The organism is Saccharopolyspora taberi (assembly GCF_039534165.1).
In the GTDB taxonomy this organism is placed as follows: domain Bacteria; phylum Actinomycetota; class Actinomycetes; order Mycobacteriales; family Pseudonocardiaceae; genus Saccharopolyspora_D; species Saccharopolyspora_D taberi.
Genome location: NZ_BAAAUX010000019.1, coordinates 111,506 through 168,301, shown reverse-complemented (window position 1 = coordinate 168,301; position 56,796 = coordinate 111,506). Strand labels below are relative to the sequence as shown.

Sequence of the window (56,796 nt, the reverse complement as noted above, 5' to 3'; positions counted from 1 at the left end):
CGGCACGCGCAGATCCTGGCTCTGCTCGCCGACGCGGGACGCGACGGGCGCACCGCTGCTCAGATCAGCAGCGCGATCTTCGGCGACGCAGAGCACGTGGTCACGGTCCGCGCCGAGCTGTCCCGGCTGCGCCGGGTCGTGGGCGCTCTGGTCACGTCCAATCCTTACCGAATCGCCGACGGGGCCACGCTGTCCGTGCTGCGGTAGCGGTCAGTCGTTGCCGTTCGTCTTCGGTGAGCAGCCGGGAGCGGATCAGGAAGCGGACCCCGTCGGGCGCCTCCAGGGAGAACCCGCTGCCCCGGCCGGGCACCAGGTCGATGGTGAGGTGGGTGTGCTCCCAGTACTCGAACTGCGCTTTCGACATCCACACCGGCACCGGTTCGCCGTCGACCGGCAGGTCGCCGAGGTGCACGTCGGACTCGCCGGTCGCGAACTCCCCGGCGGGAAAGCACATCGGCGCGCTGCCGTCGCAGCATCCGCCGGACTGGTGGAACATCACCGGCCCGTGCCGCGCCCGGAGGCGGCGGATCTGCGCCGCCGCCTCCGGGGTCACCGCGACTCTGGTGACCGCCATCAGAAGAACCCGAGTGCGTTGTCGGAGTAGGACACCAGCAGGTTCTTGGTCTGCTGGTAGTGGTCGAGCATCATCCGGTGGTTCTCCCGGCCGATGCCCGACTGCTTGTAGCCGCCGAAGGCCGCGTGCGCCGGGTAGGCGTGGTAGTTGTTCACCCAGACCCGGCCGGCCTGGATGTCGCGCCCGGCGCGGTAGGCGGTGGTCCCGCTGCGGGACCAGACCCCGGCGCCGAGGCCGTAGAGGCTGTCGTTGGCGATCTTCATCGCGTCGTCGTAGTCGTCGAAGCCGGTGACCGCCACGACCGGGCCGAAGATCTCCTCCTGGAAGATCCGCTGCTTGTTGTGCCCCTCGAAGATCGTCGGCGTCACGTAGTAGCCGCCGGACAGCTCGCCGCCCAGCTCGGCGCGGTGCCCGCCGGTGCGGACCTTCGCACCCTCCTGGACGCCGATGTCGATGTAGGACAGGATCTTCTCCAGCTGGTCGTTGCTGGCCTGCGCGCCGATCTGGGTGTCGGTGTCCAGCGGGTTGCCCTGCTTGATCTTCTCGGTTCGAGCGACGGCGTCGGACAGGAAGTCGTCGTAGATGCTGTTGTGGATCAGCGCCCGCGACGGGCAGGTGCACACCTCGCCCTGGTTGAGGGCGAACATCGCGAACCCCTCCAGCGCCTTGTCGTAGTAGGCGTCGTTCTCGGCGGCGACGTCCGGGAAGAAGATGTTCGGGCTCTTGCCGCCGAGTTCGAGGGTGACCGGGATGATGTTCGCGCTCGCGTACTGCAGGATCAGCCGTCCCGTGGTGGTTTCCCCGGTGAAGGCGACCTTGCGCACCCGCGCGCTCGACGCCAGCGGCTTTCCGGCTTCCGCGCCGAATCCGTTGACGACGTTGAGAACCCCGGGCGGCAGCAGGTCGGCGACCAGGTCGAGGAAGACGTGGATGGAGGCCGGGGTCTGCTCCGCGGGCTTGAGCACCACCGCGTTGCCCGCCGCCAGCGCCGGGGCCAGCTTCCAGGTCGCCATCAGCAGCGGGAAGTTCCACGGGATGATCTGGGCGACCACGCCCAGCGGTTCGTGGAAGTGGTAGGCGACGGTGTCCTCGTCGAGCTGGGAGATCCCGCCCTCCTGGGCCCGCAGCGCCCCGGCGAAGTAGCGGAAGTGGTCGATGGCCAGCGGGACGTCGGCGGCCAGCGTCTCCCGGACCGGCTTGCCGTTGTCCCAGCTCTCGGCCACGGCCAGCCGTTCGAGGTTGGCCTCCATCCGGTCGGCGATCTTCAGCAGGATCCCGGACCGCTCGGCCACCGAGGTCCGGCCCCACGCGGGTGCCGCACCCTCGGCCGCGTCCAGCGCGCGCTCGACATCGGCCTCGGTGCCCCGGGCGATCTCGGTGAACGCCCGGCCGGTGACCGGTGTGGGGTTCTCGAAGTACTCGCCGTTCACGGGAGCCGCGTACTCGCCACCGATGAAGTGGTCGTACCGGGAGCGGAACTCCACCGCCGAACCCGCCGTTCCCGGCGCCGCGTGCAGAACCATCGCGTCCTCCTCGCTGGTGCGGCTCCACGAGCCGTCGTGAGCTTCTGGGTGGTCGAGAAGCTAGGAGCCGGGACGTTGCAGCGGCGTTGCAACGCGACGGGTACTTGCCTGTAACCCGCATCACCCAGCACGATGAACAACCCAGTGAGCCGGATCCGGTCTCGACATCTCTGCGCGGGCGAATGGACACGAGCTACGACACCCCGGTCGATCCGCTTGAGCACGCTCGGCTGCTCAAGCGGGTGCACGCTGCCGTCCTCGCCGGTGACCGCACCCGGCAGAAGCCGAGGTCGGTGATCTTCGAGTCCTGGCGGCGGTCGCTGGACGCCGGCGTCGCCCCCGACCTCGGCCCGCCCCCGGTGGCCTTCGACGACAGCAGGCTCGACGACATCCGCAGGCAGCACCCGCTGGCGAGGTGGGTGCCGATGCTGCGCCAGACGTTGCTCGACGGGACCGGCGGCACCGACCAGGTCATGATCATCACCGATGTCGACGGCACCATCCTGTGGCGCGAAGGCCATCCGCGGACCTGCCGCGACGCGGACCGCGTGCACCTCGCCGAGGGCACCGGCTGGGCCGAGACCGCCATCGGCACCAACGCCATGGGCACCACCCTGGTCACCGGCACACCGGTGCAGATCCACTCCGCCGAGCACCTCGTCCGCACCTACCACTCCTGGACCTGCGCGGCCTGCCCGGTCCGCGACCCCGACACGGGCGCGCTGCTCGGTGCGATCGACCTCAGCGGGCCGCTGCGCAGCATGCATCCCGCGTTGCTGGCGCTCGTGGTGGCCGCGGGGCGGATGGTGGAGAACGAGCTGCGCTGGCGGCAGCTCGCCTCGGACGAGGTGTTCCGGCAGCGCAACGAGCACCGCCTGGCCCAGGGCGCGGCGCTGCTGAGCCCCGGCGGGCGGGTCATCGCCAGCGCTCCGGAGGCGGGAGTCGTGCCTGGGCAGAGGATCGGCATCGACGGCGCGTTCCGGCTGGACGACGGCGAGCCCGCCGAGCTCGAACCGCTTGACGGCGGCTACCTGCTGCGCGCGGGGCGGCGGCGGGTCCGGCAACGGCCGCGGTTGTCCCTGGAACTGCTCGGCGAAGGCGTTCCAGCGGCCACAGTGGACGGTGTGCGGCACGAGCTGAGCCTGCGGCACGCGGAGATCCTCGCGCTGCTGTCGCTGCACCCGGGCGGGCTCTCGGCGGAACGGCTCGCGTTGCTGCTGCACGGCGAGCGTGGAAACCCGACCACGGTCCGGGTGGAGATCCACCGCATCCGCAACGCGCTCGGCAGGCACGTGGTCGAGACCAGGCCGTACCGGATCGCGGCCAATGTGGACAGCGATCTGCTCGCGCTGCGCGAGGCGCTGGACAGCGGTGATGACGAAGCCGTGATCGACCGCGCAGGACTGCTCCTGCCGGACTCGGAATCCGCCGCGATCCGCGCCGAACGAGACGAGCTACTGGCGTCGCTGCGGGACCGGGTGCTCGGTGCCGGGAATCCGGAACTCCTCTGGCGTTTCGCCAACACCGGTGCGGGACGGGACGATCTGGAGGTGCTGGAACGGGCGAGGGATTCGATGGCCGCGGACGCTCCTTACCGCAATGCGCTCGAAACCCGGCTCCGGTGGCTGCTGGAAGAAGACGACTAGCGCAACTGTCCGAACGGACGGGTGAGGGGTGCTCGTTCGTTCCAGGTCGGCCATTCGGTCGGGACGCAATCGGCTGAACGGTCAAAATCCCCCTACCAAAGGAGATCAGCAGGCGGGCCTTCCGGCTGATGCCCGGCAACGCGCTGGGTGAATAAGGTCGACTTCGCGAACGCAGTCGATCTACGAGGGGGCGCGAATGCCTGGTGCACGACGAACGCTGTCCATGGTCGGTGGGCTCCTTGCCGGAGCAGCCCTGGCCTTACCCGGTTCGGTGGCTTCCGCGGACACCGAGCCGTTCATCATCGGTGGCCACGACGCCACCGAGAACTACTCGTTCATGGTGTCGCTCCAGCAGGGCGGGCAGCACCACTGCGGTGGCAGCCTGATCCGGCCGGACTGGGTGGTCACGGCCGCGCACTGCGTTGGTGCGCCGGACGGGCTCACGGCGCGGATCGGCAGCACCGACCGCACCACCGGCGGCTCCGAGGCCAAGGTCGTCGAGAGCATCGTCCACCCGGACTACCAGAACGGTGCGGATCCCGGCGGGGACATCGCGCTGCTCAAGCTGGACCACGCCGTCGAGCAGAAGCCGATCGCGATCGCACCGGGCTCCGGTGAGGCGGGCACCGCCAGTCGCATCCTCGGTTGGGGCATGACCTGCGACGACCAGCAGCAGTGCCCGGAGGCGCCGGTCACGCTCCAGGAGCTGGACACCAAGCTGGTGGACGACGCCCAGTGCACGGACTTCGACGGCAACACGGAGCTGTGCACCGACAGCGACACGCCCGACGCGATGGGCTGCTTCGGCGACTCCGGCGGGCCCCAGGTGGTGGGCCGCCCCGGTGAGTGGCAACTCATCGGAGCCACCAGCCGGGACGGCGACGGGAACCCGAAGTGCTCGTCCGGCACCGGGATCTGGACCGACGTGACCGCCTACGCGGACTGGATCAACCAGCAGATCGGCGGCTGACCCGGTCGCGTGGCAACGACCCGGCGGAGCTGCGCGTCTGCACAAGCGGGAACTCGGTTCCCGGTTGCAGAAGAACAGATCCGGACGGGAAGGCAGAAATGCTGAGCATTGGGACGAAATCGACCGTGACCGCCGCGCTGGTCATGGGTTCGCTGCTGGGGTCGGGTACGGCCGCGCTGGCCGAGTCGACCCCTGACGCCCCGCCGCTCGTGCCGGGAACGCCGTGCACGGTGACCGCCAAGGCGTGCGTCAGCCTGTCGGCGCAGCGCGCCTGGTTGGTGCGGGACGGGCAGGTGTACTACGGGGAGGCGTCCGCGCTCGGGGGACGTCCCGAAACTCCCACTCCGACCGGAACTTTCCGCGTGGAGTGGAAGGACAAGGACCACGTCAGCGGGGAGTTCAACGCCCCGATGCCGAACTCGGTGTTCTTCGCGCCCGGCGGTATCGCCTTCCACCAGGGCAGCCTCACCGAGATGTCCGCGGGATGCGTCCACCTGTCGAAGAAGTCGTCCCAGGTCTTCTTCGACCGCCTCAACCCGGGCGATGAGGTTCAGGTCGTGGCCTGAAGCCCGGCGGGGAACGGGAGTCCGCTCGCGGCTCCCGTTGCCCGCCGATCTCAGCCCCAGGTGAGGAACCGGTAGTGCAGCCCGGTCGACGACTCCTGCCAGGGCCCGACGGAGTCCGGCTCGCGTCCCACCTCGGGCGCGTAGGTGTCCCCTTCGAAAGACTCCTGGATCTCGGTGACCACGATCCGGTCCGCGAGCGGCAGCGCGGCCCGGTACACCGCCGCACCGCCGATCACCCACACGTCCCCGGACACCGCGCCGAGCGCCTGCGGCAGGTCGGCGAAGGTCTCGGCGCCCTCCTGCGGCGTGCGCGAGAGCACGAGGTTGCGACGGCCCGGCAGCGGCCGGAACCGCGGCGGCAGCGACTCCCACGTGCGGCGGCCCATGAGCACGGTCGCGCCCGCGGTCACGGAGCGGAAATGCTTCAGGTCCTCGGGCAGGTGCCAGGGCATCGTGCCGTCGCGGCCGATGACGCCGTTCGTCGCCTGCGCCCAGATGAGCCCGATCACACCGCCACCGGCGCCTTGATGCCGGGGTGCGGGTCGTAGCCGTCGAGCTCGAAGTGCTCGTAGGTGTAGTCGAACAGGCTGTCCGCCGCCTTGAGGCTCAGCGCGGGGAACGGCCGCGCCTGGCGCGCGAGCTGCGTGCGGACCTGCTCCTCGTGGTTGTCGTAGATGTGGCAGTCGCCTCCGGTCCAGACGAAGTCACCGACGCGCAGGCCCACCTGCTCGGCGATCATGTGGGTCAGCAGCGCGTAGCTGGCGATGTTGAACGGCACGCCGAGGAACAGGTCCGCGCTGCGCTGGTACAGCTGGCAGGACAGCTCGCCGTCGGCGACGTAGAACTGGAAGAGCGCGTGGCACGGCGGCAGCGCCATCCGCGGGATGTCGGCGACGTTCCAGGCGGAGACGATGATCCGCCGGGAGTCCGGGTTCTCGCGCAGCGTGCGCAGCACCTCGCTGATCTGGTCGATGTGCCCGCCGTCCGGGGTCGGCCACGACCGCCACTGCACGCCGTAGATCGGACCGAGGTCACCGTCCGGCGCCGCCCACTCGTCCCAGATCGTGACGCCGTGCTCCCGCAGCCAGCTGACGTTGGCGTCGCCGCGCAGGAACCAGAGCAGCTCGTAGGCGATCGAGCGGAAGTGGACCTTCTTCGTCGTGATCAGCGGGAATCCGTCGGCCAGCCGGTAGCGCAGCTGATGCCCGAAGATCGACCGCGTACCCGTGCCGGTTCGGTCCTGCTTGCGGGCTCCCGTGTCGAGCACGTGGCGGAGCAGGTCTTCGTACTGCGTGTCCGGCATGCCCGAGAGCCTAACCAGTTGGCCGACGCCCGGTCAGCCGGAGGTCGAGTCGCGCCAGAACAGCTCGGTCAGCTGGTCAGCGGTCCGCTGCATCTGCTGCAGGGCTTCGGGGATCTGCGCCCGGCCGAACCGGCTGCGCGGGCCGTTGAGGGTCAGGATCGCCACGAGGGTTCCGGCGCTGTCCCGGATCGGGCGCGACAGCGAGAGGAGCTCGTGCTCGAGCTCGTTGTCGATGATCGCGAAGCCCTGCTCCCGGACCTGCTCGAGTTCCTTGAGCAGCGCCGTCCGGTCGGTGATGGTGTACGGGGTGAACGCTTCGAGCTCGTCGGGAAGCATCGTGCGCAGCCGTTCGGGGGACTGCTCGGCGAGCAGCACCTTGCCGGTGGAGCTCGCGTGCATGGGGTAGCGCTGGCCGACCATGTTGCGGGACACGATGCCGACCACGTGGGATCCCGCGGCCTCGGCGACCAGGTCGAGCCCGTCCTGGGCGTTCGGCACGGAGAGCGTGACCGACTCGTTGAACTTGTCCGCCAGTTCCTGCAGCACCGGCTGCGCGTGGGCCACCAGGCCCGCGTACGGGTCGGCGCGGCGGCCGAGCCGGGCGAGTTCCCAGCCGAGGACGTAGTTGGTGTCGATGCGGTCGACCAGGCCGCTCTGCTCAAGGCTGTAGAGCAGCCGGAAGGCGGTGGGCCTGCTCAGGCCCGCGGCCTTGGCGAGGGTGGTGGCGGTGGCGCCGGTGCGCGGCTGGGCGGCCAGCTCGCGCAGCAGGCGGACGGCCTTGGTCACCGACTTGTTGGCCATCTCCGTGCGCTCGGGCGCGTCGCCCATTCTGCTTCCGCCTCCTGCTGCCTCGGAACGCTCGCGGGCACGCGGAGCCGTGCCCTACGTCCAGGCTAACAGTCGCGTTCACTTAGTGGACGCAACGGGCGGATAGCAGGTCCAGCCGTATCCAGTTCATGGCGTTTGGGGTTCGCTGCTGTCGCGCGGCTGGCGCTGGGGGCCTTGAAGTCCCTCCTGTGTCATGAGGTGTTTGCATAATGAACGATCTGTTCGTTATGAACAAGTGTGAGTCGGGTGGCTCAGGCTGTCAATGTCCGCTGGTCCGCCCGAAGCCTTGACGCACTACATGGCCTCTGCCACAGTTACTGGTCACTGCGTTCACATGATGAACGCATAGATCAGGTTTGGGTACCCGATACGGATCTGGTCGTCGCCGTGTTGCAGCACGTCCCCACAACCTCGCCCGCAGGTCGGGACGGGGGCGCCGTCAGCGTGCGCACCCGTACCGCGGGCGCTTCGCCAGGGAGGAACAAGCTGGTGACCAACACCGCAGTCGAGAGCCCCGCGCCAAGGCTGGTCGACCGGAAACGATTCCTGATCAGGCTGACCGTCGTCGCCTCCGGTGGCATGTTCATCGACGGCTACGTGCTCGGCATCGTCGGTCCGGTGATCGCCGCGATCACCACCGACCTGAACATGTCGGTCTACGGGGAGGGGCTGATCGGCGCCGCCGCGCTGATCGGCATCTTCGCCGGTGGCCCGCTCGGCGGCTGGCTCGCGGACCGGCTCGGCCGCAAGCCGATGTTCACCGCCGACCTCGCCGTCTTCGTGGCCGGGTCGGTGCTGCAGTTCTTCGTCGACTCGAGCTGGCAGCTGTTCCTCGTGCGGCTGCTGATGGGCGTCGCGATCGGTGCCGAGTACTCCATCGGCTGGCCGCTCATGGCCGAGTTCGCGCCCGCCCGCCTCCGCGGCAGGTGCATGTCCTTCGCCGAAGTGGCCTGGTACATCGGATTCGTGGCGGCCTTCGTCGTCGGTTACGTGCTGATGGCGGTCGACGCGGACTGGCGGGTCGTCCTCGGCACCAGCACCCTGCCCGCCGTGCTCCTGTTCCTCGGCAGGCTGGGCGTTCCGGAGTCACCGCGCTGGCTGATGAACAAGGGCCGCGTGCGGGAGGCCGAGCGGATCGCGAACACCTACATCGAGGACGCCGCCGACCGCGCCGACATCACCGGTGAGCAGCAGCGCCGGGGCACGTTCGGCATGCTCTTCTCGCCGCAGCACTGGCGGGCCACCACGTTCATCTCGGTGTTCTGGTTCTGCACCGTGACGCCCTACTTCGCCATCGCGACCTTCTCCGCGAGCGTGCTGTCGCAGTACGGCCTCGGGGAGGACGGTCTGGTCGGTGCGATCGGGGTCAACGGGGTGGCACTCGCGGGCGTCATCGTGTCGTGCCTGCTAATCGACCGCATCGGGCGCCGCAAGCTCACCATTCCCCAGCAGTGGGTCTGCGCCGTGGTGCTGGCGGTCATCGGGCTTTGGGCATCGGCGCCGCCGCTGGTGATCCTGGCCTGCTTCCTGGTCTTCGCCTTCGCCAACGCGATGTGCACCGCGCTTACGGGCGTGTACCCGGGCGAGGTGCTGCCGACGGAGATCCGGGGAGTCGGAACCGGGTTCGCGACAGCGGTCAGCCGCGTCGGCGCCGGCCTGGGCACGTTCCTGCTGCCGTGGTCCATGCAGGCGCTCGGCGCGGGGACCACGATGCTCATCGCCGCCGGGGTCTGCGTCGTCGGCGGCGCCGTCTCCCAGGTCCTGGCCCCGGAAACGGTCGGCCGCAACCTGAACGAGATCAGCTCAGCAGGCGATCGGTAGGGGGTTCTTTCGGACAGCCCACCGATCTCGCCGTGTACCTGGCGAGCGACAGGCCCCCGGGGCAGGATCCCCGCCCCGGGGGCCGAACATCTCGAAACGAGCCGGTTACCAGCGAGCCGAGGTGCCCGCCTCGCCCAGGGTTCTGGGCAGATCCAGCGGGTTCGACTCGCGCAGTGCGGGCGGCAGGGCGAAGTCCGGTGCGTTCTGGTAGGTCACCGGGCGCAGGAAGCGGTCGATCGCCGCGGTGCCCACGGACGTGTGCGCGACGGCAGTGGTGGCCGGGTACGGGCCGCTGTGGTGCTGCGCGGCAGTCACCGCGACTCCGGTGGGCCACTGGTTGAACACGATCCGGCCCGCTCGCTCCGTTGCCAGCGCTACCAGGCGGGTCACCTGGTGTCGCTCGGCGTCGTCGGGTTCGTCGGCGGTCTGGACGGTGACCGTCAGGCTTCCCGGCACGGCGGTCAGGACGGCGTGCAGTTCCTCGTCGGAGCCGTATTCGGCGATCACGGCGGAGGGGCCGAAGTTCTCTTCGAGGAGGACAGGGTGTTCGCACAGGTTCTCCGCCGCTCCCGAGTGGAACAGGGTCGGCGTGTACGCGGGAACGCCCGACCCTGCCGCCTGCTCGCGTCCCTTGACCAGCACCTTGACCCCCGGAACGCCGGTGATCTCGTTGACGCGCCGCTGGTACGCCTGCACGATCCTGGCGTTGAGCATCCTCGTCGGCTCCACCTGCTCGGCCACTTCTGCGATGCGCGCCGCGAGGATCGTGCCCTCGGGAAGCAGGAGGATTCCCGGCTTGGTGCACAGCTGTCCGGCGCTGAGGGTGAACGAGCCGACGAAGCCCTGGGCGATCTGGTCATCGCGCTCGTGCGCGGCCCCGGTGGTGACGACCACGGGGTTGATGCTGCCGAGCTCGCCGTAGAAGGGGATCGGGGTCGCACGGGCCGCGGCGATGTCGAACAACGCCCGCCCGCCGGACACCGACCCGGTGAAGGCCCCGGCTGCCACCCGGGGGTCCTGCAACGCCCGCACTCCGGCCTGCCTGCCGGTGATCATCGCGAACGTCCCCTCCGGAGCACCGCTCGCGGCGAGAGCCATCCGCACGACATCGGCCGTCTTCTGCGAAGTGCGCGGATGGCCGGGATGTGCCTTGAGCAGCACCGGGCACCCGGCGGCGAGGGCGGAGGCGGTGTCGCCGCCTGCGACCGAGAACGCGAACGGGAAGTTGCTCGCCGCGAACACGAGCACCGGGCCGATCGGCATCAGCCCGCGGCGGAGGTCGGGCCGGGGCCCGAGGACGAAATCGGGGTCGGCGCGGTCGAGGACGACCCGGAGGTACGAGCCGTCGCGGAGCACGTCGGCGAACATGCGCAGCTGCACCGTCGTGCGCTTCAGCTCACCGGTCAGCCGGGCTTCGGACAGGCCCGTCTCGGCCGCGGCCGTTTCGACGAGCGCGGAGGTCTCGGCGTCGAGTGCGTCGGCGACCGCGGTGAGCACGTCCGCGCGCCGGCCCGGGGTCTGGTGTCCCCAGGCCGAGGCCGCCGCGGCTGCCGCGGTCAGGCACCGCTCGAGCTCCTCGTTCGTTTCTTCGGGCTCGGCCTGCTCGAACGTGTTGGTCATGTGCTGGGTGCCCTCATTCGTCGTGCTTGCGGGTGGTCAGAGCTGGAGATCGCGATACCCGCCGAGGCGGCCGCGGTGGAAGATCAGGGGATCGCCGGTGCCGGCTTGCAGCCGCTGCACTTCGGCGATGACGATGACGTGGTCGCCGCCTTCGAGTTCCTGCGCGGTCCGGCAGTCGATCCAGGCGTGTGCGCCGGTGATCTGCGGGCAGCTGTGGGTGGATTCGTGCCAGTCCAGCGCGGCGAACTTGTTGTCGTGCTTGCCGGCCAGGGTGCGGCAGACGTCGTGCTGCCCGGCGGCCAGGACGCTGGCGCTGAAGTGGCCGGTGGGGCGGATTCTGGGCCAGCTGCTGGAGGTGTTGGCGACGCTGAAGGTGACCAGCGGCGGGTCCAGCGACAGTGACTGGAAGGTCCCGACGACGAGCCCGGCCGGTCGTCCGGTGCCTGCCTCCCGGCCGGCCACGACGACGACGCTGGTGGGCAGGTGTCCCATCACGTCCCGGAAGTGACGGGGCTCGATCGTTGCGGATGGCGTGGTCATGATCGGGTTCCCTCCCAGTCGGGGTGCCGGTGATCGGTGGGTTCAGGTGGTCAGGCCGGTGGTGATGTCGCGGGCGGCGCGGTGTCCGCTTTCGATGGCGCCGTCGATGAAGCCCGCCCACAGGTTGGCGGTGTCGCTGCTGGCGAAGTGCAGGACGCCCTCGGGTTGTTGCTGGGCTTCGAGGTAGCGGGTGAGCTGGTGCGGCCGTTGCATCAGCCAGGTTTCCCGGGAGTGCGGGTCGGCCATCCAGTCGTGGCCGGTGACTTCCAGGACCTCCAGGTCGTCGCGCCAGACCCGCAGTGCCTCGCTCACGGCGTTGAGGTCGTGAGGTGAGATGCGGCGTGAGTCGGCGCCGAAGGAGACCAGCACGGCGTCGTCTGTGCCGAGGAACTCGGTGCGCACCACCGACAACGGATGAGCGGCCGAGGAATACGCGAAGAACGGTGTGATCGGGCCCCGCACGCGGATCCAGACCTTCACACCCCGCGAGGCGGTCTTCTCCTCGCTCGCCGCACGCTTCTCCGGACACAGGGAGGGGCTGATGTCCAGGTCGCCGAGGAGGTTCTGCGGCAACGTCAACACCACCCGCTGCGCGGTGATCCGGGAACCCGCCACAGTGGTCACCACCGCACCATCCGGATCGTGCTCGATGCGGCGGACTTCGGTTCCGGTGCGGATGTCGGCGTGGGTGTCGGCGACGATCGCCTCGACCAGCGACCGGGTCCCCGCAGCCAGCCGGAACACTGCTGAGGCTTCGTGCATGAGGTGCCACGAGCCGGCGGTGGCCGCGGTCCAGCGCAGCGCGCTGGCGAACGCCCCGTCCTGTAGTGGCGCGTTGAAGTGCCCCACCCACGCGGCCTCGTTCGCCCGGTACTCCTCCACCGGCAAATCCAGCGCGTCAAGCCGGTCCTGAACGGTGAAACCGTCCACAGAGGCCAGACCGGGTTCCGACAGCGGCCGGTCCGGGCGGGGAATCCACCGCATCGTCTCGGCCAGGAGCCGCCGCATGCCCGGATCGATCAGTTCCATGAACTCGTCGAGCGTGCCCCTGCGGACCTCGTCCCCGGCCAGCCAGTACGCCTCCTCGGGCCGAGGGCCGCGGGTGACCTCCAGGCCGTAGCGGGTGACCTCGGCCCAGGCGTGCGGCTGCACCCAGTGCAACCACGTCCCACCGATCTCCAGATCACGACCCAGCCGGTGATCAGTCCACACCCGCCCGCCCAGCCGATCCCTGGCCTCCAGCACCAGGACGCGCAAACCCTTCCGGCCCAGCTCCCGAGCCGCGATCAGTCCGGCGACCCCACCACCGACCACAACGACATCAACTTCCTCGGACACCCTGGCAGCACTCCTTCGCCGTCCGCTTCCCGCTACGATCATGAACGCTTCGTTCAATATACGAACACAAGTAGCGATATTGTGACCCTGCTCGCCCGAGCGCGTCAAGCGTCGTTTCCGGTGGTTTTCCGATGGAGAAGCAGGTGATTTGGTTGACGGGAGGGTGTTGCGATGTCATCTTATGCGAACAGAGCGTTCGGATTATGAACATAAGTTGGCAGGAGAAGATCGATGCCCTCGTCGAGCATTGCCGAAGCCGTCGCCGCGCTCGCGGCTGGTGGGAAGGTCCTCGTCGTCGATGACGAGGACCGGGAGAACGAAGGCGACCTGATCATGGCCGCCGAGCATGCGACCACCGACGACGTCGCGTTCTTCCTCGAACACACCTCGGGCTTCCTGTGCGTCTCGATCGACGAGCAGCGGGCGGACGAGCTCGGGCTGGACCTGATGGTCTCGGCCAACACCGAAAGCCAGGGCACCGCCTTCCTCGTCAGCGTCGACTACCGGCACGGGACGACCACGGGGATCAGCGCCGGGGACCGCGCGAAGACCATCCGCGCGCTCGCGGATCCGCGGCTCGAGCCCGCCGACCTGGCCCGGCCCGGCCACGTCCTGCCGTTGCGCGCCAAGCCCGGAGGGGTCCTGCGCCGCGCCGGGCACACCGAGGCCGGAGTGGACCTGTGCCGCATGGCCGGGCTGAGCGGAGCCGCGCTGCTGTGCGAGGTCGTGACCCCCGACCGCCGCCACATGATGCGCCGTCCCGAGCTGGACGGTTTCGCCGCGCGGCACGACATCCCGATGATCTCCATCGCCGCGCTCGTCGAGTGGATGCGGGAGCGCGGGGACGTCCGGCCGACCGGCCAGGCCACGATCCCGACCGATCTCGGGGCGTTCCGGGCGATCACCTACCGGTCCGGGTCCGACGGCGTCGAGCACCTCGCGCTGGCGATGGGCGATGTCGCGGGTGCCGAGGACGTTCTCGTCCGGCTGCACAGCGAGTGCCTCACCGGCGATCTCCTCGGCTCGCTGCGCTGCGACTGCGGAGCCCAGCTGCGCATGGCCATGGAGCACATCGCCGCCGCAGGCCGGGGAGTCGTCGTGTACATGCGCGGCCACGAAGGGCGGGGGATCGGACTCGGGCACAAGCTTCGCGCCTACGAGCTCCAGCAGCACCAGGGCATGGACACCATCGAGGCGAACCGGGCGCTCGGGCTGCCGGTCGACAGCCGCGACTACATCCCCGCGGCCCGCATCCTCTCCGGACTCGGCATCGCCTCGGCGCGGCTCATGACCAACAACCTCGACAAGTACCGCGCGCTCGCGGAGTGCGGGATCACCGTCAGCGAACGCCTTCCGCTCGAAGCGGAGCCGAACGAGCACAACATCAGCTACCTGGCCGCGAAGCGCGACCGCATGGGACATCTGCTCCAGCAGCTCGCTTGATCCTCCGCGTCCGGGCCGGGCGTAAGGACTTGGTCCCGCTGGTCTTTTCTCACACCTGGGTGTGATCCGTTCACTTAATGTTGAGAGTGTTCACATACTGCGTATCGCGAACCCGTGTGCCAACACTCGGATCGAAGCCTGGGCCGACCGGGGCGATCCGGGAGAGATCGCGCTCTATAGCCCGCATTTGACGGCGCAAAGCACCCTTGACGGGCCTGTGCGACCCAGGGCACAATGCGCAAACGCGTTCAATAAATGAACGTACAGTTCACTTCTGTTGGACCTGGCGGCTCTGCGAGCCAGGTCACCGCCGAGGGAGGCGTGATGGGCGACCGTCCGTTCAAGCTGTTTGCTTTCGATGTTCAGGCGCCGGCGCATCTGACCGCCGGTTCGTGGCGCAACGCCGACGACGAGGGGCACCGCTACACGGATCTGAGCTACTGGACCGAGACGGCGAAGCTGCTTGAACAGGCGCGCTTCGACGGGATCTTCCTCGCCGACACCGTGGGCTACCACGACGTGTATGCGGGGTCGCCGGACGCGGCGATGCGGGATGCCGCGCAGTTCCCGATCAACGATCCGACGTTGCTGGTGTCGGGGATGGCCGCGGTGACCGAGCACCTCGGGTTCGGGGTGACGAGTTCGCTGACGTATGAGCAGCCGTATTCGCTGGCGCGGAAGTTCAGCACCCTGGATCACCTGACGGGTGGTCGGGTCGGGTGGAACATCGTGACGTCCTACTCCGAGTCCGCGGCCCGCAACCTCGGCCTGGGCAAGCAGATTCCGCACGACGAGCGCTACGACCGCGCTGAGGAGTACATGCGGGTCTGTTACAAGCTCTGGGAGTACTCCTGGCAGGACGACGCGGTCGTCCGCGACCGGGAGTCGGCGACCTACGTCGAACCGAGCCGGGTCCGGGAGATCCAGCACAGCGGGCAGTACTTCCAGGTGCCGGGCTTCCACCTCTGCGAGCCTTCGCCCCAGCGGACCCCGGTGCTGTTCCAGGCGGGGGCCTCGTCCAAGGGGGTCGCCTTCGCCGGATCGCACGCCGAAGCGGTGTTCATCAACACCATGACGCCCGAGCTGACCCGGCGCAGCGTGGACAAGGTGCGCCAGGCGGCCGCGGATGCGGGCCGTGATCCCCGCAGCGTTCAGATCACCGCGTTGATCACCGTCGTCGTGGCTCCGACCGATGAGCAGGCGCAGGAGAAGTACGAGTCCTACCTGCGGTCGGTGAGCTACGAGGGCTCCTTGGCGCGGTTCGCCGGATGGACCGGCATCGACCTGTCCGGATACGACCCCGAGATGCCGTTGCGCTACGTCGAAACCGACGCCTCGCGGTCTCTCGTCGAGATGTTCTCCAAGGCCGATCCGAGCCGCACGTGGACTCCGCGCCAGATCGCCGAATTCCTCGGCATCGGCGGCACCGGCGCCGTCATCGTCGGATCGCCCCGGACCGTGGCCGCCGAGCTGCGCCGCTGGCGGGACGTGGCCGACATCGACGGCTTCAACCTCAGCTACACCAGCAAGCCGGCGAGCTGGCGGGAGTTCATCGACCTCGCGCTGCCCGAACTCCGCCGCCAGGAGCTGGTCAAGGAGGACTACGAGCGCGGCACCCTGCGGGAAAAGCTCTACGGAGCAGGCCGCAACCTGACGCTGCCCGACCACCCCGCCACCGCGGTGCGCGGCCTGCCCGCCGGCGCCGCTCAGCCCGCGGAGGGCGCGCTCGTCTGATCAACCCGCGCCGGGAGACCGAAAGGCTTCCCCGCCGGACACGCCCACCAAGCCGAACAACGATGGGAGATCCATGTCCACCATCTCGTTCTCCGGGGTCTTCGCGGCCGTTCCCACGCCGCTGGGCCCCGACGGATCCAACGTCGACCAGCCCGGCATCGACCGGGTGACCCGGCACATCGTCGACGGCGGGGCCGGCGGCCTGGTCGTGGGCGGGAGCACGGGCGAGTTCACGGCGCTGAGCCTCGACGAGCGCAAGCTCTCCATCGAGGCGTTCGTCGCGGCCGCGGGCGGTCGCGTCCCGGTGATCGCGGGAACGGGCGCCCTGACGACGGCGGAGACGATCGAGCTCAGCACGCACGCCGCCAAGGCTGGTGCCACCGGGGTGATGGTCGCTCCGCCCTACTACGAGCGGCCGTCCTCCGACGAACTGATCGCGCACCTGCGGGCGGTCGTCGAGGCCGTCGACGTACCGGTGATGTACTACCACATGCCCGGCCTGACCGGTGTCGAGCTGACCGCCGACCAGCTCGTGGACCTCGTCCGCCGCACCGGGATCACCTCGGTCAAGGACTCCGGTGGCGACTTCACCGCGTTCACCCACCTGCACCAGCATCCCGAGGTGCCCGCGGTCCTCAACGGCTGGGACAGCCTGACCATGTCGGCGTTCGCCGCGGGCTCGCCCGCCTCGGTCTGGGGTTTGGCCAGCGTCCTGCCCCGCCAGTGCGCCGACCTGCACGCCGCCGTCGTGGTCCGGGGCGACCTCGCACGCGGACGCGCGATCTGGGACGGCCTGTTCCCGATCTGCGAGTTCCTGGACACCGTCAACTACGTGGCGGCGGTCAAGGCCGGGCTGGAGCTCGTCGGGGTCGACGCCGGGCCGCCCCGCCGCCCGGTGCAGCCGCTGGACCCGGCGAACCGGGCCCGCCTCGCCGAGCTGCTGAGCGCCGTCACGTCGGTAGCTGCCCCGAGCACCTCGGCTCCCGGGCAGGGCGTTCGCCGTGGCGGGCGGTCGCTGCTCGAACCGCGGCTGCTGCCCGCCCACGGGCACTTCATCGACGGCCGGTCCAGCGCCGGCACCTCGGGCCGCACGATCGACGTCGTCAACCCGTGCGACGAGACCGCGTTCAGCTCGGTGGTCGAGGGGTCCGCCGAGGACGTCGACCGCGCCGTCACCGCCGCGCTGCGCGCGCAGGGGGAGTGGGCGGCCAAGGTGCCGAAGGAGCGGTCGGAGATCCTGCACCGCGTCGCGGACCGGATCGAGGAGCACGGCGAGGACCTCGCGGTCCTGGAATCGGTCAACACCGGCAAACCGCTGATGGTCTCCCGCGACGACATCGCCGGAACCGTCGACACCTTCCGGTTCATGGCCGGTGCGCTGCGCGGGTTCACCGCTCAGGGCGCCGGGAACTACGTCGAGGACCACCTCTCGGTCATCGTCCGCGAGCCCCTCGGCGTGGTCGGGGTGGTCACGCCGTGGAACTACCCGCTGATGATGGCCGCCTGGAAGATCGCGCCGATCCTGGCGGCGGGCAACAGCCTCGTGCTCAAGCCGTCGGAGCAGACCCCGCTGACGACCCTGCGGTTCGCCGAGCTCACCGCGGACCTGCTGCCGGCCGGGGTGGTCAACGTGGTGACCGGATACGGCCCGGAGGTGGGCGGCAGGCTGGCCGACCACCCGGACATCGCGATGATCGCGCTCACCGGATCCGTCAACAGTGGACGCGCCGTCGCCCGCGGAGCGGCGGAGTCCCTCAAGCGGGTGCACCTCGAACTCGGGGGCAAGGCGCCGGTCGTCCTGTTCGAGGACGCGGACCTGTCCGCCGCGGCGGAATCACTGCGCGCCGCCGGGTACTGGAACTCCGGCCAGGAGTGCGGGGCCGGCTGTCGTGTGCTGGTCCACGAATCGGTGGCAGACGCGTTCGTCGAGCACCTGGTGCGCGAGGTCGGCTCCCTCGTCGTCGGCGAGCCCGGGACGGGCGAGGACGTCGAGATCGGACCGCTGGTATCCGAAGCGCATTACGACCGGGTCACCGGCTACCTGGAGCGCGCGAAGCAGCAGGGGATCCGCGCCGCGATCGGCGGGGCGCCGTCGGCGGGTGCTGGCTATTTCGTGCCGCCGACCGTGCTCGTGGACGTTCCGGAGGGCGCCGAGGTCGCCCGCGAGGAGATCTTCGGCCCGGTCGCGACTGTCGAGACGTTCCGGGACGAGGAGGAGGCCGTGCGGCGGGCCAACAGCACGCGGTACGGCCTGGCCGCCTCGGTGTGGACCGAGAACGCCCGGCGCAGCCACGCGGTGGCGAGCAGACTCGACTTCGGCACCGTCTGGGTCAACTCGCACCTCGTGCTGTCCAACGAGGTGCCGTGGGGCGGCTTCAAGGGCTCGGGGTACGGCCGCGACCTGTCGATCTACGCGCTCGACGACTACTCACGGACCAAGCACGTGATGCACAACCACGGTCGCTGATTTCGCCGTCAGCGGTGGAGTCGCTTGCGTCCGGTGACCTTGTTGTAGATCACCAGGACGATGACGGCGCCGATGACCGAGCCGATCCAGCCCGCCGGCTGGAAGCCCCGGAAACCGACCGTGAGCAGGCCGAACAGGAAACCGCCGACGACCGAGCCGACGACGCCGATCAGGATCGTCATCGGCAGTCCGATGTCGTCCTTGCCCGGCACGACGGCGCGGGCGATGAAGCCCGCGATCAGCCCGAACACCAGCCAGCCGATGATCGTCCACAGCATGGGTACCACCTCTGTTGTCCGACAGATGATCCACACCGAGGTTACGTGACTCGCGATCATCGGCGGCGGGTGCTCGATCCACGGGCACGGGTGCCGCGGCAGCGGGCGCGTAGTTCGGTTCGCGGAAGCTGCCCGAACTGGCCAGGGGAACGGGACAGGCGTTGCGGATCTTCCGCGCGGAGATGCGCGATGATTCCTCCGCGAGCGGCGCGGGTGACAAGGACCACCCGAGATCGCGTTGATGCTGTGACCGCGGCGGTCGTGACACGGTCATGCGGTTCCTGAGGGGCGGTGTCCTGCGGTGAGCGGGGCACTGGCTAGCGTGGTCCGTCGTGGCGAAGCTGTATTTCCGGTACGGGGCGATGAATTCCGGTAAGTCGACGGCCCTGATCCAGGTGGCTCACAATTACAAGGAGCGCGGACAGCGCGTTCTCGTGGTGAAGCCGGCCATCGACACCAAAAGCCCCGAAGTCGTGTCGCGGATCATGGTGACCCGGGAAGTCGACCTCGTGCTGGACGAACAGGCCGCCCTGCGGGATGCCGTGCTGGCCGCGGGTGCGCCGGACTGCGTGCTCGTCGACGAGGCGCAGTTCCTCACCGGGATCCAGGTCGAGGATCTGTTCCGGCTCGCGGTGCTGGACGGGATCCCGGTGATCGCCTACGGGCTGCGCAGCGATTTCCGCACCCGCGGTTTCCCGGGAAGCCTGCGGCTGATGGAACTCGCGCATTCCATCGAGGAGCTGAAGACGATCTGCCGCTGCGGTCGCAAGGCGACGCTCAACGCGCGCACGGTCGACGGTGCCTTCACCCGGGCAGGCAGCCAGGTCGCCATCGACGGCGAGGTCGGCTACGAGTCCATGTGCGGAACCTGCTACCTGCAGAAGGTCGGCACGCTCGGGTAGGGAAGCCGCGCTGTTTGACTACGATGCGGTGCCACCGCCTCGATGATCCCAGGTCGTCCTGTCCGGCGAAGGGGTAGTAGCAGGCCCGGGGTCCGGCCGCAGGCGCCGTCGGTACGTCGACGGCGGGAACGGCCGCCCCCAGCGCGGTCACGCGGTCGGCGTCACCGCCTCTTCGGTCACGGACCGGTGAACCGGGAGCGGGAGCCGCCTGGCCTCTTTTTGATTACCCCTTCCGGGGAATGCGTCCCGAGATCTCAACAGGAAGCGATCACCGCTCGAAGCCTGAGGATTTCTGTCCCACTCTCGGGTTGGTCACAAACGCCCAGTCTCCATCACTGAGTGTATCGCCCTCGTTGTTGGCATTGGAGCGGGTGAATCATCACTTCCGGGGGCGGATCCTTGGCCCCCGGCTCCTCGGCTCCAGATACTTGGCACGCCACTTCTTGGCGCTTCTCAACCATTGAAAGGACGTGTTGATCATGGACCTCATGGACCAGTTCGAGGAGATCACGAAGAAGGACACGGAGGCTGCTCCGATCAGCAGCTCCTCCAGCTTCGCCGTCGATGAAGAGGCCGCCACCGACGAGGAATGAGTGCGTGTCGACTGCGGCCCGCAGGACGAGGTTCACGCCTCGGCCTGCGGGCCTCCGACTGGACGGAACCGGATGAGGTGGAGAACTGACGATGTCGCATTCGCCGATGGTCCCGCGTGCCGATGTGCGTTTTCGCCGACACGGGCGCTATTTGTACGTGTGCAGCAGCAGCGGGGCGCTCCGCGTTCCGTTCTCCGGCTCGGAACCGGAGCGGGACGGCGAAACGGCGGATGTGGCGTGGTGGCAGCTCCCCGACAACACCCTCGCCGGACTTGCCGAGCGCGGGCTGATGGTCCCCGCTGATCAACCGCTGCGCCGCCATCTCTCCTACGAACCCACGGTCGCGCAAGCCGGTCCGGTGCGCGTGCTGGGCGATGACCCGCTCAGCACCTCGATCACGTCCTGCCTGCGCAGTGCCGGGGTCGACGCCGTGCAGGCAGGCGAAGCGGCGCAGGCATGGGTGGTCTCGCTCGCGGCTCCCGCGCAGGATCTCCGGACTGCCACCGAAGCAGCACTCTCCGATCGAAGCCCGGTCATCGTTTTCGCCTGCACTCCCGCAAAAATCCACGTCGGTGTGCTCCGCCCGCCCGAGACCGCCTGCCCGCTGTGCCTGGAACGCCGGATACGCGCGAACTGGCCCGGGCAGGACATCGCCGACGCACCACTGGAAATCCTGCTGGGGACGTGCTCGGAGCCCGACTGGCCCAGCAACAACGCCATGACCGGGCTGATAGCGCACGCCGTCCTGCGCGCGGTCGGTACCCGTGACCACGACCCCGGCGTGGCGGAACTCGTCGAGCTGGACCTGGATTCCTGGGCCAGCACCCGCCATCCGGTGCTGCACCTGCCCTCGTGCCCCGGATGCGCCCAACAGGTGCGCACCTCGGCACCGCCCCTCGCCTGGCGTGACAACACCACTCCCGCGCTGGCTGACAGCTGGCAGCGGATGCAGAAGGCGCTCGACCCGCTGACCGGGATCTTCACCGCGGTGCGGACGCGACGCCCGGACGACTCGGAAGCGACGCTCGCGCTCACGGCCGGGGGGATCGACACCAGGTGGTTCTCCTCGGTGTCGGCGTACACGGTGAGCGGGTCGGCCAAACACGATCCGCTGGAAGCGTCCGTGTGCGCGCTCGGCGAAGGGCTGGAGCGGTACGCGGCGGGCGTGTACGACCGGGGTGACTTCGTTCGCGGGTCGTTGTCCGAACTCGGTCCCGCCGCGCTGGATCCGCGGGAGCTGCCGCTGGGTTCACCCGCCGAGTACAGCTCTGTCAAGCGCTTCGTGCCCTACCAGCCCGATCTGGTGATCGACTGGGTCGAGGGAGTCGAACTGAGCACCGGGAAGCCGCGCTACGTGCCCGCCGGCGCCGTGTACGTTCCCTATCACGCCCCCAGCCGCGGCGAGCGACTGCTGAACTCGGTCTCCACCGGGCTGGCCGCCGGCAGCACCCCGGCCCAGGCGCTCCGGGGTGGTCTGCTCGAAGTCGTCGAGCGGGACGCCTTCGCGATCTTCTGGTACAACCGGCTGGCCGCACCGATCCTGGAGCTGACGAGCCTGCCGCCGGGGCCGATTCGCACGGTGGTGGAACGGATGCGGCAGCGCGGCATCGAGATCACGGCCAAGAACATCACCACCGACCTCGGCATTCCCACGGTCCTGATGTCGGGCCGGCTGGAGACCCCGGAGCGCCCGGTCGTCCTGCATTCCAGCCGGTCCGGGCTCGACGTGCACGAAGCCCTCCAGGGAGCCTGCGAGGAACTCGAACTCGGCTTCTGCCAGATCTTCGACCTGCTGGAGACCCGCGAGGTGCCCGAAGACGGAGCTGCGCTGGGCCACATGTGGGACTTCTACCTCTACTACTGCCGTGCGGACCGCGTCCCGCTGCTGGACTGGCTGCGCGAGGGACCGGTCCAGCCCGTACCACCGCCCGGTTCCCGGTCAGGCGGGTCCGATGTGGACGAGATCGTGTCGCGGCTGGTGGCAGCCGGTCACCAGCCCATCGCCGTGGACATCACCCCGGTCGACGTCGCCGAATGCGGGGTGACTGTCGTCCGCAGCATCATCCCGGGGCTGCAACCAGTTGTGTTCTCCCAGAAGTTCCGGCACTTGGGAGGTCGCCGCGTCTTCGAAGCACCCGTGCGGATGGGGGCGCGCACGCACCCGCTGAGCGAGCAGGAACTCAATCTGCAGCCGCTGCCGATGGCGTGACGTTCTCCGATGCCGCACAACGGATCTGCTGAAGCACCAGCCCGCATCCACCACTCGCTGTGCCGCGACAACGCCCCGTACCGGATCGAGGTCGGCGGGGTGCTGACCGCTTCGGGACTGGTGCGGCACAAGCACGTTCTCACCGTGCTGGGAAACCGGCGATGGCTGCTGCGGCGAGGAGCCGCGGAACCCGGCGGCCCACCGGTTCTGCGCCGGTTCCCCCACGCCGCTGCCGCCCCGGCCCTGGCCGACGCCCACGTCCACCTGCATGCCGGGATGAGGCTGGCGGACTTCGTCGCCTACGGCGTGTGCCAGGTCCGGGATCTCGGGTCCACAGCGGGCACCGAGCTGGCCGTCCCGGTGGCCCGGCACTGCGGCGATCCGGTACCGGAAGTCGTCCTGGGCGGCCCTTTGCTGGACCGGCCGGGAAAACCTCGCCTGAACATCGCGGCTCGGTGGAACCGGCACGACGAGCTGCCCGCGGTTCTCGACGCGGCGATCGGGCGCGGGGCTTCCTGGATCAAGCTGTACGCGCAGTTCCCGGTCGACCTGATCGGCACCGTGGTGCGGCAAGCACATGCCCGTGATCTGCGGGTGGCCGTGCACCCTGCGCCAGGCGACGCCCCGGCCGCGATTCGCGCGGGCGTCGACGAAATCGAACACGCCGCGTGCCTGGCTCCGCGCGGTGACGGCGTCGGCGGCGCGCATGCGCTGCATCGGCGGTGGGCGCAACGGTCCGACGACTCCTGGCCGGACGTTCCCGCGGGTGTCCGGCTGTGCCCGACCCTTGTGGTGCAGCACCGGCTCGCCGAAGAAGCGTCCAGGTCGTGGTCGTTCCCCGGGGCCGACCCGGGCACGGCCGCGTTCTGGCGGGGAATGCGCCTGGCTTCGCGCCAGTGGACCGATCAGGAACTGCGCAACTGCCGGGCGGCCAGTGCGGAGATGGCGTCCGTCGTGGCGCGCCTGGTCCGGCAGGGCGTCCACCTGGTGGTCGGCAGCGACACTCCCAATCCCGGCGTTCTTCCCGGCCGGGGCCTGTGGGAGGAGATGAACCTGCTCGTCGCAGCGGGTCTGCCGCCCCTCGAGGTGTACCTGGCCGCTGCTGTCACGGGTTCCGGACTCGACGCGGCCGGAGACGAGCCGGTGACGCTGCTGCCGCTGGCGTCGCTCGCCTCATTCGAAGCGGAAGGTCGCTATCCGGTCGAACCGGCGGTCGCGACCGTGTTGCGCGGATGCCTGTTCGTCCCGGACCGCCTCAGCAACCGACATGGAGATCGCGATGGCAACACGCTACCGGCGCAACCCGGAACTGATGCTGGAGTGGGGTGAGGACCATGACAGCGTGGTGGTCGTCGATCCTCGCACCCTGCGGCGCTTCAACGTGAAGCGAACGCTGCTCGACGTGCTCAACCGGATGTCGGCGCCTGTCCTGCCCGGCGAACTCGCGGTCGAAGGCGAAGCCGAGGCGTTGCTGATGCGGCTGGCCGAAGTCGGCATCGTCGAACCTGTCGACGGTGCACGGGCTCCGGACGGGAAGCCGGAGTGGACGCCGCCCGAACTGGCTGTGCACGCGCTGGCCGCGCAGGGCGGCGTCAGCCACCTCCGACCCGACGAGGTCGACATACCCCCGGCGCGGCTGCGCCACCCCGACGCGGTCGAAACGATCCCGTTGCCCGCCGAGGAAGCCTGCCCCAGCAAGCCGCTGCGCGACGTTCTGCGGTCGCGCCGGAGCATGCGCGATTTCGCCGCCACACCGGTCGATTTCGTGCAGCTGGCCCGTTTCCTGGGCGAATCCGCGCGGGTGCGCGGATGGCTGGGGCCGCGCAGCTGGCAGGCGACCCGGCGACCGAGCGCGTCCGGAGGCGGCAGGCACAGCCTGGAGATCTACGTCTTCGCGCGGGACGTGTCGGGGCTGGCCTCCGGTGCCTACCACTACGACCCCTTCGACCACGCCTTGGAAAGGCTGCGGCCCTGGGGCGAGGACCTGGCCGACCTGCAGCACCGGCTCATCTGCCTTCCCACGCTCACCGAACATCCGCCACCGGTCAGCCTCTACCTCGTCGCCCACTACCGGCGCGTGCGGTGGAAGTACGGCGGGATGACGCTGAGCCTCATCTACCGCGACACCGGTTGCCTGCTCCAGACGATGTACCTCGTCGCCACCGATCTCGGGCTGGCGCCGTGCGCCACCGCGGCGGTCGAAGCGCAGGCCGGCCCCGACTTCCTTCGCCCCTACCGGGACCAGGTCGTCCACGTGGCGAACTTCGCCCTGGGGAATCCCGCCCGCACCGAGCCGACCAGCCCGGCTTTCCACCCGCTGACCGGAGGAGACCAGTGACGATCCAGGACCGCGCACGCCTGCCCGAAGCACCGGACGACGGGGCCGCCAACGACCGGGGGAGACTGCTGTCGATGTGCTTCGGCTACGTCGCCTCCCGCATCCTGCATGCGGCGGTCCGGCTGCGGATTCCCGACGCGCTCGCCGACGACGAACACAGCGGCACCGAACTCGCCGCGGTGACCGCCGCCCGCCCCGACAGCCTGCGGCGCCTGCTGCGAGGTCTTGAGCACATCGGGGTCATCACCGAAACCCGGCCTGACCACTTCGCCCTGACGCCGATGGGCCACCACCTGCGCTCCGAAGACCCGGGTTCGGTGGGATCGATGATCGAGCTCTTCTGCGCCCCGCAGATCTGGAGGGCGTGGGAATCGCTGGATCAGGCAGTGCGCACGGGCGAAACGGGATTCACGCGCGAGTTCGGCGCGGGCTTCTACGACCACTGCGCCCAGGACCCGTCGCTGGCGACCGCGCTCCGCGACGGACTGGGGCAGGAGGCTCTGAAAGTTGCGCCCGCGCTCGCGACCGCCGTCGACTTCTCCCGATTCCGCACGCTGGTCGACATCGGCGGTGGCAACGGCGCGTTGCTGAGCGCGGTGCTCGCTGCCAATCCCGCGCTCCGAGGCGTTCTCGTGGACACCGCAACAGGATCCGAGCCCGACAGCGCGCCACTGCGCGAAGCCGGTGTCGGACAGCGGTGCGAGCACGTGGTCGCCGACTTCTTCCGCGACGTCCCCACCGGAGGAGACGCCTACCTGCTCAAGAGCGTCATCCAGGACTGGGACGACGAGCCCGCACTGCAAATCCTGCGAACCTGCCGGCGCGCGATGTCTTCACACGCCCGGCTCCTGCTCGTCGAGTACCTCCGGGACGCCCGGCCTCCGACAGCCTCGGATGTACCGCTACGCGACCTGCTGCTGCTGACCACCTCGGGCGGCCACGTCCGCAGCGAGAAGGAGTTCGCCGACCTGCTTGCCCGATCCGGCTTCCAGCTCGTCTCAACCACTCCCGTCGACCGCAGTTACCACGTCGTCGAAGCGGCTCCCAGCGAGATCGCAGGGAGTGGGACGGCCAGCGCGATCCAGTGACGCAACAGCCAGTTCGCGCCAGCTTGCCTTCGTCCCGTCCCGCGTCGCCTCGGTGAACCGCGCGTCGCCGAGATTGCGGCGCGCGGCCTGCTCGATCCGGGGCACATCCGGCAGGGAAAGGTCCGGCAGACCGCGCACGGACGTGCTCGCGGCGAGCAGCCGCGCGGCTTGTTCGTACTGCTGGTCGCGCAGCGCGAGATCCGCCATCCCGACGAGCACCTGCGCGATCAGGGGCGCATACCCGGCCTCGGACGCCGCTTGGAAGGCCGCGACCCGGTGTTGCCGGGCCTCGTCGAGATCCTCGGCGAGGTAGCCGAGCAGGTCCTGCAACCCTGCGCGGATGTTCGCCGCCTCGGCGTGATCGCCCAGCATCGCTGTCGCGACGTCGAGCTGTCGGCGGGCCTGCTCGGCGTCACCGCTCCAGCGTGCGAGCTCCGCCTTCGCCAGGGCCAGCTCGACCAGCGCACTCGGCCAGGCGACTCGTTCCGCGGACCGCTGCGCCTCGGCCACGGCAGCCGCGCTCGACTCCTCATCGCCCAGCAGCCAGTACAACTGGGCCTGCCTCGCCCGAAGCGGCACGACGTCCTCATCGTCACCGACCTCGGTCACGACCGCGATCGCCTGCTCGTAGTGCTCGCAGGCACGGGCGAACTCGCCGCGCACGGTGATCCGGTTCGCCAGCTCGGTCAGGGCGAACGCGATTCCCCACCGTTCGCCGAGCGCGCGAAACTCGGTGAGCGCCGATTCGAGACATTGCTCCGCATCCCGGCCGCCGTGGCCAAGCATGCTCCGCATCTTGCCGAGCTGCAGGCGGGCGAGTGCGCGTACCCAGGGGTCTTCGTCGGTGAGCAGCGCTTCGAACGCGGGCAGGGTCGCGTCCGGCGTCCGCAACATGCGTTCCAGCGGGGCGAGGAAACCCAGCGCGGGGTGACGGCTCTGAACCCGCCGGCTGATCTCGTAAGCCTTGTGGATCCATTCCTCCGCGCGGTACTGATCAGCGCGCCCGGAGGTCATGAAGTACGCGGCGAACGCGTACACCGTGGCCCGGGCCTCGTCGGCCACCTCGCCGGGCAAGGCCGCCGCCGCCATGATCAGTTCGTGGCCCAGGGTCTTGTGCCCGCCGAACCACCAGTACCAGCAGGCGGCAGCGGCGAGCCGCATCGCCCCGCCCGCCTCGCAGGCGGCGAGCGCACCGCGCATCGCAGCACGGATGTTGTCGTGGTCGGCGTCGAGCGCGGCAAGCCATTCCAGCTGCTCGGCGCGGCGAAGGTGCGGCTCCGCGGTTTCGGCGAGTTCGGTGAAGTGCGCGAGGTGCGCGTGGCGCGCCAGGTCCGATTCGCCCGCCTCCGCGAGCCGTTGTCCGGCGTATTCCTTGATCGTGCTGAGCATCCGGTAGCGCGGCGCCCGGCCGTTCTCGGTGTACACCAGCGATTTCTCGGTCAGCGCGGTCAGCAACTCAAGCACCTGCCCCGCCTCGATCGCACCGCCTGCGCAGACCCGCTCGGCCGCTTCCAGGCTCGCACCACCGGAGAACACCGAGAGCCTGCGCAGCACCACCCGCTCGGCGTCGGTGAGCAGTTCCCAGCTCCAGTCGATCACCGCGCGCAGGGTCCGGTGGCGGGGCAGCGCAGTCCGGCTGCCTCCGGTGAGCAGGCGGAACCGGTCGTCGAGCCGATCGGCGAGCTGGTCGAGGGGCATGGTGCGCAACCTGGCCGCGGCGAGCTCGATCGCCAGCGGCATGCCGTCGAGTTCCCGGCAGACGCGCGCCAAAGCCGCCGAGGTCCGCGCGTCGGTCGTGAGGTCCTTGCGCACCGCACCGCCTCGGTCGCGCAGCAGCCGGACGGCCGAAGCGGACGCGATCTCGTCGGGGGTGGCGTCGTCGGCGGGCAGGACCAGCGGCGCGACCGGCCACAGCGCCTCGCCGGTGATGCCGAGGGATTCCCGGCTCGTCGCGAGGATCCGCAGCCGCTGGCATTCCCCGAGCAGCCGGTGGGCGAATTTCGCCGCGGACTCGATCACGTGCTCGCAGTTGTCCAGGATCAGCAACATCGCGCGTTCGCGGAGCGCGGCGATGATCCGGTCGGCAGGCCCGACCTCCGGTGCTTCGCTCAGCAGGGCGTCCCGCAGCCTGAGCGCGGCGAGCGTCGCTTGCGCCACATCACCGTCCGCTCCGACGGGGGCGAGTTCGACGAGCCAGACCCCGTCCGGGAAGTCGGAGAGCAGCGTGCGCGCGGTTTCCGCGGCCAGCCTGGTCTTTCCCGATCCGCCCGGACCGGTCAGAGTGGTGAGCCGGTGTTCGGCGATGAGCCCGCGAACCGCGGCGACATCGGTGTCTTTGCCGACGAAGCTCGTCAGCTCGGAGCGCAAGTTGGTCCGGCGGTCCTTCTCCCGCCGTCGTCCCAGCTCGCCCCGCAGCAGCGCGACGTGCAGTTCGGACAGTTCCGGTGCGGGGTCGACCCCAAGCGTTTCGGCCAGGGTTTCCCTGGTGCGCTGGTAGACGAGCAGCGCCTCGTTGTCCCGACCGGCCGCGACGAGGGCGCGCATCAGCGCGGCGACGAGCCGCTCTCGCAGCGGGTGCGCGGCCACCAGGTCGGTCAGCTCCGCGACCAGCTCCGCACCGCGTCCGAGGCGGATTTCCGCGTCGAACCGGTCCTCGACGGCGGTCAGGCGCAGTCCTTCGAGCCGGGTGACCGCCGCGTCGAAGGCCGCGCTGCCCTGCAATCCGATGTCCTGCATGGCCGCGCCGCGCCACAACGCGAGGGCATCGCGCAGCGGCCGCGGATCGTCGTCGTGGGCTTGATGCACGAGGCGTTCGAACCGCACGGCGTCGACGGCGTCGGGGTCCACCGCCAGCCGGTAGCCGTTGGGCCGCCCTTCGACCGTCCCTTCCGGCAGGGCTTTCCGCAGCCGGGAAACCAAGCGCTGCAAGGCGTTCGCCGCGTCGGCGGGCGGGTGTTCGCCCCAGATCCAGTCGATGAGCGCCGCTTTCGGGACCACGCGACCCGGTTGGAGGGCCAAGGCGATCAGCAGTCCGCGCAACCGGGCGCCCGGCACGTCGGATGGGACGCCGTCATCCGTCCGAACCTCGAACGATCCAAGCATCCCGATCCGCACCTGGCTGATTTTGCCACGGGTGACGCGCAGAGCTCCGGCTGTTGATCCGGACTGCCGGGACCGGTGTCAGAGCCGTGTCAGCCGCACGACAGGCGCGGCGGCGACTGTGGGCTCAACGACCAACACGAGAGGAAATGTCGATGAGCACGGTTCCTGTCCCGCACGGCCTGCCCACGGAGCGCGATGCTGGTCCCTTCGACCCGCCCCGCCGGATCACCGAGCTCCGCCAGGCGCGGCCGGTGAGCCCCCTGGTGTTCCCGGACGGTCACGAGGGCTGGCTCGTCACCGGCTACGAGGCGGTCCGCAGGCTCATGGCCGACACCCGGTTCAGCTCCCGCCAGGACATCGGCATCGTCCACGTGCCGTACGAGACGCCCGGCATGCCCGTCCCCACCGAACCGTCCCCGCAGGTGCCGGGCCTGTTCATCAGCATGGACCCGCCGGACCACACCCGCCTGCGGCGCAAGCTCACCGGCGCTTTCACCGTCAAGCGCGTGAAAATGCTCGAAGAGCACATCGCCGGCATCGTCGAACGGCAGCTGGACGAGCTGGCGGGCCTGACGCCACCGGTCGATCTGGTCAAGGAGTTCGCGCTGCCGGTGCCCTCGCTGGTGATCTGCGAGCTGCTCGGCGTCCCCTACGCCGACCGCGGGACCTTCCAGGTCAACTCCGCCAAGTTCCTGGAGAAGGACGTGACGCTGGAGGACAAGACCGCCGCGTACGGCGCGATGGTCACGTTCCTGGGCGAGCTGGTCACGCGCAAGCGCGCCGAACCCGGCGACGACCTGCTGTCCGACCTGGCCAGCCAGGACGACCTCAGCATCGAGGAACTGACCGGTATCGCCTTCCTGCTGCTGCTCGCGGGCCACGAGACGACCGCGAACATGCTTAGCCTGGGCACCTTCGCGCTCCTGGAGCACCCCGAACAGCTGGCCGAACTGCGCGCGAACCCGGACCTGCTGCCCGATGCGGTCGAGGAACTCCTGCGCTACCTGGCCATCGGTGACGTCTTCTACCGCTACGCCGCGGAGGACATCGAACTGTGCGGTGAGACCATCGGCAAGGGATCGACCGTCGTCGTCTCGCTGCTGGCCGCCAACCACGATCCCGAGCGCTTCGACGACCCCGACACCCTCGACATCCACCGCAAGGCGCGCGGCCACCTGTCCTTCGGCCACGGCGTCCACCAATGCCTCGGCCAGCAGCTGGCCCGCATCGAGATGCGCGCCGGTTTCGCCGGACTGCTGCGCCGCTTCCCGAGCCTCGAACTCGCCATCCCGGCCCGCGAAGTGAAGCTCAGGACCGACATGAACATCTACGGCGTCCACGAACTGCCCGTCACCTGGGCGGCTCGGTAGGACCGGCTGGCCGCCGTGCACTTCGGCGCGGCGGCCAGCGCGGTTGAGACACTTCGGATGTGAACCCGAACCGTCCATGCCCCTGCGGGCTCGGCGAGCCGTTCGCCGACTGCTGCGGCCCGCTGCACGCCGGCGATCGTCAAGCGGCCACGGCCGAACAGCTCATGCGCTCGCGGTACGCGGCCTTCGCCGTCGGGGACGTCGCGTACCTGCTGAAGACCTGGCATCCCTCGACCCGTCCGGCCGAGCTCGACCTCGATCCCGAGCAGCGCTGGGTCGGCCTCGACATCCTCGGCCGGACCGGCGGCGGGCCCTTCGACAGCGAAGCAACCGTGCACTTCCGGGCGCACTACCGGCTACGCGGTCAGTCGGGGGCGCTGACCGAGAACAGCCGCTTCCGGCGCACCGGCAAGACCTGGTTCTACGTCGACGGCGACCACGACTGACGGCTTGTCAAGGGGTGTCAGTCCAGGGCGGCGGAGAGCCGCTTGCCCCAGTCGGCGATCGCGTCCGTGTCGCCCGGGACTCCTGGCGTCCAGGGCAGGACCAGCCGCTCCTTGGCCTTGTCGGCGTATCGCGGGATCACGTGCAGGTGGAAGTGGAACACCGTCTGCCACGCGTCGGCACCGCAGCAGTTGAGCAGGTTCACCCCGTCCGCACCGAGCACCCCGACCGCCGCTTTGGCGATCCGCTGGGCGGCCACGGAGACGGCGGCCAGGTCTTCGGCCTCGATTTCGAGCAGGTCCTTGCTGTGCCGCTTGGGGACGACCAGCAGGTGCCCGTCCGAGGCGGGGCTGATGTCCATGAACGCGTACGTCGAGTCGTCCTCGGCCACTCTCACGCTGGGGAGGTCACCGGCCACGATGCCGCAGAACAGGCACTGATCGCTCATGGGCACGGAGGTTAGTCACGGCGGCGGTCCGGCGTTGCCGGAGGGCGTTGCACAGCGCCTCCCCGTATCTGTCCACTATGGACGCCAAGTTACCCAGAGCCTCGGATCCGCCGTCCCGCGAGCCGCCACGGAATGTGACAACCGGCACGTCGGGCGGGGTCTCCGGGATGCGGATCCGCGCTTCACCCGTAAGGTGGACGGTCTGCGCTGGGCGGGTCGGCTGGAGTACGCGCCCGGATGGACGGGAAGCGAGACGGTGATTTCACGTTCTGCTCAGAGTTGCGACCCATTCCTCGAGCCGTCGAGCGGGTGGCGCCTTCGGTGACGATGACAACGGCAGCCGAGGCGCTCACCAGGCACGCAACACTCGAGGCACACGCAGCACCCGAGACCACCGAAGGCGCGGTCTTCTGGTCCGATTTCGCGCCCGCCCAGCGAACGCTGATCGACATCCTCCAGGACACCGCCCGCCGGTACCCGGACGCTCCGGCGATCGACGACGGCGAGACCGTGCTCACCTACGCCCGGCTGACCGCCGAGATCGACGGCGTGCGGCGGCGGCTCGCCGCGGCGGGCGTCGGGGTCGGTGACCGGGTCGGGATCCGGATCCCGTCGGGCCGGGCGGAACTCTACGTGTCGATCCTGGCCGTTCTCGCTGCGGGCGCCGCTTACGTGCCGGTCGACGCCGAGGACCCGGACGAGCGGGCCGAACTCGTGTTCGGCGAAGCCGGCGTCTGCGCCGTGCTCTCCGACGGCGGTTCTTTCGAGCCGCGCGGCACGCCCCTCGGCCGGCCGGGCCGGCCCGCCCCGGCCGACGACGCGTGGATCATCTTCACCTCGGGTTCGACCGGCAAGCCCAAGGGCGTCGCGGTGAGCCACTCGGCCGCCGCGGCCTTCGTGGACGCCGAGGCCCGCCTGTTCCTCACCGAGGACCCCATCGGCCCTGGAGACCGGGTGCTGGCCGGACTGTCGGTCGCGTTCGACGCCTCGTGCGAAGAGATGTGGCTGGCCTGGCGTCACGGAGGGTGCCTGGTGCCTGCGCCGCGCGCCCTGGTGCGCACCGGCGTCGACCTCGGCCCCTGGCTGGTGGCGCAGCGCATCAGCATCGTGTCGACGGTGCCGACCCTGGCCGCGCTGTGGCCCGCCGACGCGCTGGAGGACGTCCGACTGCTCATCTTCGGCGGTGAGGCGTGCCCGCCCGAGCTCGCCGACCGCCTCGCGGTCGAGGGCCGCGAGGTGTGGAACACCTACGGCCCGACGGAGACGACCGTCGTCGCCTGCGCCGCCCGGCTGACCGGGGGTGAGCCGGTCCGGATCGGCCTGCCGCTGGCCGGATGGCAGCTCGCCGTGGTGGACGACCGCGGCGAGCCCGTCCGGATGGGCGAGACCGGTGAGCTGGTCATCGGCGGCGCCGGACTGGCCCGGTACCTGGACCCGGCCAAGGACGCCGAGAAGTTCGCGGCGCTGCCCTCGCTCGGCTGGTCGCGGGCCTACCGCAGCGGTGACGTGGTGCGTGCCGAGGCCGAGGGCCTGCTGTTCGTCGGCCGGGCCGACGAGCAGGTCAAGCTCGGCGGGCGCCGGATCGAGCTCGGCGAGGTGGACGCGGCGCTGCAGGCCCTGCCCGCGGTCGCCGGGGCCGCCTCGGCGGTGCAGACGACCGCCGCGGGCAACCAGGTCCTGGTGGGTTACGTGGTGCCCGGCACCGCCGAGTTCGACCACGACGACGCGGTGCGCCGGTTGCAGGAGCAGCTACCGGCCGCGCTGGTTCCGCTGCTCGCTGTCGTGTCCGAGCTGCCGACCCGGACCTCCGGCAAGGTCGACCGGGCGGCGCTTCCCTGGCCGCTGCCCACCGCGGGCGGCGGAGCGGGGACGTTGTCGGCCACCGAGGCGTGGCTGGCGCAGGGCTGGGCGGAGATCCTCGGGGTCGAGGTGACCGATCCGGCGGCCGATTTCTTCGCCAACGGCGGCGGCAGCCTGACCGCGGCGCAGCTGATCGCGCGGATCCGCGAGCGGCATCCGCAGGTGTCGGTCGCCGACCTCTACCAGAACCCGAAGCTGGGCGCGCTGGCCTCGCACCTCGACGCGCTGGAGGCGACGACCGGGACCACGCGGGTCGTCGAGCCGACGCCGCGCCGAACCGGCGTCTGGCAGACGCTGATCATGCTGGCGCTGCTGACGATTGTCGGGTTGCGCTGGACGGCGGTCCTGGCGGCGCTGAGCAACGTGTCCGCGGCGCTCGGTGTACTCGCGTGGGCACCGACCGTGTCCTGGTGGTGGATCGCGCTGGCCTGGGTGGTGCTGTTCAGCCCCGCGGGCCGGATCGGGCTGTCGGCCGGTGGCGCGCGATTGCTGCTCCGCGGCGTGCGACCAGGCGTTCATCCCCGAGGCGGCCGTGTTCACCTGCGCCTGTGGACGGCTCAGCAGCTCGCTGAGATCAGCGGGGCGTGCAGCGTCTCCGGTGCGTCGTGGATGACGCACTACGCGAAGGCGCTCGGCGCCAAGGTCGGCGATGACGTCGACCTGCACTCCCCGCCGCCGATCACCGGGATGCTCAAGCTCGGCAGGGGAGCGGCCGTCGAGCCGGAGGTCGATCTCGCCGGCTACTGGGTCGACGGCGACGAGGTGCACATCGGCAAGATCCGGATCGGCGCGGACGCGCGCGTCGGCGCCCGCAGCACGCTGTTCCCTGGCGCCAGGATCGGCCGGTCCGCGGAGGTCGCGCCCGGCTCGACGGTGCGCGGCGCGGTGCCGGCGGGCCAGCGGTGGGCCGGTTCGCCCGCGGTCCCGGCCCGCAAGGGAGCTCTCGCCTGGCCGTCGCGCAGGCCGCCCAGGTCGCGGTTCTGGGCCTCGGTCTACGGGGTCACGTCGGTCCTGCTCGGGCTGCTTCCCGTGCTGGCGGCGCTGCCGGGGATCGCCGTGCTCGGCGCGGCGCTGTCCGGCGCACCGGATCTCGGCTCGGCGCTGGGCTGGGTGCTGGTCGCCGTGCCTTTGGCGACCGCTGTCTACTTCGTCGTCTACGCGTTGCTCGTGCTCGTCTCCGTGCGCGTGCTGAGCATCGGGATGAGCGAGGGCTACCACCCGGTGCACGGTCGCGTGGCCTGGCAGGTCTGGTCGACCGAGCGGCTGATGGACATGGCCCGGATCGGCCTGTTCCCCTTGTACGCCAGCCTGTTCACGCCCGTCTGGTTGCGGTTGCTCGGCGCCAGGGTCGGCCGGGGCGTTGAGGCATCCACCGTGCTCGCGCTACCGAAGATGACGAAGGTCGCCGACGGCGCCTTCCTCGCTGACGACACCATGGTCGCGACCTACGAGCTCGGCGGCGGCTGGCTGCACGTCGCACCGGCTCGGATCGGCAAGCAGGCGTTCCTCGGGAACTCGGGCATGACCGCGCCGGGGCGCTCGGTGCCCAAGCGCGGGCTGGTCGGCGTGCTGTCGTCGACGCCGAAGAAGGCGAAGAAGGGCTCCTCCTGGCTGGGGATGCCTCCGATGCCGCTGCGGCGGTCGGTCGAGCGGACGGACACGAGCAGGACGTTCTCGCCGCCCCGCCGGTTGAAGCTCGCTCGTGCGGTGGTCGAACTGCACCGGCTCGTCCCGATCATGTTCAGCGCGGCGCTCGCGGTGCTGGTGCTGGCGGTGCTCGCGGCGCTGCGCGCGGCGGGCGGTCTGTGGCTCGCCGCGCTGCTCGCCGGTCCGGTGCTGCTGGCCGCCGGTGTGCTCGCATGCCTGGTGACGATCGCGATGAAGTGGTTGCTGGTCGGGCGCTACCGGGCGGCCGAGCGGCCGCTGTGGAGCTCGTTCGTGTGGCGGACCGAGCTCGCGGACATGTTCGTCGAAGTGCTGGCGGTGCCGTGGCTGATCGGTTCGGCCGGGGGCACACCGCTGCTGACGGCCTGGCTGCGCGGCATGGGCGCCGGCATCGGCCGCGGGGTGTGGTTGGAGACCTACTGGCTGCCGGAGTCGGATCTGGTGCGGCTCGGCGACGGCGCGACCATCAACCGGGGTTGCGTGGTGCAGACCCACCTGTTCCATGATCGGGTCATGCGGTTGGACGAGGTGCGTCTGGACGCGGGCGCCACGCTGGGCCCGCACGGGATCGTGCTGCCCGGCGCCGGCATCGGCGCGCACACGACCATCGGGCCCGGGTCGCTGGTGACGCGCGGGGACGACGTTCCCGCGCACTCGCGCTGGCTCGGCAACCCGATCTCGACGTGGCGGAAGCAGGGAGGGCGTCGCCGGTGAACCCGCGTGCTCCGGAACCGGGCGCGGACCGGTCGGCGGACTCGTACCTGCCCGAAAACGGCAACGGCGGCTACCGCGTCGGGCACTACGACCTGGAGCTGGAGTACCAGGTCGGCCCGAACCGGCTCGCCGGGCAGGCGACGATCTCCGCGGTCGCCACGCACGCCCTGTCGCGGTTCAGCCTGGATCTCGCCGACCTGCGGGTCCGCCGCGTGCTCGTCGACGGCCGCCCCGCGAAGTTCAACCACAGCAACGGCAAGCTGCGGGTCAGACCGGCGCGCCCGGTCGCGGCGGAGGCGGAATTCCGCGTGGAGGTCCGGTATTCGGGCAACCCGCAGCCCGTTTCCGGCCGGTGGGGCGAGATCGGCTGGGAGGAGCTGACCGACGGGGCGCTGGTCGCCAGCCAGCCGGTCGGCGCGCCGTCGTGGTTCCCCTGCAACGACCACCCCTCGGACAAGGCCCGCTACCGGGTCTCGTTCACGACTGCTTCGCCGTATTCGGTGCGGGTGACCGGGAACCTGGTGTCGGCCCGGCACCGCGGCAGCACCACGACGTGGGTGTACGAGCGGCCGGAGCCGACCGCGTCCTACTTGATGAGCGTCCAGGTCGGGCAGTACGAGGACGTCGAGCTGGCTTCCGGTCCGGTGCCCCAGCAGGCGTCGGTTCCCGCGCGGCTGCGCGACCGGTTCGCGGTGGACTTCGCGCGGCACGGGCAGATCATGGAGGCGCTGAAGCGGTTCTTCGGGCCGTACCCGTTCGCCGAGTACGTCGTGGTCGTGACCGACGACGAGCTGGACGAGCCGATCGAAGCGCAGGGCATGTCCGTCTTCGGCGCGAACCACGTGGACGGCCTGCGGACGCACGAACGGCTCGTCGCGCACGAACTGGCCCACCAGTGGTTCGGCAACAGCCTCACGATCGCGGACTGGAAGCACATCTGGCTCAACGAAGGCTTCGCCACCTACGCCGAATGGTTGTGGTCGGAGGCGTCCGGCGGGCCGTCCGCGGAGTCGCACGCGCGGGACTGGCACGCCCGGATCGCCGCGCGTCCGCCGGATCTCCGGATCGCCGATCCCGGGGTGGCGCGGATGTTCGACGAGCAGGTGTACAAGCGCGGCGCGTTGACGCTGCACGCGTTGCGCCGGGAGCTGGGTGACGAGTCGTTCTTCGCGCTGATCCGGAAGTGGGTCGCCGAGCACGCGCACGGCACGGTGACCACTGGGGATTTCACGGCGCTTGCCGCCGAACACGCGAACCGGCCGCTCAACGACTTCTTCGCGGTGTGGCTGGACAGCGCCGAGCTACCGCCCCTGCCCGGCTGAGGCTTGTGCGTTTGGGCGGGGATCCACGCGGGTAGCGCGTGGTCACCGCTCGTGGGAGGAGGACCGCGCGATGGCCCAGGACGACGCAGCCGACGTCGAACAGCTCACCGTGTGGCGGAACCTGATCGACGCCTTGGGGCAGTTGAGTTCCGCCTGGGACAGCGCTTCGGAAGTGGAGAGCACGGACGTCGGCTACCTGCCGGACGAGCTGGTGACCGCCTTGGCCCATGCCGGTGCCCGCGGGGCGGAGGCACTCACCGGGGTAGCACGGGTTCTCGCTGACCGAACGGGGAACGAGGAGTTCACCTTCGTCGCCGAGGCGCAGCAGAGCGCACAACGGCAGTGGGACGAGGCTCACCGGGTCGTCTCGCGGGCGTCAACCGAGCCAGAGGCGGGGGAGAACCGGGAGTGATCCGGCTCCTTTCCCGAACCGCGACATCTCACGACGTGGTGATTTCCCGCAGATCGTCTTTCCGGGGGAAATGAATCCTGCGCTTTTGGACCGCGTCTGTGCTGGACGGCAGGATGCAGCACGGGTCGCGGTTCGGAGAGGAGCGCAGATGTCGGTTCGAGAGGATGCGCGGGATCTGGCGGAAGACCTGGTCCGCCTGCGGCGCGCGTTGCACGCCGAGCCCGAGATCGGCCTGGACCTGCCGCGAACCCAGGAGAAGGCGCTCGCCGCACTGGACGGCCTCCCGCTGGAACTCTCCACCGGCGTCGGGCTGACGTCGGTCACCGGGGTGCTCCGCGGATCGCGTCCCGGCCCGGTGGTGTTGCTGCGCGGCGACATGGACGCGCTGCCGCTCTCGGAGAGCGTGGGGTCGGACTACCGCTCGCGCGTCGACGGGCGCATGCACGCCTGCGGTCACGACCTGCACACGGCGATGCTGGTCGGCGCGGCGCATCTGCTGTCCGAGCGAAGGGACTCGCTGGCGGGTTCGGTGATCTTCATGTTCCAGCCGGGGGAGGAGGGCTACGACGGCGCCGGGCACATGCTCGGCGAAGGCACTTTGGAGGCCGCCGGCACGCGGCCGGTCGCCGCCTACGCGCTGCACGTGACCTCGGCAGGCCTGCCCCGAGGTGTGTTCACCACGCGCCGCGGCCCGGCGCTCGCCGCTGCCGACACCCTGACCGTCACGGTGCGGGGAGCCGGTGGACACGGTTCCGCACCGCACCTCGCCAAGGACCCGATCCCCGCGGCGTGCGAGATGGTGACCGCGCTCCAGACGTTCGTGACGCGCTCCTTCGACCCGTTCGACAGCGTGGTGCTGACCGTCGGTTCCTTCCACGCGGGGACGCAGAACAACATCATCCCGCCCGAGGCCCGTTTCGAGGCGACCGTCCGATCGTTCTCGCCCGCCGCGCACGCGCGGGTCAAGGACGGGGCGGTGCGGGTGTGCCGGGGCATCGCCGGGGCGCACGGCCTGGAGGCCGACGTCGACTTCACCGAGCAGTACCCGGTGACCGTCAACGACCGCCGCGAGGCGGAGTTCGCCGCCGACGCGGTCGCCGAGGTGCACGGCGAGGAACGGTTCGCCTGGGCCGAACAGCCGATGACCGCGTCCGAGGACTTCTCCCGGGTCCTGGACGAGGTGCCGGGCGCGATGGTCCTGCTGGGCGCCTGTCCGGCAGACCGCGATCCCGGACGCGCTCCCTTCAACCACTCGCCGCTGGCGGAGTTCGACGACGCGGTTCTCGGCGACGGCGCCGCCCTGTACGCCGAACTCGCGCTGCGGCGGATCGCTGCTGAGAACTCTGCCGCCTGACCAGCACCGGCCGACGCGGAGGTACCGATGCCGAGCGCAGCTGAATTCACCGAGGCCCCGGACTCCGCGGCCGAACGCACCCGGCGCTGGCGTCCCGCTGTCGGCACTGGGATCGGCAACGCGCTGGAGTGGTACGACTGGAACATCTACGCGGTGTTCACGCCGTTCTTCGCACCGCAGTTCTTCCCATCGGCGGACCCGGCTTCAGCGCTGATGGCGACCCTGGCGATCTTCGCCGTCGGGTTCCTCATGCGGCCGCTGGGCGGACTGCTGTTCGGCTGGCTCGGTGACCGCAGGGGCCGGCGCAGCGCGATGATCACCTCGGTCGCGCTGGCTTCCGCGGGCAGCCTGGTCATCGGGCTGGCGCCGACCTACGCCGCCATCGGTGTCGGGGCGTCGCTGCTGTTGCTGGTGACCCGGATGGCGCAGGGCCTGGCGCACGGCGGTGAACTGCCCGCGGCGCAGACCTACGTGTCCGAGATGGCTCCGCACGGGCGGCGGGGGCGCTGGTCGAGCCTGATCTACGTGTCCGGGACCTGCGGAATCGTCGCCGGCGAGGTGCTGGGAGCGGTCCTGGCCGGCGTGCTGTCCGCGGACCAGCTGGCGTCCTGGGGCTGGCGGGTCCCGTTCGTCGTGGGCGGGGTGATCGGTTTGTACGCGCTCGTGATGCGGATGCGCATGGCCGAGACCGAGGTGTTCGCGCGGCAGCGCGTCGCTCAGGACAGGCCGTCCCTCTGGCGCGACTTCTGGCACCACCGGACCGCCTGCCTGCGGGTCGTCGGCATCACGCTCGGCGGCACCGTCGTCTACTACACGTGGGTGGTCTCCGCCCCGGCTCGCGCGATCGCCGTCAACGGTTTCGACGCGGAGGCCACGCTGTGGGTGAGCGTGCTCGCGAACCTCGTGTTCATCGCCGTGCTGCCCGCGTTCGGCATCCTCTCCGACCGGCTCGGGCGCAGGCCGGTCATGCTGGCGGCCTACGCCGGTCTCCTGGTGCTGACGCTGCCGCTGAACTGGCTGATCCAGGACCACGTCTGGCAGCTCGGCCTCGCGATGACGATCGGGATGCTGTTCGTCGCGGCCAGCGCGTCGATCCTGCCCACGGTGTGCGCCGAGATGTTCCCGGCGAGGGTGCGCACGATCGGGGTCGCGCTTCCGTACGCCCTCGCGGTGGCGGCCTGCGGCGGCAGCGCCCCGTACCTGCAGACGTGGTTGTCGGACAACGGCATGGGCAACGTCTTCCTCTTCTACACCATGGCGTTGCTTCTCGTCGCGATCGTGGTCACCTGCCGGATGCCCGAGACCAGGGACGTCGAGCTGACCTGAGGCGGATGTCCACTGAGGTCTGTTCCGCGGCGTCGGCTCGACGACCTGCCCGTTGTGTAGCCGGCGTTACCGACTGGCGCCGACCGGGGAGGTGACGCTGGCAGCTGTCAGGAGAGCTGCGGGCCGATGGGAGGGGTTGCCATGTCCACTGCTGCTCATCCGGCGCACCATCCCGTGCAGCTGGTGGTGTCCCGGGGGCTTCATGGGGCGGTCGCCGGTATCGGCGGCGGAATCGCGTTCGGCGTTGTCATGGCGATGGCGGGAATGCTGCCCATGGTCGCCATGCTCGTCGGCAGCGACAGCGATGGTGTCGGGGTCGTGGTGCACCTCGCGATCTCCGCCGTGCTCGGCGCGGGGCTCGGACTGGTCGCGCCGTTCACCCGGTTCCTGCCTCTGCTCGGGGCGGGTGCTGTCTGGGGCGTGATCTGGTGGGTTCTCGGTGGTCTGCTGCTGATGCCCGCCGGGTTGGGCATGCCGGTGTTTCAGATGGGGCAGACGGCGCTGACGAGTCTGGTGGGGCACCTGCTCTACGGCATCGTCGCGGCTGCTGTGCTCTACGGACTCCGTCGGCGGGCGGGACACTTGTGATCGGTTTGGACAACTGCGGGGCCGAGGGGGATGGTGGCTGGAGCGGCCATCACCGGAGGTCCCGGTGCCCGACGACTTCTACTGCCTGTCCGAGGTCGGCCTCTTCCGCGACCTGTCCCGGCGGGAGATGGCCGACCTGGGGGCGCGCGCCCCGCTGCGCGATGTGGCGGCGGGGGAGGTCGTCCACAGCCCGCAGCGCCCGTCGGAGGCGCTGTTCATCATCAAGCGGGGCCGGATCCGGCTGTACCAGCTCGGTCCCGAGGGCCGGTCGGTCACGACTGCCGTGCTCGGTCCGGGAGCCGTCTTCGGGGAGGTTCCGCTGCTCGGGCTGCGGATGGGTGCGAACTGGGCCGAAACCCTCGAACCGTCCCGCCTGTGCGTGATGAGCCCGCATGACGTGCGGCAGTTGCTGCTCGCGGATTCCCGCATCGCCGCCCGGATCGCCGAGCACCTGGCCGAGCGCATCGCCGAGCTCGAACACCGGCTGACCGACCTCGCCTGCAAGGCGCTGCCCGAACGCCTCGCGGGGACACTGTGGACACTCAGCAGGAGCGCCGTCCCCGGCTCGGCTCCGGAAGCCGTCCGGCTCACCCACCAGCAACTGGCGGGTCTGGTCAACGCCACCCGCGAACGCACCACGACCGCCCTCGGAGAACTGGCCGACCGCGGGCTCGTCCGCCTGCACCGCGGGAGGATCACCATCACCGACCGGGACCGCTTGCTCGCCTACGCCGGCAGCCGAGGCCAGCTCCCGCACCGGGAGTGATGGAACGGATCGGGCCCATTACGCGGACATCTTCTTCCCTGCGGATGTCGGCGGAGACCTCGTCGACGTGACGCGCTTGCTCGCCGTCCTGCCCATCGCCAGCTAGGGTTGGCGGGGTGAAGCCTGTGACTGCCATCGTCTCTTTGCCCGTTGCGGATCCGGAACGGTCGCTGCGGTTCTACCGGGACGGGCTGGGGCTGCCCACGCCCGGAATCGATGAGGGAATCATCGTGTTCGAGCTGCCGAACCTGTCGCTGTTCCTCATCGAGTACGGCGAGTACGAGAAGTACACGAGCCGTGCCGGTGTTGCTCCTGGCGCTCCCGTGGCTGGCGCCTGCGTGATCTCGTGCGCCATCGGCAGCAAGGAAGAGCTCGACGGCATCCTTGGTCAAGCGGCAGCGGCGGGTGGATCCGTACCCCGGCCGGCCGGCGAGTATGACGGGTCGTACATGGGGTACTTCAGCGACCCGGACGGACACCTCTGGGAACTCGTCGTCAACGCCCGGACCGAAGCCGCCGCGTCGCAGTAGCGCACCGATGAGATCGCAGGCCCATCGGTGATTCAGGGTTTCGCGGCCGCCTTCTCCAGACCGGGACGCAGCTTGTCCAGCGCCCACGGGATGCCGAGTGCGGACGGGTACCGCAGCTGGCTGATGAGCTGCCGGTCGGCGACCACATAGGACCCGCTGGTCATGGCGGGCGTGTTCCGCACCAGCGGGTTGGTTTCGAAGGCGTGCTGGGCTTGCGGGGTGGCGAACGCGATCACGAGGAGGTCGGCGTCGAGCTTGTCGAGCTGTTCGGCTCCGAGGACGCCGGTCGGGCTGCCGCTGACCTGTTCGGTGCCGGCGAGCGCGGGGGAGAGCGTCAGCCCCAGCCGTTCGATCTGCCTGACCGCGAAGTCTTCCCGGGAGACCAGCGTGAAGACCTGGCCCGGCGCGTTGCCCATCGACACCGAGAACGTCTTGCCCGCCAAGCCCGGAAGCCCGTTGCGGACGTCGGTGATCGTCTTCTCGGTCTCGGCGACCAGACGTTCGGCCTCTGCGGGTTTGCCCAGGGCGCTGCCGACCACCTGCACGTGCTGCTGCCAGGTCTGCTTGCCCCACTCGTGCTCGTAGCCGATGGTCGGGGCGATCTTGGACAGGGTGGCGTAGTCCTGGTCGAGGCCGAAGTAGCCGGTGGCCAGGATCAGGTCCGGCCGGGACCTGACGACCTGCTCCATGTCGACGCCGTTGGCGGCGTTGATCACCTGCGTCCTGGCCGGGTCCAGCCGGTCCGCCAGCCACGGGTAGCGACCGTCGGGTGTGGACTGGTCGGTGGTGAAGAAGGCGACCGGGGTGACGCCGAGCGCCAGCACGGCATCGAGGTCATCGGTCGAAGTCCCGATCACCACGACCCGTTGGGGTGCCTGGGGGATCGCCGTGGTGCCGAACTTGTGCTTGACGTTGACCGGGAATCCGGCCTGGGGCTGAGCGCCCGCGTTCGCCGGGGGCTCCGGCGGCCGACCGCAAGCGGCGGTTCCGATGCCGACCACGCCGATCAGCAGGGCGGCCACCGTCGTGCGGATCCAGCGGTCGCGCCTGCGACGCGAGGTGCGGTCGGCCTGGCGCGGACGGAGTGGTCGACGTCCGGCCGGTTGCAGCATGAGATGTCCTTCCTTCAGCCCGGTCGAGCGCGGCTAAGTAAAGCAAGGCTTACCTATCTTGGCAAGGTCGGCTTCGTCTCCGCCGCCCGATGCGGGCCGTCGTCCTTCAGGTCGCAGGTCAGGTACGCGCCGTAACCGCCCTTACGGTCGCTGCTGATTTGAATTCCCTGTCGAGATCGATACCGCAGTTCTAAAGAATGCAGAAGGCGCCAACTGCTGACCACTGATTGGGCAGGTTCCCCGAAAGTCGGGGGACGCCCGTTGGAGGCGTCCAGCGCGCGGAACCGGCCGTTGGTGGCAATGGTGGGGAATATGCGCAATCAGAACAGGGTGGTCGTGCTGGCGGCGTTGATCGGCGCGGGGTTCGCGTCGACTGGCCCTGCCGCGAGCTCGGACGCCTTCGAGCATGGTCCTTGGATGTTCCAGGGTGTGGGTGCTGATGCGTGCCGAGAAGGCAACTACTGCATCTACCCCAAGGTCCGGTTCAACGAAGCTCCACAGGATTCGCCTGCGCAGTACTCGGTTTGGCTCAACGACCGGCCGTGGAAGCACTTCTTCTACTTCGGGACGGACGATCCGGAGCAGAACGGTACCGAACTGTTCGGCGACAACAATCCCACGAACAGGGTTCGTTCTGTTGTGAACCGGACGGATAACACTCTCCACTTCATGGAGTGGGACTACGGCCCCGGTGATCCATGTGTTGTTGTTCCGCGGAGGAGCATGGTCAGGGATGTGGCTCAAGCGGCCAAGTCGGTCGGGCTGGAGACCAACAATGGAAGCTATGGCTCCGTTGCCTTCTCCGATCGCGGCATGACGTGCACCGTGATCCCGAGTGACCCGCTTGGTCGGTGAATCAAGTTCCCGGTGGTTCGGCTGACCAACTTCCGCATCGCGAATCCCGTCTGCCTGCTGTTCGCAGCCGTGACGCTGTTCTGCGGCCTTCCGCTCTGAGCTCGCACCAGTGCCTCGGCTTTCACCGAGGCACTGACGCCGCACCGACCTACGAAGCGGAGTCGCCCCGCGCGATGTCGCCGGGCTCCAGAGCGAGGGGTAGCTGACCGCCGTCGATCGCGGACATCCGCTCAGCCTGGTCGATTGCCGCACGGGCCGGACACCGCGAAGCCGGTGACAGCGCTCGGCTGAACGGCGGTCGGCAACGTCGCTCGGTAGACCGCTGGGGGCTCTCGTCGATGTTCGGTCGGTAGCAGCCGCCCCGACGCCGCCCCGCCTTCGGCGGGCACGGCTGCGGCGGACCACCGAAACTGAGCCGATGGAGGTTCTCACCCGGAAGCACGTTCGGGTGACCGGCATCGTGCAGGGCGTCGGTTTCCGGCCGTTCGTCTTCTCGCTGGCAACCGGGCTGGGGTTGGCCGGGCGCGTCGGGAACGACGCGCGGGGCGTGTTCATCGAAGTCGAGGGCGCCGCGTCGAAAGTCGACCGGTTCCTCCACGGGCTCCGGGAGCACGCCCCACCGCTGGCGGCCGTGACCGGCGTCGTCGTCGCGGACGCTCCCACGACAGCGGAAGCGGGATTCCGGATCGTCGACAGCGAGGCGGCCGGGCCGTGCGCGACGTTCGTCTCGGCCGACAGCGCGACGTGCGCTGAATGCCTGGACGAGGTCGGTGATCCGCGCGATCGCAGGTTCGGATACCCGTTCACCAACTGCACCAACTGCGGACCGCGGTTCACCATCGTCGAGGACGTCCCCTACGACCGGCCGAACACGACGATGTCCGGGTTCGCCCTGTGCACCCGATGCGCAACCGAGTACCGCGATCCGGGGAACCGCCGCTTCCACGCGCAGCCCGTGTGCTGCCCCGACTGCGGTCCGCAGCTGCGGTTGACCGACAGCAAAGGGGACCCACGTCCTGGAGACGCCCTCGACGAAGCAGCGGCGGTCCTGGCTCGCGGCGGAGTACTGGCGGTGAAGGGGCTGGGAGGGTTCCACCTGGCCGTGGACGCCACCGATGAGAACGCGGCTGCCGCGCTGCGGGAGCGCAAGCACCGCGACGGCAAGCCCTTCGCTGTCATGGCAGGGTCGCTCGACCAGGTTCGCGCGCTGTGCGCGGTGAACGACGCCGAGCTGGCCGCGCTCACTTCGCGGCGTCGCCCCATCGTCGTGCTTGACCGGCTGCCGGGCGCGCGGGTCGCACCCAGCGTCGCCCCGGGAAATCGCCGGCTGGGCGTCATGCTTGCCTACACCCCGCTGCATCACCTGCTCCTCGGCCGCTTTCCCCGGCCGGTCGTGCTCACCAGTGGCAACGTTTCCGACGAGCCGATCGCGTACCGGGACGACGACGCGCGGCACCGGCTGGGCTCGATCGCCGACGCCTTCCTGACCCACGACCGCCCCATCCACACCCGCACCGACGACTCCGTCGTGCGCGTCGTCGAAGGCCGCGAGATGGCGATCCGCCGTTCCCGCGGCTACGCGCCGGAGCCGGTGACCGTGCCGTGGCGGTTTCCAAGCCAGGTGCTGGCCTGCGGTGCGGAGCTGAAGAACACCTTCGCCGTGGCGAAGAACGAGGACGTGTTCGTCTCGCACCACATCGGGGACCTGAAGAACCTCGAGACGCTTCGGTCGTTCACCACCGGGATCGCGCACTTCCGCCGGCTGTTCGACATCGAGCCGGAAGTCGTCGCCCACGACCTCCACCCCGAGTACCTGTCCACGAAGTACGCCGCGGACCTCGACGACGTGGAGCTGGTCGGGGTCCAGCACCACCACGCGCACATCGCTTCCTGCCTGGCCGACAACGGCGAACCCGGACCGGTCCTCGGGGTGGCGTTCGACGGGACCGGGTACGGCGATGACGGGACGATCTGGGGCGGGGAGTTCCTCGCCGCCGACCTGACCGGTTTCCGGCGGCTCGCGCACCTGGAGCCGGTTCCGCTCCCTGGCGGCGCGACCGCGATCAGGCAGCCGTGGCGGACGGCGGTCGCCTACCTCGACGAGTACGGGCCGCCGCCCGCGGACCTCGACGTGCTGCGGCGGAATCCGGACTGGACCGCGGTTTCCGCCCTGCTGCGGCGGAACGGTCATTCGCCGCTTACTTCCAGCGCGGGGCGCCTGTTCGACGCGGTGGCATCGGTTCTCGGGGTGCGGGATGCGATCGACTACGAAGGCCAGGCCGCGATCGAGCTCGAACAGATCGCCGACACCGGCGAGCCAGGCGGGTACCCGGTGTCGATCGGCACGGGGCCGGTGCTGCACGTGCGCGGTGCCGACCTGGTGCGCTCGGTCGTGGACGACCTGCGCGCCGGGACGCCGGTGCCGGTGATCGCCGCGAGATTCCACAACGGACTGGCAGTGGCCGTCGCCGAGGTCTGCGTTCGGCTGCGGGAATCCACGGGAATCGGCGTTGTGGCGCTGTCCGGTGGCGTCTTCCAGAACGTGCTGTTGCTGCAACGGCTCACGCCGATGCTCGAACGCCGCGGCTTCCGCACGCTGCTGCACTCGCAGGTGCCCGCCAACGACGGCGGGATCAGCCTCGGGCAGGCGGCCGTCGCCGGAGCGCTGTGCCGGGCGCGCCGCTAGGGCGTGTCTGGCGATTGATCTTGTGGTGTGTCGTGGTGAGTTTGACTGATCGGGCGTGGCGCACCGGCACGCCGCCGGTGCCCGAGAAAGGGGGGCTTCGGCCACCGAGTCAGCCGCCCGGCAACGGTTGGGCCGCTCCAGAGGAGGGCTGAGCACCAAGATCCCATTTGGCCTGCGACGAACGGGGCAGACCGCTCTCGGTCGTGCTCACTGCGGGGCAATCAGGTGACGCGCCGCGGATCACCACCACGATCCCGCAAGCCGCCGACCGTGTCCGCAACCGGCTGACCAAAGCCCACCGGGACGGCAGGCCACCGGCGTTCGACCGAGATGCGTATCGCGGGCGCAACATGGTCGAACGATGCATCAACATCCGACTCACCACCGAACAACCAGACACGCACTAGGCGGGCAGCTGCTTGCCAAGCCAGTCGTACCAGTCACCGAGTCCTTCCCCGGTCCGGACCGAAACGGGCAGAACGCACGTGCCGGGATTGGCCGTCAGCGCGGCGTCGGTGAACCGCGCCGGGTCGAACTCGACGTGCGGGAGCAGGTCGGTCTTGTTCAGCAGCACCAGATCCGCCGACCGGAACATGTGCGGGTACTTCAGCGGTTTGTCCTCGCCCTCGGTCACCGAGGCGAGGACCACGCGGGCGTGCTCGCCGAGGTCGAACAGCGCGGGGCAGACCAGGTTCCCGACGTTCTCGACGAAGACCACCGAGCGCTCCTCCGGCCGGAGCTCGCCGAGCGCGCGTGCCACCATCCCCGCGTCCAGATGACACCCCGTGCCCGTGTTGATCTGCACGACCGGACATCCGCTGTCCCGCAACCGGGCCGCGTCGAGACCGGTCTCCTGGTCGCCCTCGACAGCGGCGAGCGGAGCGCCCGCGAACTCCCGCGCCGTGCGCGCCAGCAGGGTCGTCTTCCCCGATCCCGGCGAGCTCATCAGGTTGACCAGGCCGATGCCCCTGGCCCGCGCCCACTCCCGGTTCTCGGCGGCCAGCCCGTCGTTTTTGGCCAGCACCTCCTGTTCGAGGACAAGCGTCCGCGACCCCTGCTCGTCGCACCCGCACGTACCGCACATCTATCCCACCTCCACGGCTTTGACCCGCAGTTGTCCGCCTTCCGAGATCGCGATGTCGACGCTGCCGCACCGGCAGCGCGCGATCAGCTCGTCCATGTCGATCCGCGCTCCGCACGAACGGCATTCGCCGCGACCGGCCGGTTCGGCGATGTCCAGGCGGGCTCCGGACAGCCGGGTGCCGTCGGCCACCAGGTCGAAGCAGAAGCGCACCGCGTCGGGGACCACGCCGGAGAGCCGCCCGATCTCCAGGTGGACGCACCGGATGACCGGATCGTCGACCGCGTCGAGCACGGCGTCGACGATGCTCTGGGTGATCCCGAGCTCGTGCACGGCTAGCAGATCCGCGGCAGCGGATCGCCCACGAGGAGGTCGACGATCCTGGTGCCGCCGAAGGCGGTGTTCAACAGCACCAGCCCCGGCGGGTCGTCGCCGACGCGTCCGATGAGCGCTGCCTGTTCCCCCTGCGGGTGCGCCCGCATCGCCGCCAACGCGGCCTCCGCCCGCTCACCCGGGACGACCACGACGATCCGCCCTTCGCAAGCCACGTAAAGCGGATCGATCCCCAGCAGCTCCGAGGCGCCCCGGACTTCGGTGCGCACGGGAACCGATTCCTCGTCCACGAAGACCGCCACCTTCGCGGCTCGGGCGATCTCGTTGAGGATCGTCGCAACGCCCCCGCGCGTGGCGTCGCGCAGCGCTCTGACCTCGGGCACCGCCGCGAGGAGATCCGCGACCAGTTCGTGCACCGGTGCGGTGTCGGAAACCACGTCGGCGTCGATGTCGAGTTCTCCGCGGGCGAGCATCACGGTGATGCCGTGGTCACCGATCGGGCCCGAGACGAGCACCGCGTCACCTGGCCGTACCCCGGCCACGCCGAGCCCGTGGCTTCGGACCACGCCGATGCCCGTGGTGTTGATGTAGCAGCCGTCGGCCTTGCCTTTCTCGACGACCTTGGTGTCCCCGGTGGCGATCTGGACCCCCGCCGCGCGGGCGGCGTTGGCCATCGACTCCACGATGCGGGTCAGCTCCGCCAGCGGAAATCCCTCCTCGATCAGGAAACCCGCGGACAGGTAGCGCGGCGTCGCCCCGGTCACGGCGAGGTCGTTGACCGTCCCGTTGACCGCGAGGTCGCCGATGTCGCCACCGGGGAAGAACAGCGGGGACACCACGTACGAGTCGGTGGTGAACGCCAGCCGGTGCCCTTCGAGCGGCAGTTCCGCGCCGTCCTCCAGCGGTTCCAGCAGCTCGTTGCGGAACGCTTCCAGGAACACGGCCTCGACCAGGGTTTGCGTGGCCTTGCCGCCCGAACCGTGCGCGAGGGTGATCCGCTCCGCCTTCACCTTGGGCTTGCGGCGGCGTGCCTTCTCGATGCGGTCGAGCACTTGCTGCTCGCGGTCGGAGCCGGCCGGTGAGTTCCGGTGCGACTCGGGTTCGATCCTCATGTCCGGCTGGCCTCCCTGACCTGTTCCCGGTTGAACCGGCCGAAGTTGTAGTACGCCGCGCACGCTCCTTCAGGGGAGACCATGCAGGTGCCGATCGGCGTCTCGGGAGTGCACGCGGTGCCGAAGACCTTGCACTCCCAGGGTTTGAGGACTCCCTTGAGCACTTCGCCGCACTGGCAGGACTTGGGATCGGCGACCCGCACGCCGGGCAGGTCGAAGCGCCGCTCGGCGTCGAACCGGCCGTAGGCGTCGCGGAGCCGCAGCGCGGAGTGCGAGATGAACCCGAGGCCCCGCCACTCGAAGTACGGGCGCAGTTCCATCGTCTTGCCGATCGCTTCCAGGGCGGTCGTGTTGCCCTCCCAGGGAACTACGCGCGTGTACTGGTTCTCCACCTCGCAGCGGCCGTCGGCCAGCTGCCGGAGCAGCAGGTAGATCGACTGCATGATGTCGAGCGGCTCGAACCCCGACACCACCACGGGCCTGCCGTAGTCGCGGGCGATGAACTCGTAGGGTCGGCAGCCGATCACCGTCGACACGTGCCCCGGCCCGAGGAACCCGTCGAGCCGCAGGTCCGGTGAGTCCAGGATGGCCTTGATCGCGGGGAGGATCGTCACGTGGTTGCCGAAGACCGAGAAGTTGTCGAGCCCTTCCTGCTCGGCCCGCAGCAGGGTCATCGCCGTCGACGGGGCGGTGGTCTCGAACCCGATCGCCATGAACACCACGTGCCGGTCCGGGTTCTGGCGGGCGAGCTTGAGGGAGTCCAGCGGGGAGTACACCATGCGGATGCTGGTGTCCTCGGCGTTGGAGTCGAAGAAGTTCCCGTTGCTGCCGGGAACCCGCATCATGTCGCCGAACGAGGTCATCAGCACGCCTGGTTGCCTGGCGATGTGGATGGCGTCGTCGACCCGCCCCATCGGGATCACGCACACCGGACAGCCGGGACCGTGCACCAGGCGGACGTTGTCCGGCAGGTAGTCCTCGATGCCGTGCTTGTAGATGGTGTGGGTGTGCCCGCCGCAGACCTCCATGAACTTGTACTCGCGGCCCGGCTCGCACAGCGCGGCGATCTCGGCCGCCAGCATCCGCGCCTTGTCCGCGTCCCGGTACTCGTCGACGTATCGCATTCCGCCCCCGGTCACTCGATGCGCGAGTCGTGCAGCGCGTCGATCTCGTCGGTGTAGTTCTGCCCGAGCCCTTCGAGGAATTCGAGCACCGCCCGGGCCTCGTGCTCGTCCACGACCGACAGGGCGAAACCGACGTGGATCAGGATCCACGTGCCCGGTTCCGGCGGCGGGTCGAGGAGGCTGATGTTGATGTTGCGGCGCACCCCGCTGACCTCGACCTTGGCCAGCTCCGGGCGGTCCGGGAGGATTTCGAGGATCTCACCGGGAATCGCGAGGCACATCGGCCGTTCCTCCTGTTCCCAACGCCAGCAGGGTCGTCTCCCACAGCGCGTGGTAGAGGGTGGTCTGGGCTTCCTGGATCCGGTGCACCGAGGTCGACGGGACCACGAAGAGGTGGTCGATGTGCCGGGACTCGGCCATCTTCCCGCCCTCGTCACCGGCGATGCCGACCGCGAGGAGTCCGCGCCGCGCGGCTTCTTCGAAGGCCCCCAGCAGGTTCGCGGAGTTCCCGCTGGTGGACAGTCCCACCGCGACATCGCCGCCGCGGCCGAACGCCGCGATCTGGCGGGCGAACACCACGTCGAAACCCACGTCGTTGGACAACGCGGTGACCACCGCCACGTCGCTGGTCAGCCCGATCGCCGGGAGGGCGGTGGCGCCTTGCCCCGGGTGCATGAACAGGCTGGCGAGGTCCTGCGCGTCGGTGGAGCTGCCGCCGTTGCCGAAGGCGAGCAACCGGCCACCGGAGGCGAGGCGGTCGGCCATCGCCGCCGCGCACTCGACGATCTCCTCGCGGTAGCGCCGCCTGACCTCGTCCCGCAGGCGTATGATCTCGCGCGCCTTGGCCTGGGTGGATCGGCGAACCTCGTCGAGCACGGTATCGACGTCGTTGGTCTCGGCGGACAGAAACGGGTACAGCGACTCGACCGATCCCGCACCAAGCTCCACAGCGGTCACTCCTCCACGATCGCGATCGACTCACCGGCGTGGACCAGCACCGTGTCGCCCGGCACCGCGCGGACCAGCGCGACGCTGACCACTTCCGCACCGGTGTCGGTGGCCACGGTGGCGAGCCCGTCGTCCAGCAGGCTGAGCACCCGGACGGCCACGGCTTCGTCGGAGCAGGTCACGCAGGACTCCCCGGTGCATGCGCGCCCGGGTTCGGCCGCCGTCATGCGCTCCGCCCCCGCAGGGCGCCCGGATGTTCGAGGAACACGTGGACCAGCTCCCAGAGGACGTGGTAGGTGGTCACGTGGACCTCCTTGACCACCCGCGGATCCCGGGCGCGGGCGATCAGTACGTGATCGATGCCGGAGCGGGCGATGCGGTCGCCGTCCCCGCCCAGCAGTCCGATGGTCAGCAGGCCCGCGCGCTGGGCCTGCGACAGACCGCGCAGCACGTTTCCGCAGCTTCCGTCGGTGGAGATGCCCAGTGCGATGTCCTGCGGGTCGGCCAGCTGCCGGATCTGGTGGGCGAACACCTCGTCCAGCCCTTCGCCCGCGGCGACCCCGGTCACGGTCGCCACGTCCGCGGTCAGCGAGATCGCCGGAAGCGCCCGCTTGCCCACGATCACCGGGTGCACGAACTCGACGGCGACGTGCTGCGCATCGGTGCTCGGACCGCCGTTGCCGAAGACGATCAGCTTGCCCCCGGCGTGGAACCGCTCGGCCATCGCGTGGCACGCTCGCGCGACGCGCTCGGCGTCGTCGACGAAATCCAGCAACGGCGGGGTTCGCCGTTCGAAGATCTCGTCGACGGCGGCGACGGCCGACTCCTCGGACCACGGCATCGAGGTCACATCCTCACTCGCGATCGTGCGACGGACTCACGCTACGGGCGGCGCTGACCGGCAACAACTCGATCTGCCTGCGCCGCAGTCACATTCGAGTCGCTTTCAGGTACCGCGCGATCGCCGGCAGCTGCAGCACGAGCACCACCGCCGCGACCGCGACCAGCACGCCAATCACGGCGCGAACCTCGTTGCGCGAGAAGCAAATTTCGTCATCCATCTGTTTCCTCCCGCAAAGCACTGTCCACAATCGACATGATGTTCCGGACCGCCTCCCGCACCTCACCCGATTCGGCGGAATTCCCGCAGCCGATCGCGGTAACCCTGCTGCACCCGGGTGCTTCCGAGGGAAGCTCAGCCGCCCAGTGCGCGAGACCGATCGGAGGGGCCGCTCCCACCGGGTGGCCGCACAGCAGGACTCCCACGTCGAAGTCCGCCAGCGTGCGCAGCAGATCGCGTCGCCGGATTCCGAAGTCCGCGACGCGGACACCTGGCGGCAGACACCGCCCGCGCAGGATCCGGACGACTTCGCGCACGCCGCGTTCGTGCGGGGCGGAGGTATCTCCGACAGCCGCGAGGAGAACCCGCCGTCCGGCACCTTCGGAAAGCGGTTCCAGCTCCTCCGGTGCGAAGAAGAACCGATGACCGATCTGGCTCATCGGCCCGAGGTCCGCCGCGGTGTCGCCGAGCAGGGACACCACCACGTAGACGCGGCCGTCCGCACCGTGCTCGACGGCGTCCACCTCGGCTACCTTGCCCGCCAGAGCGAGATCCACGATGTCCGCGCGCCGGGACGGCCGCAGCCGAACGCGCGTCCCGGTCGCCGGAACCGCGCCGGGGATCACGGGACGTCCTGTTCGGCGGTGGTCAGCAGGGAGCCGATCGCCTCGCCCAGCGTGCCCAGCGCGTGCGAGCGCCGGTAGTCGTGCAGGCGCGCGAAAGCGCTGTCGGACATCTGGACCCAGTGCGTGTCCCCGATCGCCGCGCGCCACGAGGCGACCTCCAGGTCGAAGGCGGCTTCCCGAGACCAGTCGATCTGCGCGGTGCGCAGTCGCTCCGCCGCGTCGAGGTGGAAGACCGTGCCGCTGAACAGGAATTCCAGCGGAACCGAGCCGTCCCGCACCGCGTGCAGGTACTTCGCCACCGCGAGCTCGACGCCTTCGGTGCACACGACCGGCAACGGCACCACGACGTGGTCGGTGAACGCGCCGACGGTGGTCGTCAGCCGCGTCCAGGGCAGCGGGCGCATCGTCTGCGCCCACCGCTGCGGCAGGCCGAACAGCTCCACCAGGGCGTCCTGCTCGGCGGCCCCGTAGCGGCGGCGGGCCGGGGCGATGCGGATCGCCGTGGTGAGCACGACCGACCGGACCGGCCCGCCGCCGGTCCTGCGGAGATCGAGGTCGAAGTGCAGCGTCGGAACCGCGGCCATCCGGGCCGGTTCCGCCCCGGTGACGGTGAACTCCAGGTCCGGTGCGGTCATGCCGGTGAGAGGTTCGGCATCGACGGCAGGACGGGTTCGTGGTGCTTCGCGCCGATGCCGGTGGACCTGCGCGCGGTCGACGTCCCGTCCGCGTGATGTCCGGGCTGGCGCTGGTAGTGGCCGACGCTGTTGCCCTGCGGAACCCCGGCGACGTGGGCGGGGGCGTCGCGGGTGGTGTCCGGTTTTCCCACTCTGATCACGTTTCCTCCTCAGCTCCGCCTTCGTCCCAGGTCCGCCAGGAACCGGTCGAGCTGCCGCCAGACCTGGTCACCACCTGTGAAGCCGCGCCAGTGCGTGCGCAGCAGCGCGACCAGCCGGTAGCACTCGTCCACCGGCAGCAACCACGCGTTCGTCCCGCCGCGGAGTCTTTCCACCAGCAGGGACTCGATGTCGGTGTCCATAGCGGACAGATCCGGGTTCGCGCCGACCAGCGACTCCCAACCGGCCGGATCGACGGCGGCCCGCATGGTGCCGACGGGATTCGGGTAGAAGGCCGTGACCCGGTCGCTTTCCCCGCTGCGGACGAAGAAGGCCAGTCCGACCGGGATGCCGAACTCCGCCCAGAGGGCGTCGTCGAGCCGGAACTCCCCGAGCCGGTGCGGGCGCGACCGGATCAGCCGGTAGTGCCCACCGCCCGCTGCCTGGTGGTCGAAGAGCACGCCGCACGCGGGGCAGGCGCACAACAGCCTGCCGTCAGCGGTGTTGAGGATGTGGTGGTGCCGTTCGCCCAGGGCGTCCGCGCAGAGCTCGCAGCGGTTCCCCGGCGCGGGTGGCGACAGGGGTCTGCGGTGGGCGAGCTGCCACAACGTCGTAGCCACGGCGCTCAGCTCCTGGCCCGCGGGAACAGGTCGTCGACGGGAATCACGGCGTCCGGCTCGGCCGTGGCGTCGATCTCGACCCGGTCGAGTTCCGGGGCTGCTTCCAGCACCGCCGCCCGCACCGAGGTGTGCATCCGCGGGGACCCGCAGCCACGCGCCTCGACCCGGACTCGCGCCGCGCCGTCGCGCACGTCGAGCAACCGGATCGGCTCGTCGAAGGTCCGGCTCACCTCGGCGATCGCGCCGGTGATCCGGTCCTCCAGCGCGACCGGATGCAGGTCGTGCACGAGCAGCAGGTGCGACACCAGTTCGTCGCCGGCGAACTCCGCGGCGAGCCCGGTGTGGCCGGCCTGCTCGACGCTGCGCACCATCCGGCCCAGGCACTCCCCGTACAGTCCGACGACCGCGCGAACCGCCTCGATCGCGTGCGCCCCCGCGACCGGTTCGCTCCCCGCTCCCAGGTCGGACAGCAGGGTCTCGGCGCGCGCGATCTCCTGGCGGGCCTGCTCGGAATCCCAGCTCATGTCAGGAGCCCGCGCCGAACATCGGCGAGTGCGTGCGCTCCAGCACCCGGCCACCTCCCAGGTACATGTGGACTCCGCACGGCAGGCACGGATCGAAGCTCCGCACCGTGCGCATGATGTCGATGCCCTTGAAGTCGTCCCGCCCGTTCTCCTCGAAGATCGGTTGTCCCTGCACCGCGTCCTCGTACGGCCCGGGCGTGCCGTAGGTGTCGCGCGGGCTGGCGTTCCACGGCGTGGGCGGGTACGGGTGGTAGTTGGCGATCTTCCCGTCCCGGATCACCAGGTGGTGCGAAAGCACGCCGCGGACCGCTTCGTGGAAGCCGACTCCGATCGCCTCGTCCGGGACGTCGAAGTCCTCGAACACCTTGGTGTTGCCGGAGCGCACCTCGGCCAGCGCGCGGTCCAGGAAGTGCTGGGCCATCGCGGCGGCGTAGGCGACGAAGTACATCCGCGCCCTGTTGCGCTCCAAGGTGTTGGGGAAGCGCGGAGGGCGCCACTCCAGCCGCATGTCGGGCAGTGATCGCCCCTTGGCGAGGTCGATCTGCACGCTGTGCCCGGTGGAACGCACGTACGGCGTGTCGACGCGGCCGGCGAGCGCGGTCGCCCACAGCCTCGCGATCGGGCCGCCCCCGGTGTCGAGCGCGAGGTGGTCGCCGGTGCGCTCGTCGTACCAGCGCGGGCTCATCACCCAGCTGTACTTGCCGCCGTCGAGATCCCGCTTCTGCGGCTGGGGAATCGTGGTCTGGTTCCACGGGTGCCGCTGGTCGACCGGGTTGCCCAGCGGGTCGTGCTCGACGAACCGCTGCTCGTCGACCCAGTCCCCGTAGTAGGAGCTGCCGAGCAGGACCCGCATGCCGAGGTTGATGTCGACGAGGTCGGTGGTCAGCAGCTCGCCGTCGACCACGATCCCCGGGGTCACGTACATCGCGCGGCCCCACTCGGTCATGTTCCGGTAGTCGTAGTCGACGACGTCGGGATCCTGGAAGCACCCCCACGAGCCCAGCATGGTGCGCCTGCGGCCGACCTCCTCGTACCCGGGCAGCGCCTCGTAGAAGAAGTCGAACACGTCGTCGTTCATCGCGACCGCGCGCTTGACGAAGTCCAGCACCCGCACGAGCCGCACCTGGTAGTCGGTGAACAGCTGCGGCGTGGCGACCGTGCCGACACCACCGGGGTAGAGGGTGGAGGGGTGCACGTGCCTGCCCTCCATCAGGCAGCACATCTCCCTGGTGATGCGGGACATCTCCAGCGCGGCCTGGTAGGTCTCGCCCTCGAAGGGGTTGAACGACCGCATGATGTCGGCGATGGTGCGGTACCCGTGGACGTCCCCGCGCGAAGCCCCGGCCTGCTCGGCCCGCCGGAGCAGCGACGGGTTGGTCTCCGACACCATCTTCTCGCAGTAGTCGACGAAGACCATGTTGTCCTGGAAGATGGTGTGGTCGAACATGAACTCCGCGGCCTCGCCGAGGTTCATGATCCACTCGCCCAGCGGCGGGGTCTTGACGCCGTAGGCCATGTTCTGCGCGTAGATCGAGCACACCGCGTGGTTGTCCCCGCAGATGCCGCAGATCCGGCTTGTGATGAAGTGCGCGTCGCGCGGGTCCTTGCCCTTCATGAAAACGCTGTACCCGCGGAACAACGACGAGGTGCTCCGGCACTCGGCGACCTCGCCGTTGTCGAAGTCCACTTTGGTGTAGATGCCGAGGTTGCCGATGATCCGGGTGATCGGGTCGAACTCGACGTCGACCAGGTTCCGCTGCTCCGCGCTCATCCCGCCGCTACCCCCGCTTCGGTCATCGCGGCTGGTAGCCGCTGGTCAGTTCGGCCCGGTTGTGCCGCCATCTGGGCTCCCGGTTCGCGCTGTGGTTGGTGATGCTGCGCAGGGTCCGGACGAACGGGCCGTAGGCGCGCAGCACGCCGGACGACAGGCTGCCGCCGGGAGGCTCGTCCATGAACGGCATGAACTTGTCCGGGAACCCCGGCATGGTGCAGCCGATGCAGATCCCGCCCACGTTCGGGCAGCCGCCGAGCCCGTCCATCCAGCCGCGCTTGGTCACGTTGCAGTTGACCACCGGGCCCCAGCAGCCGATCTTCACCTGGCACTTGGGCGAGTTGTAGTCCCGCGCGAAGTCCGCCTGCTCGTAGTAGCCGGCGCGGTCGCAGCCCTCGTGCACGGTCTTGCCGAACAGCCACGTCGGAC

The 56,796-nt window shown here is 69.9% G+C and carries 53 protein-coding genes and 1 pseudogene (2 of these 54 only partly in view); 26 read left to right on the top strand and 28 right to left on the bottom strand.

The features are described 5' to 3' along the window. A protein-coding gene (locus ABD691_RS22555) for a GAF domain-containing protein (RefSeq protein WP_344682827.1) crosses the window boundary here: on the top strand, positions 1 to 207 show its 3' end. 996 nt of this gene lie to the left of the window's left edge; only the last 207 of its 1,203 coding nucleotides appear in the window; its start codon lies beyond the left edge, outside the window; the stop codon is at positions 205 to 207. On the opposite strand, the gene ABD691_RS22550 is transcribed toward ABD691_RS22555, so the two are convergent. Both ABD691_RS22550 and exaC read right to left on the bottom strand, forming a co-directional pair. After that, positions 152 to 574, bottom strand: a complete 423-nt coding sequence (locus ABD691_RS22550; protein ID WP_344682826.1) for a DUF779 domain-containing protein — start codon at positions 572 to 574, stop codon at positions 152 to 154. The two genes, ABD691_RS22555 and ABD691_RS22550, sit on opposite strands and share 56 nt — an antisense overlap. Then, positions 574 to 2,097 carry an acetaldehyde dehydrogenase ExaC gene (gene exaC / locus ABD691_RS22545; protein ID WP_344682824.1) on the bottom strand — a complete coding sequence of 508 codons (1,524 nt, stop codon included), beginning with the start codon at positions 2,095 to 2,097 and terminating at the stop codon, positions 574 to 576. Before exaC ends, ABD691_RS22550 begins: the two co-directional genes overlap by 1 nt. Positions 2,098 to 2,279: 182 nt before the next feature. On the opposite strand from exaC, the gene ABD691_RS22540 reads away from it, so the two are divergent. The 3 genes from ABD691_RS22540 (at position 2,280) to ABD691_RS22530 (ending at position 5,279) form a co-directional block, all read left to right on the top strand. Then, positions 2,280 to 3,743, top strand: a complete 1,464-nt coding sequence (locus tag ABD691_RS22540; protein WP_344682822.1) for a GAF domain-containing protein — start codon at positions 2,280 to 2,282, stop codon at positions 3,741 to 3,743. 196 nt (positions 3,744 to 3,939) lie between these two features. After that, the gene (locus ABD691_RS22535) at positions 3,940 to 4,713 is read left to right on the top strand and encodes a S1 family peptidase (protein WP_344682820.1); all 774 of its coding nucleotides are present in this window, start codon (positions 3,940 to 3,942) and stop codon (positions 4,711 to 4,713) included. Positions 4,714 to 4,811: 98 nt separating this feature from the next. Continuing rightward, a complete protein-coding gene (locus tag ABD691_RS22530; RefSeq protein WP_344682818.1) occupies positions 4,812 to 5,279 on the top strand; it encodes a L,D-transpeptidase in 468 nt (155 codons plus the stop codon). 50 nt (positions 5,280 to 5,329) lie between these two features. Here ABD691_RS22530 and ABD691_RS22525 read toward each other — a convergent pair whose 3' ends face one another. Genes ABD691_RS22525 through ABD691_RS22515 form a run of 3 tightly spaced genes read right to left on the bottom strand, consistent with a single transcriptional unit; the run spans position 5,330 to position 7,410 of the window. After that, entirely contained in the window at positions 5,330 to 5,788 is a 459-nt protein-coding gene (locus ABD691_RS22525; RefSeq protein WP_344682816.1) for a dihydrofolate reductase, read from the bottom strand. Beyond that, positions 5,785 to 6,582, bottom strand: a complete 798-nt coding sequence (locus tag ABD691_RS22520) for a thymidylate synthase (protein WP_344682814.1) — start codon at positions 6,580 to 6,582, stop codon at positions 5,785 to 5,787. Before ABD691_RS22520 ends, ABD691_RS22525 begins: the two co-directional genes overlap by 4 nt. A gap of 33 nt (positions 6,583 to 6,615) precedes the next feature. Then, complete coding sequence (locus ABD691_RS22515; RefSeq protein ID WP_344682812.1) at positions 6,616 to 7,410, bottom strand: IclR family transcriptional regulator; 795 nt, start codon at positions 7,408 to 7,410, stop codon at positions 6,616 to 6,618. A 489-nt stretch (positions 7,411 to 7,899) separates the two neighbouring features. Here ABD691_RS22515 and ABD691_RS22510 point away from each other — a divergent pair, with 489 nt between their 5' ends. Then, positions 7,900 to 9,231, top strand: coding sequence for an MFS transporter (locus ABD691_RS22510; RefSeq protein WP_344682811.1), 1,332 nt, complete (start codon positions 7,900 to 7,902; stop codon positions 9,229 to 9,231). A gap of 105 nt (positions 9,232 to 9,336) precedes the next feature. Here ABD691_RS22510 and ABD691_RS22505 read toward each other — a convergent pair whose 3' ends face one another. Genes ABD691_RS22505 through ABD691_RS22495 form a run of 3 tightly spaced genes read right to left on the bottom strand, consistent with a single transcriptional unit; the run spans position 9,337 to position 12,729 of the window. Then, positions 9,337 to 10,851 (bottom strand): aldehyde dehydrogenase (NADP(+)), encoded by a 1,515-nt coding sequence (locus ABD691_RS22505; RefSeq protein WP_344682809.1) that lies wholly within the window; start codon positions 10,849 to 10,851, stop codon positions 9,337 to 9,339. Between the two features lie 36 nt (positions 10,852 to 10,887). Then, complete coding sequence (locus tag ABD691_RS22500) at positions 10,888 to 11,391, bottom strand: flavin reductase family protein (protein WP_344682807.1); 504 nt, start codon at positions 11,389 to 11,391, stop codon at positions 10,888 to 10,890. 42 nt (positions 11,392 to 11,433) lie between these two features. Further along, on the bottom strand, positions 11,434 to 12,729 hold the full coding sequence (locus tag ABD691_RS22495) for a flavin monoamine oxidase family protein (protein ID WP_344682805.1): 1,296 nt from the start codon (positions 12,727 to 12,729) through the stop codon (positions 11,434 to 11,436). Between the two features lie 231 nt (positions 12,730 to 12,960). Here ABD691_RS22495 and ribA point away from each other — a divergent pair, with 231 nt between their 5' ends. From ribA to ABD691_RS22480, 3 genes are all read left to right on the top strand, one after another. Next, a complete protein-coding gene (gene ribA / locus ABD691_RS22490) occupies positions 12,961 to 14,172 on the top strand; it encodes a GTP cyclohydrolase II (RefSeq protein ID WP_344682803.1) in 1,212 nt (403 codons plus the stop codon). 324 nt (positions 14,173 to 14,496) lie between these two features. Continuing rightward, entirely contained in the window at positions 14,497 to 15,906 is a 1,410-nt protein-coding gene (locus ABD691_RS22485) for an LLM class flavin-dependent oxidoreductase (protein ID WP_344682802.1), read from the top strand. A gap of 73 nt (positions 15,907 to 15,979) precedes the next feature. Further along, positions 15,980 to 18,373, top strand: coding sequence for an aminobutyraldehyde dehydrogenase (locus tag ABD691_RS22480; protein WP_344682800.1), 2,394 nt, complete (start codon positions 15,980 to 15,982; stop codon positions 18,371 to 18,373). 8 nt (positions 18,374 to 18,381) lie between these two features. Here the strand turns inward: ABD691_RS22480 and ABD691_RS22475 are convergent, their stop codons facing one another. Next, positions 18,382 to 18,651 (bottom strand): GlsB/YeaQ/YmgE family stress response membrane protein, encoded by a 270-nt coding sequence (locus tag ABD691_RS22475; RefSeq protein ID WP_344682798.1) that lies wholly within the window; start codon positions 18,649 to 18,651, stop codon positions 18,382 to 18,384. 125 nt (positions 18,652 to 18,776) lie between these two features. On the opposite strand from ABD691_RS22475, the pseudogene ABD691_RS33770 reads away from it, so the two are divergent. The 6 genes and pseudogenes from ABD691_RS33770 to ABD691_RS22450 all read left to right on the top strand — a co-directional run. Then, positions 18,777 to 18,893 (top strand): annotated as a pseudogene (locus ABD691_RS33770) (Sec-independent protein translocase family protein); the annotation flags it as partial. Between the two features lie 90 nt (positions 18,894 to 18,983). Then, positions 18,984 to 19,553, top strand: coding sequence for a thymidine kinase (locus ABD691_RS22470; protein WP_344682796.1), 570 nt, complete (start codon positions 18,984 to 18,986; stop codon positions 19,551 to 19,553). 750 nt (positions 19,554 to 20,303) lie between these two features. Further along, entirely contained in the window at positions 20,304 to 22,355 is a 2,052-nt protein-coding gene (locus ABD691_RS22465) for a TOMM precursor leader peptide-binding protein (protein ID WP_344682794.1), read from the top strand. A gap of 9 nt (positions 22,356 to 22,364) precedes the next feature. Then, positions 22,365 to 23,684: an amidohydrolase family protein gene (locus tag ABD691_RS22460; protein ID WP_344682793.1), complete on the top strand. Its 1,320-nt coding sequence runs from the start codon at positions 22,365 to 22,367 to the stop codon at positions 23,682 to 23,684. Next, the gene (locus ABD691_RS22455) at positions 23,635 to 24,693 is read left to right on the top strand and encodes a SagB family peptide dehydrogenase (RefSeq protein ID WP_344682792.1); all 1,059 of its coding nucleotides are present in this window, start codon (positions 23,635 to 23,637) and stop codon (positions 24,691 to 24,693) included. The genes ABD691_RS22460 and ABD691_RS22455 overlap by 50 nt, the downstream gene beginning before the upstream one ends. Continuing rightward, positions 24,690 to 25,781: a methyltransferase gene (locus ABD691_RS22450; RefSeq protein ID WP_344682790.1), complete on the top strand. Its 1,092-nt coding sequence runs from the start codon at positions 24,690 to 24,692 to the stop codon at positions 25,779 to 25,781. Before ABD691_RS22455 ends, ABD691_RS22450 begins: the two co-directional genes overlap by 4 nt. On the opposite strand, the gene ABD691_RS22445 is transcribed toward ABD691_RS22450, so the two are convergent. Then, a complete protein-coding gene (locus ABD691_RS22445) occupies positions 25,692 to 28,895 on the bottom strand; it encodes an ATP-binding protein (protein WP_344682788.1) in 3,204 nt (1,067 codons plus the stop codon). The two genes, ABD691_RS22450 and ABD691_RS22445, sit on opposite strands and share 90 nt — an antisense overlap. 140 nt (positions 28,896 to 29,035) lie before the next feature. On the opposite strand from ABD691_RS22445, the gene ABD691_RS22440 reads away from it, so the two are divergent. Together ABD691_RS22440 and ABD691_RS22435 are read left to right on the top strand one after the other, a co-directional pair. Continuing rightward, positions 29,036 to 30,253 carry a cytochrome P450 gene (locus ABD691_RS22440; RefSeq protein WP_344682786.1) on the top strand — a complete coding sequence of 406 codons (1,218 nt, stop codon included), beginning with the start codon at positions 29,036 to 29,038 and terminating at the stop codon, positions 30,251 to 30,253. A gap of 59 nt (positions 30,254 to 30,312) precedes the next feature. After that, positions 30,313 to 30,699 carry a YchJ family protein gene (locus ABD691_RS22435; RefSeq protein WP_344682784.1) on the top strand — a complete coding sequence of 129 codons (387 nt, stop codon included), beginning with the start codon at positions 30,313 to 30,315 and terminating at the stop codon, positions 30,697 to 30,699. Positions 30,700 to 30,716: 17 nt separating this feature from the next. Here the strand turns inward: ABD691_RS22435 and ABD691_RS22430 are convergent, their stop codons facing one another. After that, complete coding sequence (locus ABD691_RS22430; protein WP_344682782.1) at positions 30,717 to 31,145, bottom strand: HIT family protein; 429 nt, start codon at positions 31,143 to 31,145, stop codon at positions 30,717 to 30,719. 327 nt (positions 31,146 to 31,472) lie between these two features. Between ABD691_RS22430 and ABD691_RS22425 the strand changes: the two genes are divergently transcribed. From ABD691_RS22425 to ABD691_RS22390, 8 genes are all read left to right on the top strand, one after another. Further along, entirely contained in the window at positions 31,473 to 35,384 is a 3,912-nt protein-coding gene (locus tag ABD691_RS22425; protein WP_344683502.1) for a Pls/PosA family non-ribosomal peptide synthetase, read from the top strand. Continuing rightward, the gene (locus ABD691_RS22420; protein WP_344682781.1) at positions 35,381 to 36,706 is read left to right on the top strand and encodes a M1 family metallopeptidase; all 1,326 of its coding nucleotides are present in this window, start codon (positions 35,381 to 35,383) and stop codon (positions 36,704 to 36,706) included. Before ABD691_RS22425 ends, ABD691_RS22420 begins: the two co-directional genes overlap by 4 nt. Before the next feature lie 70 nt (positions 36,707 to 36,776). Continuing rightward, positions 36,777 to 37,118, top strand: a complete 342-nt coding sequence (locus ABD691_RS22415; RefSeq protein ID WP_344682779.1) for a hypothetical protein — start codon at positions 36,777 to 36,779, stop codon at positions 37,116 to 37,118. A gap of 148 nt (positions 37,119 to 37,266) precedes the next feature. Then, positions 37,267 to 38,472: a M20 metallopeptidase family protein gene (locus ABD691_RS22410; RefSeq protein WP_344682778.1), complete on the top strand. Its 1,206-nt coding sequence runs from the start codon at positions 37,267 to 37,269 to the stop codon at positions 38,470 to 38,472. A 27-nt stretch (positions 38,473 to 38,499) separates the two neighbouring features. Further along, positions 38,500 to 39,798 carry an MFS transporter gene (locus tag ABD691_RS22405; protein ID WP_344682777.1) on the top strand — a complete coding sequence of 433 codons (1,299 nt, stop codon included), beginning with the start codon at positions 38,500 to 38,502 and terminating at the stop codon, positions 39,796 to 39,798. A gap of 141 nt (positions 39,799 to 39,939) precedes the next feature. After that, entirely contained in the window at positions 39,940 to 40,386 is a 447-nt protein-coding gene (locus ABD691_RS22400; RefSeq protein WP_344682776.1) for a hypothetical protein, read from the top strand. 64 nt (positions 40,387 to 40,450) lie between these two features. Then, complete coding sequence (locus ABD691_RS22395) at positions 40,451 to 41,152, top strand: Crp/Fnr family transcriptional regulator (protein ID WP_344682774.1); 702 nt, start codon at positions 40,451 to 40,453, stop codon at positions 41,150 to 41,152. 125 nt (positions 41,153 to 41,277) lie between these two features. Next, positions 41,278 to 41,682, top strand: a complete 405-nt coding sequence (locus ABD691_RS22390; RefSeq protein WP_344682772.1) for a VOC family protein — start codon at positions 41,278 to 41,280, stop codon at positions 41,680 to 41,682. Between the two features lie 32 nt (positions 41,683 to 41,714). On the opposite strand, the gene ABD691_RS22385 is transcribed toward ABD691_RS22390, so the two are convergent. Continuing rightward, on the bottom strand, positions 41,715 to 42,794 hold the full coding sequence (locus ABD691_RS22385; RefSeq protein WP_344682770.1) for an iron-siderophore ABC transporter substrate-binding protein: 1,080 nt from the start codon (positions 42,792 to 42,794) through the stop codon (positions 41,715 to 41,717). 312 nt (positions 42,795 to 43,106) lie between these two features. On the opposite strand from ABD691_RS22385, the gene ABD691_RS22380 reads away from it, so the two are divergent. Further along, positions 43,107 to 43,649, top strand: coding sequence for a hypothetical protein (locus tag ABD691_RS22380; RefSeq protein ID WP_344682768.1), 543 nt, complete (start codon positions 43,107 to 43,109; stop codon positions 43,647 to 43,649). A gap of 418 nt (positions 43,650 to 44,067) precedes the next feature. Beyond that, a complete protein-coding gene (gene hypF / locus ABD691_RS22375; protein ID WP_344682766.1) occupies positions 44,068 to 46,335 on the top strand; it encodes a carbamoyltransferase HypF in 2,268 nt (755 codons plus the stop codon). 403 nt (positions 46,336 to 46,738) lie between these two features. Here hypF and hypB read toward each other — a convergent pair whose 3' ends face one another. The 16 genes from hypB to ABD691_RS22290 all read right to left on the bottom strand — a co-directional run. Then, positions 46,739 to 47,419: a hydrogenase nickel incorporation protein HypB gene (hypB, locus tag ABD691_RS22365; RefSeq protein ID WP_344682764.1), complete on the bottom strand. Its 681-nt coding sequence runs from the start codon at positions 47,417 to 47,419 to the stop codon at positions 46,739 to 46,741. After that, entirely contained in the window at positions 47,420 to 47,749 is a 330-nt protein-coding gene (locus tag ABD691_RS22360; protein ID WP_344682762.1) for a hydrogenase maturation nickel metallochaperone HypA/HybF, read from the bottom strand. A gap of 2 nt (positions 47,750 to 47,751) precedes the next feature. Beyond that, a complete protein-coding gene (gene hypE / locus ABD691_RS22355) occupies positions 47,752 to 48,861 on the bottom strand; it encodes a hydrogenase expression/formation protein HypE (protein ID WP_344682760.1) in 1,110 nt (369 codons plus the stop codon). Further along, positions 48,858 to 49,985, bottom strand: coding sequence for a hydrogenase formation protein HypD (gene hypD, locus ABD691_RS22350; RefSeq protein ID WP_344682758.1), 1,128 nt, complete (start codon positions 49,983 to 49,985; stop codon positions 48,858 to 48,860). Before hypD ends, hypE begins: the two co-directional genes overlap by 4 nt. Before the next feature lie 11 nt (positions 49,986 to 49,996). Continuing rightward, on the bottom strand, positions 49,997 to 50,266 hold the full coding sequence (locus tag ABD691_RS22345) for a HypC/HybG/HupF family hydrogenase formation chaperone (protein WP_344682756.1): 270 nt from the start codon (positions 50,264 to 50,266) through the stop codon (positions 49,997 to 49,999). After that, positions 50,244 to 50,942 (bottom strand): D-sedoheptulose-7-phosphate isomerase, encoded by a 699-nt coding sequence (locus tag ABD691_RS22340; protein WP_344682754.1) that lies wholly within the window; start codon positions 50,940 to 50,942, stop codon positions 50,244 to 50,246. Before ABD691_RS22340 ends, ABD691_RS22345 begins: the two co-directional genes overlap by 23 nt. Further along, positions 50,939 to 51,115 (bottom strand): HypC/HybG/HupF family hydrogenase formation chaperone, encoded by a 177-nt coding sequence (locus tag ABD691_RS22335; RefSeq protein ID WP_425565138.1) that lies wholly within the window; start codon positions 51,113 to 51,115, stop codon positions 50,939 to 50,941. The genes ABD691_RS22340 and ABD691_RS22335 overlap by 4 nt, the downstream gene beginning before the upstream one ends. A 41-nt stretch (positions 51,116 to 51,156) precedes the next feature. Then, positions 51,157 to 51,774 carry a D-sedoheptulose-7-phosphate isomerase gene (locus ABD691_RS22330; RefSeq protein WP_344682750.1) on the bottom strand — a complete coding sequence of 206 codons (618 nt, stop codon included), beginning with the start codon at positions 51,772 to 51,774 and terminating at the stop codon, positions 51,157 to 51,159. An 88-nt stretch (positions 51,775 to 51,862) separates the two neighbouring features. Continuing rightward, on the bottom strand, positions 51,863 to 51,994 hold the full coding sequence (locus tag ABD691_RS22325; RefSeq protein ID WP_344682748.1) for a hypothetical protein: 132 nt from the start codon (positions 51,992 to 51,994) through the stop codon (positions 51,863 to 51,865). After that, entirely contained in the window at positions 51,987 to 52,619 is a 633-nt protein-coding gene (locus ABD691_RS22320) for a hypothetical protein (RefSeq protein WP_344682747.1), read from the bottom strand. The genes ABD691_RS22325 and ABD691_RS22320 overlap by 8 nt, the downstream gene beginning before the upstream one ends. Continuing rightward, on the bottom strand, positions 52,616 to 53,254 hold the full coding sequence (locus ABD691_RS22315) for a DUF6084 family protein (protein ID WP_344682745.1): 639 nt from the start codon (positions 53,252 to 53,254) through the stop codon (positions 52,616 to 52,618). The genes ABD691_RS22320 and ABD691_RS22315 overlap by 4 nt, the downstream gene beginning before the upstream one ends. Next, complete coding sequence (locus ABD691_RS22310) at positions 53,251 to 53,454, bottom strand: hypothetical protein (RefSeq protein ID WP_344682744.1); 204 nt, start codon at positions 53,452 to 53,454, stop codon at positions 53,251 to 53,253. Before ABD691_RS22310 ends, ABD691_RS22315 begins: the two co-directional genes overlap by 4 nt. 9 nt (positions 53,455 to 53,463) lie before the next feature. Continuing rightward, positions 53,464 to 54,072 carry a DUF5947 family protein gene (locus tag ABD691_RS22305; RefSeq protein WP_344682742.1) on the bottom strand — a complete coding sequence of 203 codons (609 nt, stop codon included), beginning with the start codon at positions 54,070 to 54,072 and terminating at the stop codon, positions 53,464 to 53,466. Between the two features lie 5 nt (positions 54,073 to 54,077). Beyond that, positions 54,078 to 54,596, bottom strand: coding sequence for a nitrogen fixation protein NifU (locus tag ABD691_RS22300; protein WP_344682740.1), 519 nt, complete (start codon positions 54,594 to 54,596; stop codon positions 54,078 to 54,080). A gap of 1 nt (position 54,597) precedes the next feature. Beyond that, positions 54,598 to 56,367, bottom strand: coding sequence for a nickel-dependent hydrogenase large subunit (locus tag ABD691_RS22295; protein WP_344682739.1), 1,770 nt, complete (start codon positions 56,365 to 56,367; stop codon positions 54,598 to 54,600). A gap of 22 nt (positions 56,368 to 56,389) precedes the next feature. Continuing rightward, a protein-coding gene (locus ABD691_RS22290; protein ID WP_344682737.1) for an NADH-quinone oxidoreductase subunit B family protein crosses the window boundary here: on the bottom strand, positions 56,390 to 56,796 show its 3' end. The gene runs 619 nt beyond the window's last position; only the last 407 of its 1,026 coding nucleotides appear in the window; its start codon lies off the right edge, out of view; it ends in the stop codon at positions 56,390 to 56,392.

Excerpts from the sequence above, each read along its gene's own strand:
- ABD691_RS22460 (WP_344682793.1), top strand. The coding sequence starts at position 22,365 with ATGCCGCACAACGGATCTGCTGAAGCACCAGCCCGCATCCACCACTCG.
- ABD691_RS22540 (WP_344682822.1), top strand. The coding sequence starts at position 2,280 with ATGGACACGAGCTACGACACCCCGGTCGATCCGCTTGAGCACGCTCGG.
- ABD691_RS22405 (WP_344682777.1), top strand. The coding sequence starts at position 38,500 with ATGCCGAGCGCAGCTGAATTCACCGAGGCCCCGGACTCCGCGGCCGAA.
- ABD691_RS22315 (WP_344682745.1), bottom strand. The coding sequence starts at position 53,254 with ATGACCGCACCGGACCTGGAGTTCACCGTCACCGGGGCGGAACCGGCC.
- ABD691_RS22515 (WP_344682812.1), bottom strand. The coding sequence starts at position 7,410 with ATGGGCGACGCGCCCGAGCGCACGGAGATGGCCAACAAGTCGGTGACC.
- ABD691_RS22505 (WP_344682809.1), bottom strand. The coding sequence starts at position 10,851 with ATGACCAACACGTTCGAGCAGGCCGAGCCCGAAGAAACGAACGAGGAG.
- ABD691_RS22385 (WP_344682770.1), bottom strand. The coding sequence starts at position 42,794 with ATGCTGCAACCGGCCGGACGTCGACCACTCCGTCCGCGCCAGGCCGAC.
- hypF (WP_344682766.1), top strand. The coding sequence starts at position 44,068 with ATGGAGGTTCTCACCCGGAAGCACGTTCGGGTGACCGGCATCGTGCAG.
- ABD691_RS22430 (WP_344682782.1), bottom strand. The coding sequence starts at position 31,145 with ATGAGCGATCAGTGCCTGTTCTGCGGCATCGTGGCCGGTGACCTCCCC.
- ABD691_RS22410 (WP_344682778.1), top strand. The coding sequence starts at position 37,267 with ATGTCGGTTCGAGAGGATGCGCGGGATCTGGCGGAAGACCTGGTCCGC.
- ABD691_RS22345 (WP_344682756.1), bottom strand. The coding sequence starts at position 50,266 with ATGTGCCTCGCGATTCCCGGTGAGATCCTCGAAATCCTCCCGGACCGC.
- ABD691_RS22300 (WP_344682740.1), bottom strand. The coding sequence starts at position 54,596 with ATGAGCTGGGATTCCGAGCAGGCCCGCCAGGAGATCGCGCGCGCCGAG.
- hypD (WP_344682758.1), bottom strand. The coding sequence starts at position 49,985 with ATGCGATACGTCGACGAGTACCGGGACGCGGACAAGGCGCGGATGCTG.
- ABD691_RS22500 (WP_344682807.1), bottom strand. The coding sequence starts at position 11,391 with ATGACCACGCCATCCGCAACGATCGAGCCCCGTCACTTCCGGGACGTG.
- ABD691_RS22295 (WP_344682739.1), bottom strand. The coding sequence starts at position 56,367 with ATGAGCGCGGAGCAGCGGAACCTGGTCGACGTCGAGTTCGACCCGATC.
- ABD691_RS22535 (WP_344682820.1), top strand. The coding sequence starts at position 3,940 with ATGCCTGGTGCACGACGAACGCTGTCCATGGTCGGTGGGCTCCTTGCC.
- ABD691_RS22455 (WP_344682792.1), top strand. The coding sequence starts at position 23,635 with ATGGCAACACGCTACCGGCGCAACCCGGAACTGATGCTGGAGTGGGGT.
- ABD691_RS22440 (WP_344682786.1), top strand. The coding sequence starts at position 29,036 with ATGAGCACGGTTCCTGTCCCGCACGGCCTGCCCACGGAGCGCGATGCT.
- exaC (WP_344682824.1), bottom strand. The coding sequence starts at position 2,097 with ATGGTTCTGCACGCGGCGCCGGGAACGGCGGGTTCGGCGGTGGAGTTC.
- ABD691_RS22530 (WP_344682818.1), top strand. The coding sequence starts at position 4,812 with ATGCTGAGCATTGGGACGAAATCGACCGTGACCGCCGCGCTGGTCATG.
- hypB (WP_344682764.1), bottom strand. The coding sequence starts at position 47,419 with ATGTGCGGTACGTGCGGGTGCGACGAGCAGGGGTCGCGGACGCTTGTC.
- hypE (WP_344682760.1), bottom strand. The coding sequence starts at position 48,861 with ATGAGGATCGAACCCGAGTCGCACCGGAACTCACCGGCCGGCTCCGAC.
- ABD691_RS22475 (WP_344682798.1), bottom strand. The coding sequence starts at position 18,651 with ATGCTGTGGACGATCATCGGCTGGCTGGTGTTCGGGCTGATCGCGGGC.
- ribA (WP_344682803.1), top strand. The coding sequence starts at position 12,961 with ATGCCCTCGTCGAGCATTGCCGAAGCCGTCGCCGCGCTCGCGGCTGGT.
- ABD691_RS22550 (WP_344682826.1), bottom strand. The coding sequence starts at position 574 with ATGGCGGTCACCAGAGTCGCGGTGACCCCGGAGGCGGCGGCGCAGATC.
- ABD691_RS22485 (WP_344682802.1), top strand. The coding sequence starts at position 14,497 with ATGGGCGACCGTCCGTTCAAGCTGTTTGCTTTCGATGTTCAGGCGCCG.
- ABD691_RS22325 (WP_344682748.1), bottom strand. The coding sequence starts at position 51,994 with ATGGATGACGAAATTTGCTTCTCGCGCAACGAGGTTCGCGCCGTGATT.
- ABD691_RS22520 (WP_344682814.1), bottom strand. The coding sequence starts at position 6,582 with ATGCCGGACACGCAGTACGAAGACCTGCTCCGCCACGTGCTCGACACG.
- ABD691_RS22480 (WP_344682800.1), top strand. The coding sequence starts at position 15,980 with ATGTCCACCATCTCGTTCTCCGGGGTCTTCGCGGCCGTTCCCACGCCG.
- ABD691_RS22380 (WP_344682768.1), top strand. The coding sequence starts at position 43,107 with ATGCGCAATCAGAACAGGGTGGTCGTGCTGGCGGCGTTGATCGGCGCG.
- ABD691_RS22415 (WP_344682779.1), top strand. The coding sequence starts at position 36,777 with ATGGCCCAGGACGACGCAGCCGACGTCGAACAGCTCACCGTGTGGCGG.
- ABD691_RS22425 (WP_344683502.1), top strand. The coding sequence starts at position 31,473 with ATGACAACGGCAGCCGAGGCGCTCACCAGGCACGCAACACTCGAGGCA.
- ABD691_RS22400 (WP_344682776.1), top strand. The coding sequence starts at position 39,940 with ATGTCCACTGCTGCTCATCCGGCGCACCATCCCGTGCAGCTGGTGGTG.
- ABD691_RS22330 (WP_344682750.1), bottom strand. The coding sequence starts at position 51,774 with ATGCCGTGGTCCGAGGAGTCGGCCGTCGCCGCCGTCGACGAGATCTTC.